The sequence below is a fragment of the Comamonas testosteroni genome, assembly GCF_030505195.1.
Lineage (GTDB): Bacteria > Pseudomonadota > Gammaproteobacteria > Burkholderiales > Burkholderiaceae_C > Comamonas > Comamonas testosteroni_G.
This window is the reverse complement of the sequence record NZ_CP129672.1, coordinates 2,480,793-2,536,993: the sequence shown is the minus strand read 5'-3', so window position 1 is coordinate 2,536,993 and position 56,201 is coordinate 2,480,793. Positions and strand designations below refer to the sequence as shown.

51 protein-coding genes and 1 tRNA gene (2 of these 52 cut by a window edge) are annotated in these 56,201 nt (G+C 62.1%); 29 read left to right on the top strand and 23 right to left on the bottom strand.

Going from position 1 to position 56,201, the window contains the following annotated elements; all coding sequences use genetic code 11:
• Positions 1-1,102, top strand: partial view of a PPK2 family polyphosphate kinase gene (locus QYQ99_RS11550; RefSeq protein ID WP_302092759.1) — the 3' portion only. It extends 14 nt beyond the left edge of the window; only the last 1,102 of its 1,116 coding nucleotides appear in the window; its start codon lies off the left edge, out of view; the stop codon is at positions 1,100-1,102.
• Positions 1,103-1,129: 27 nt separating this feature from the next.
• On the opposite strand, the gene QYQ99_RS11545 is transcribed toward QYQ99_RS11550, so the two are convergent.
• Positions 1,130-1,639 (bottom strand): nuclear transport factor 2 family protein, encoded by a 510-nt coding sequence (locus tag QYQ99_RS11545; RefSeq protein WP_302092758.1) that lies wholly within the window; start codon positions 1,637-1,639, stop codon positions 1,130-1,132.
• 207 nt (positions 1,640-1,846) lie between these two features.
• Positions 1,847-2,770 carry a fumarylacetoacetate hydrolase family protein gene (locus tag QYQ99_RS11540; protein ID WP_302092757.1) on the bottom strand — a complete coding sequence of 308 codons (924 nt, stop codon included), beginning with the start codon at positions 2,768-2,770 and terminating at the stop codon, positions 1,847-1,849.
• Positions 2,771-2,979: 209 nt separating this feature from the next.
• On the opposite strand from QYQ99_RS11540, the gene QYQ99_RS11535 reads away from it, so the two are divergent.
• Positions 2,980-4,287 carry a Glu/Leu/Phe/Val family dehydrogenase gene (locus QYQ99_RS11535; protein WP_302092756.1) on the top strand — a complete coding sequence of 436 codons (1,308 nt, stop codon included), beginning with the start codon at positions 2,980-2,982 and terminating at the stop codon, positions 4,285-4,287.
• Between the two features lie 307 nt (positions 4,288-4,594).
• Here QYQ99_RS11535 and QYQ99_RS11530 read toward each other — a convergent pair.
• Positions 4,595-4,671, bottom strand: a tRNA-Met gene (locus QYQ99_RS11530).
• Positions 4,672-4,851: 180 nt separating this feature from the next.
• Between QYQ99_RS11530 and radA the strand changes: the two genes are divergently transcribed.
• From radA to QYQ99_RS11490, 8 genes are all read left to right on the top strand, one after another.
• Positions 4,852-6,237, top strand: a complete 1,386-nt coding sequence (radA, locus tag QYQ99_RS11525) for a DNA repair protein RadA (protein ID WP_302092755.1) — start codon at positions 4,852-4,854, stop codon at positions 6,235-6,237.
• 180 nt (positions 6,238-6,417) lie between these two features.
• Positions 6,418-6,873 carry a glycerate kinase gene (locus QYQ99_RS11520; RefSeq protein WP_302092753.1) on the top strand — a complete coding sequence of 152 codons (456 nt, stop codon included), beginning with the start codon at positions 6,418-6,420 and terminating at the stop codon, positions 6,871-6,873.
• 81 nt (positions 6,874-6,954) lie between these two features.
• Positions 6,955-7,893, top strand: coding sequence for a branched-chain amino acid transaminase (locus QYQ99_RS11515; protein WP_302092752.1), 939 nt, complete (start codon positions 6,955-6,957; stop codon positions 7,891-7,893).
• Between the two features lie 144 nt (positions 7,894-8,037).
• The gene (locus QYQ99_RS11510; protein WP_003059801.1) at positions 8,038-8,247 is read left to right on the top strand and encodes a zinc-finger domain-containing protein; all 210 of its coding nucleotides are present in this window, start codon (positions 8,038-8,040) and stop codon (positions 8,245-8,247) included.
• A 78-nt stretch (positions 8,248-8,325) separates the two neighbouring features.
• The gene (locus QYQ99_RS11505; RefSeq protein ID WP_302092751.1) at positions 8,326-9,414 is read left to right on the top strand and encodes a glycosyltransferase; all 1,089 of its coding nucleotides are present in this window, start codon (positions 8,326-8,328) and stop codon (positions 9,412-9,414) included.
• 27 nt (positions 9,415-9,441) lie between these two features.
• Positions 9,442-10,710, top strand: coding sequence for an O-antigen ligase family protein (locus QYQ99_RS11500; protein WP_302092750.1), 1,269 nt, complete (start codon positions 9,442-9,444; stop codon positions 10,708-10,710).
• Positions 10,707-11,717: a glycosyltransferase family 2 protein gene (locus QYQ99_RS11495; RefSeq protein ID WP_302092749.1), complete on the top strand. Its 1,011-nt coding sequence runs from the start codon at positions 10,707-10,709 to the stop codon at positions 11,715-11,717. The genes QYQ99_RS11500 and QYQ99_RS11495 overlap by 4 nt, the downstream gene beginning before the upstream one ends.
• Positions 11,717-12,706: a glycosyltransferase family 32 protein gene (locus QYQ99_RS11490; protein WP_302092748.1), complete on the top strand. Its 990-nt coding sequence runs from the start codon at positions 11,717-11,719 to the stop codon at positions 12,704-12,706. The genes QYQ99_RS11495 and QYQ99_RS11490 overlap by 1 nt, the downstream gene beginning before the upstream one ends.
• On the opposite strand, the gene QYQ99_RS11485 is transcribed toward QYQ99_RS11490, so the two are convergent.
• Both QYQ99_RS11485 and QYQ99_RS11480 read right to left on the bottom strand, forming a co-directional pair.
• The gene (locus QYQ99_RS11485; protein ID WP_302092747.1) at positions 12,675-13,610 is read right to left on the bottom strand and encodes a lysylphosphatidylglycerol synthase transmembrane domain-containing protein; all 936 of its coding nucleotides are present in this window, start codon (positions 13,608-13,610) and stop codon (positions 12,675-12,677) included. The two genes, QYQ99_RS11490 and QYQ99_RS11485, sit on opposite strands and share 32 nt — an antisense overlap.
• Positions 13,607-14,623 (bottom strand): glycosyltransferase family 2 protein, encoded by a 1,017-nt coding sequence (locus QYQ99_RS11480; RefSeq protein WP_302092746.1) that lies wholly within the window; start codon positions 14,621-14,623, stop codon positions 13,607-13,609. Before QYQ99_RS11480 ends, QYQ99_RS11485 begins: the two co-directional genes overlap by 4 nt.
• Before the next feature lie 139 nt (positions 14,624-14,762).
• On the opposite strand from QYQ99_RS11480, the gene QYQ99_RS11475 reads away from it, so the two are divergent.
• The 3 genes from QYQ99_RS11475 to QYQ99_RS11465 are packed head-to-tail and all read left to right on the top strand — an operon-like array spanning position 14,763 to position 18,609.
• Positions 14,763-16,268 carry an ArnT family glycosyltransferase gene (locus tag QYQ99_RS11475; protein ID WP_302092745.1) on the top strand — a complete coding sequence of 502 codons (1,506 nt, stop codon included), beginning with the start codon at positions 14,763-14,765 and terminating at the stop codon, positions 16,266-16,268.
• Complete coding sequence (locus tag QYQ99_RS11470; protein ID WP_302092744.1) at positions 16,265-17,275, top strand: NAD-dependent epimerase; 1,011 nt, start codon at positions 16,265-16,267, stop codon at positions 17,273-17,275. Before QYQ99_RS11475 ends, QYQ99_RS11470 begins: the two co-directional genes overlap by 4 nt.
• Positions 17,272-18,609, top strand: coding sequence for a UDP-glucose dehydrogenase family protein (locus QYQ99_RS11465; protein ID WP_302092743.1), 1,338 nt, complete (start codon positions 17,272-17,274; stop codon positions 18,607-18,609). The genes QYQ99_RS11470 and QYQ99_RS11465 overlap by 4 nt, the downstream gene beginning before the upstream one ends.
• 53 nt (positions 18,610-18,662) lie before the next feature.
• Here QYQ99_RS11465 and QYQ99_RS11460 read toward each other — a convergent pair whose 3' ends face one another.
• The 3 genes from QYQ99_RS11460 to QYQ99_RS11450 form a co-directional block, all read right to left on the bottom strand.
• On the bottom strand, positions 18,663-19,883 hold the full coding sequence (locus QYQ99_RS11460) for a HAMP domain-containing sensor histidine kinase (RefSeq protein ID WP_302092742.1): 1,221 nt from the start codon (positions 19,881-19,883) through the stop codon (positions 18,663-18,665).
• Complete coding sequence (locus QYQ99_RS11455; RefSeq protein ID WP_302092741.1) at positions 19,883-20,632, bottom strand: response regulator; 750 nt, start codon at positions 20,630-20,632, stop codon at positions 19,883-19,885. Before QYQ99_RS11455 ends, QYQ99_RS11460 begins: the two co-directional genes overlap by 1 nt.
• Positions 20,633-20,756: 124 nt before the next feature.
• A complete protein-coding gene (locus QYQ99_RS11450) occupies positions 20,757-22,115 on the bottom strand; it encodes an AmpG family muropeptide MFS transporter (protein ID WP_302092740.1) in 1,359 nt (452 codons plus the stop codon).
• A gap of 103 nt (positions 22,116-22,218) precedes the next feature.
• Between QYQ99_RS11450 and QYQ99_RS11445 the strand changes: the two genes are divergently transcribed.
• The 4 genes from QYQ99_RS11445 (at position 22,219) to QYQ99_RS11430 (ending at position 26,543) form a co-directional block, all read left to right on the top strand.
• Positions 22,219-22,914 carry a helix-turn-helix domain-containing protein gene (locus tag QYQ99_RS11445; protein WP_302092739.1) on the top strand — a complete coding sequence of 232 codons (696 nt, stop codon included), beginning with the start codon at positions 22,219-22,221 and terminating at the stop codon, positions 22,912-22,914.
• Positions 22,915-23,027: 113 nt separating this feature from the next.
• Positions 23,028-23,900 (top strand): DMT family transporter, encoded by an 873-nt coding sequence (locus tag QYQ99_RS11440; RefSeq protein ID WP_302093156.1) that lies wholly within the window; start codon positions 23,028-23,030, stop codon positions 23,898-23,900.
• A 37-nt stretch (positions 23,901-23,937) separates the two neighbouring features.
• Positions 23,938-24,771, top strand: a complete 834-nt coding sequence (locus QYQ99_RS11435) for a M48 family metallopeptidase (RefSeq protein WP_302092738.1) — start codon at positions 23,938-23,940, stop codon at positions 24,769-24,771.
• Between the two features lie 95 nt (positions 24,772-24,866).
• Positions 24,867-26,543: an acyl-CoA dehydrogenase family protein gene (locus tag QYQ99_RS11430; RefSeq protein ID WP_302092737.1), complete on the top strand. Its 1,677-nt coding sequence runs from the start codon at positions 24,867-24,869 to the stop codon at positions 26,541-26,543.
• Positions 26,544-26,549: 6 nt separating this feature from the next.
• Here QYQ99_RS11430 and QYQ99_RS11425 read toward each other — a convergent pair whose 3' ends face one another.
• Positions 26,550-27,452: a helix-turn-helix transcriptional regulator gene (locus QYQ99_RS11425; RefSeq protein WP_302092736.1), complete on the bottom strand. Its 903-nt coding sequence runs from the start codon at positions 27,450-27,452 to the stop codon at positions 26,550-26,552.
• A 167-nt stretch (positions 27,453-27,619) separates the two neighbouring features.
• On the opposite strand from QYQ99_RS11425, the gene QYQ99_RS11420 reads away from it, so the two are divergent.
• The 7 genes from QYQ99_RS11420 (at position 27,620) to QYQ99_RS11390 (ending at position 35,934) form a co-directional block, all read left to right on the top strand.
• A complete protein-coding gene (locus tag QYQ99_RS11420; protein ID WP_302092735.1) occupies positions 27,620-29,182 on the top strand; it encodes a 3,4-dehydroadipyl-CoA semialdehyde dehydrogenase in 1,563 nt (520 codons plus the stop codon).
• A gap of 3 nt (positions 29,183-29,185) precedes the next feature.
• Entirely contained in the window at positions 29,186-30,748 is a 1,563-nt protein-coding gene (locus QYQ99_RS11415) for a benzoate-CoA ligase family protein (protein ID WP_302092734.1), read from the top strand.
• Between the two features lie 190 nt (positions 30,749-30,938).
• Positions 30,939-32,102: an ABC transporter substrate-binding protein gene (locus QYQ99_RS11410; RefSeq protein ID WP_302092733.1), complete on the top strand. Its 1,164-nt coding sequence runs from the start codon at positions 30,939-30,941 to the stop codon at positions 32,100-32,102.
• Between the two features lie 155 nt (positions 32,103-32,257).
• Positions 32,258-33,127, top strand: coding sequence for a branched-chain amino acid ABC transporter permease (locus QYQ99_RS11405; RefSeq protein WP_034375039.1), 870 nt, complete (start codon positions 32,258-32,260; stop codon positions 33,125-33,127).
• 144 nt (positions 33,128-33,271) lie between these two features.
• Positions 33,272-34,366 carry a branched-chain amino acid ABC transporter permease gene (locus tag QYQ99_RS11400; protein WP_302092732.1) on the top strand — a complete coding sequence of 365 codons (1,095 nt, stop codon included), beginning with the start codon at positions 33,272-33,274 and terminating at the stop codon, positions 34,364-34,366.
• A 19-nt stretch (positions 34,367-34,385) separates the two neighbouring features.
• On the top strand, positions 34,386-35,129 hold the full coding sequence (locus QYQ99_RS11395; RefSeq protein WP_302093155.1) for an ABC transporter ATP-binding protein: 744 nt from the start codon (positions 34,386-34,388) through the stop codon (positions 35,127-35,129).
• A gap of 103 nt (positions 35,130-35,232) precedes the next feature.
• On the top strand, positions 35,233-35,934 hold the full coding sequence (locus QYQ99_RS11390) for an ABC transporter ATP-binding protein (protein WP_302092731.1): 702 nt from the start codon (positions 35,233-35,235) through the stop codon (positions 35,932-35,934).
• 768 nt (positions 35,935-36,702) lie between these two features.
• On the opposite strand, the gene QYQ99_RS11385 is transcribed toward QYQ99_RS11390, so the two are convergent.
• The 4 genes from QYQ99_RS11385 to QYQ99_RS11370 all read right to left on the bottom strand — a co-directional run bounded on the left by QYQ99_RS11385 (position 36,703) and on the right by QYQ99_RS11370 (position 42,538).
• Positions 36,703-37,176 (bottom strand): PaaI family thioesterase, encoded by a 474-nt coding sequence (locus QYQ99_RS11385; RefSeq protein WP_302092730.1) that lies wholly within the window; start codon positions 37,174-37,176, stop codon positions 36,703-36,705.
• 225 nt (positions 37,177-37,401) lie between these two features.
• A complete protein-coding gene (locus QYQ99_RS11380; RefSeq protein WP_302092729.1) occupies positions 37,402-38,916 on the bottom strand; it encodes an acetyl-CoA hydrolase/transferase family protein in 1,515 nt (504 codons plus the stop codon).
• Positions 38,917-39,063: 147 nt separating this feature from the next.
• A complete protein-coding gene (locus tag QYQ99_RS11375) occupies positions 39,064-40,386 on the bottom strand; it encodes a solute carrier family 23 protein (RefSeq protein ID WP_302092728.1) in 1,323 nt (440 codons plus the stop codon).
• 232 nt (positions 40,387-40,618) lie between these two features.
• Positions 40,619-42,538: a B12-binding domain-containing radical SAM protein gene (locus QYQ99_RS11370; protein WP_302092727.1), complete on the bottom strand. Its 1,920-nt coding sequence runs from the start codon at positions 42,536-42,538 to the stop codon at positions 40,619-40,621.
• Between the two features lie 173 nt (positions 42,539-42,711).
• On the opposite strand from QYQ99_RS11370, the gene QYQ99_RS11365 reads away from it, so the two are divergent.
• Positions 42,712-44,853 (top strand): acetoacetate--CoA ligase, encoded by a 2,142-nt coding sequence (locus QYQ99_RS11365; protein WP_302092726.1) that lies wholly within the window; start codon positions 42,712-42,714, stop codon positions 44,851-44,853.
• Between the two features lie 70 nt (positions 44,854-44,923).
• On the opposite strand, the gene QYQ99_RS11360 is transcribed toward QYQ99_RS11365, so the two are convergent.
• On the bottom strand, positions 44,924-45,673 hold the full coding sequence (locus QYQ99_RS11360; protein WP_302092725.1) for an enoyl-CoA hydratase/isomerase family protein: 750 nt from the start codon (positions 45,671-45,673) through the stop codon (positions 44,924-44,926).
• A 149-nt stretch (positions 45,674-45,822) separates the two neighbouring features.
• Here QYQ99_RS11360 and minC point away from each other — a divergent pair, with 149 nt between their 5' ends.
• Genes minC through minE form a run of 3 tightly spaced genes read left to right on the top strand, consistent with a single transcriptional unit; the run spans position 45,823 to position 47,700 of the window.
• Complete coding sequence (gene minC / locus QYQ99_RS11355; protein WP_302092724.1) at positions 45,823-46,557, top strand: septum site-determining protein MinC; 735 nt, start codon at positions 45,823-45,825, stop codon at positions 46,555-46,557.
• 58 nt (positions 46,558-46,615) lie between these two features.
• A complete protein-coding gene (gene minD, locus QYQ99_RS11350; protein WP_003069672.1) occupies positions 46,616-47,428 on the top strand; it encodes a septum site-determining protein MinD in 813 nt (270 codons plus the stop codon).
• 5 nt (positions 47,429-47,433) lie between these two features.
• Complete coding sequence (minE, locus tag QYQ99_RS11345) at positions 47,434-47,700, top strand: cell division topological specificity factor MinE (protein ID WP_302092723.1); 267 nt, start codon at positions 47,434-47,436, stop codon at positions 47,698-47,700.
• A 120-nt stretch (positions 47,701-47,820) separates the two neighbouring features.
• Here minE and gorA read toward each other — a convergent pair whose 3' ends face one another.
• The 6 genes from gorA to QYQ99_RS11315 form a co-directional block, all read right to left on the bottom strand.
• Positions 47,821-49,185 carry a glutathione-disulfide reductase gene (gene gorA / locus QYQ99_RS11340; RefSeq protein ID WP_302092722.1) on the bottom strand — a complete coding sequence of 455 codons (1,365 nt, stop codon included), beginning with the start codon at positions 49,183-49,185 and terminating at the stop codon, positions 47,821-47,823.
• Between the two features lie 129 nt (positions 49,186-49,314).
• Entirely contained in the window at positions 49,315-50,226 is a 912-nt protein-coding gene (locus QYQ99_RS11335) for a TauD/TfdA dioxygenase family protein (RefSeq protein ID WP_302092721.1), read from the bottom strand.
• Between the two features lie 131 nt (positions 50,227-50,357).
• Positions 50,358-50,882 (bottom strand): flavin reductase family protein, encoded by a 525-nt coding sequence (locus tag QYQ99_RS11330; RefSeq protein ID WP_114863663.1) that lies wholly within the window; start codon positions 50,880-50,882, stop codon positions 50,358-50,360.
• 198 nt (positions 50,883-51,080) lie between these two features.
• Positions 51,081-51,722, bottom strand: a complete 642-nt coding sequence (locus QYQ99_RS11325; RefSeq protein WP_302092720.1) for a 3'-5' exonuclease — start codon at positions 51,720-51,722, stop codon at positions 51,081-51,083.
• 26 nt (positions 51,723-51,748) lie between these two features.
• Positions 51,749-52,240: a homoprotocatechuate degradation operon regulator HpaR gene (gene hpaR / locus QYQ99_RS11320; protein WP_302092719.1), complete on the bottom strand. Its 492-nt coding sequence runs from the start codon at positions 52,238-52,240 to the stop codon at positions 51,749-51,751.
• 113 nt (positions 52,241-52,353) lie between these two features.
• Complete coding sequence (locus QYQ99_RS11315; RefSeq protein ID WP_302092718.1) at positions 52,354-53,730, bottom strand: D-amino acid dehydrogenase; 1,377 nt, start codon at positions 53,728-53,730, stop codon at positions 52,354-52,356.
• A gap of 42 nt (positions 53,731-53,772) precedes the next feature.
• On the opposite strand from QYQ99_RS11315, the gene QYQ99_RS11310 reads away from it, so the two are divergent.
• Positions 53,773-54,684 carry a LysR family transcriptional regulator ArgP gene (locus QYQ99_RS11310; RefSeq protein WP_302092717.1) on the top strand — a complete coding sequence of 304 codons (912 nt, stop codon included), beginning with the start codon at positions 53,773-53,775 and terminating at the stop codon, positions 54,682-54,684.
• Between the two features lie 165 nt (positions 54,685-54,849).
• Here the strand turns inward: QYQ99_RS11310 and QYQ99_RS11305 are convergent, their stop codons facing one another.
• The 3 genes in view from QYQ99_RS11305 to QYQ99_RS11295 are tightly spaced (at most 29 nt apart) and all read right to left on the bottom strand, a layout consistent with a single transcriptional unit that may run on beyond the window.
• The gene (locus tag QYQ99_RS11305; protein ID WP_302092716.1) at positions 54,850-55,272 is read right to left on the bottom strand and encodes a universal stress protein; all 423 of its coding nucleotides are present in this window, start codon (positions 55,270-55,272) and stop codon (positions 54,850-54,852) included.
• A gap of 29 nt (positions 55,273-55,301) precedes the next feature.
• Positions 55,302-56,180, bottom strand: a complete 879-nt coding sequence (locus QYQ99_RS11300; RefSeq protein ID WP_302092715.1) for a metallophosphoesterase — start codon at positions 56,178-56,180, stop codon at positions 55,302-55,304.
• 13 nt (positions 56,181-56,193) lie between these two features.
• Positions 56,194-56,201 carry the 3' end of a LysR family transcriptional regulator gene (locus tag QYQ99_RS11295; RefSeq protein ID WP_302092714.1) on the bottom strand. The gene runs 973 nt beyond the window's last position, so only the last 8 of its 981 coding nucleotides appear in the window; the start codon falls outside the window, past its right edge; the stop codon is at positions 56,194-56,196.

Sequence of the window (56,201 nt, the reverse complement as noted above, 5' to 3'; positions counted from 1 at the left end):
CGCCAAAGCCGCCCCCGCTACATCGCCTGCTGCGACCACTGAGCCGGACCGCCAGCCGGCACGCAAACGCCTGCCGTTTCCGACCAGCGCATCGGTCAAAGCCGCCAAGACGGCCAAGTCATCTGCGCCGCAGCCAGCCCCCGTCACCCAACCTGCCGCCAAAACTCTGAGCAAGGCTTCAGCGAAGGCACCGGAACTTCCTGCGCCCGCCGCTGCCCATGTCTACCCCTTCGAGACCAAGGACAAGGCGCTGCGCAAGCTATGGCAGCCCTGGCACCCGGGCCAACCACACGACAGTCGTTTGACCGCCGGGCAGCCTCGTCCCGCAGTGGATCTGCAGAAGTTCGACCCGGCCGCCAAGCCCTTTTCCTCCGACCAGGGCAAGCAATATGACAAGGACAGCGTGAACCAGCTGGCCGAGGCACTGGACGGGCTGCAGAATGTTTTCTATGCCGACCGGCGCTTCAAGCTTCTGGTCATCCTGCAGGGCATGGATGCCGCAGGCAAGGACGGCACGCTGCGTGCGGTCTTCGGCCGCATGTCGCCGCTGGGCGTGCGCACTGTGGGCTGGAAGGCTCCCAGCGAGACCGAGAAAGCGCATGACTATCTGTGGCGCATTCACCAGCAATTGCCGGGGGCGGGCGAGATCGTGCTCTTCAACCGCAGCCAGTACGAGGATGTGCTGGTGCCCGTGGTCAACGGCTGGCTCACGCCCGGGCAGCAGACCCAGCGCTATGCGCAGATCAACGACTTCGAGCGCATGCTCAGCGAGACCGGCACGGTGATCGTCAAGTTCATGCTGCACATCAGCAAGGACGAACAGCGCGAGCGGTTGCAGCAGCGCCTGGACGACCCCTGCAAGCACTGGAAATTCGACGAGAACGACCTCAAGGTGCGCGCCCAGTGGGACGACTATCAGCAGGCCTATGGCCGGCTGCTGGGTGCCACGCACACGCCCTGGGCGCCCTGGACCATCGTGCCCGCCGACTCCAAGACGCATCGCAATCTGATGGTGGCCACGGTGCTGCGAGAGGTGCTGGGCAATCTGGAACTGAAGTACCCGCCCGGTGCGCCTGCAATGGACAAGATCAAAGTGAACTAATCCCGTCGCGGCTGCGGCTCATGTCCGTCAGGACTGGCCCTGCGCCAGACTGCCGGACTGATACACGTCGTAGTGCTCGGTCGTCACGCCGCTGACGGCTTTTTCCAGTCTATGTTTCACCAGCCAGCGGCCCTGCACACGCTGATAGCGCACATCGTAGTAACCCAGCACCGTGCGCTGGCCAAAATATTGGACCGACGCGTTGAACATGCCCTGCCACTGGAAATGCACGCGCGCCTGCGCCGTGTCACCATCAATCTGCAGTCGCAGCAGGTGCATGAAGTGCAGGCCTTTGTAGAACGCGTCCACCTGCGCGCAAAAGGCCTGTAGTTCCTCGCGGCCCGTGTGAACCAGTCGTGGCCCCTGGCCCACTGCGGCCAGATCAAACACGCCGTCTTCCGTAAAGACTGCCGCCCATCCCACTGCATCACCCGCATCCCAGGCCCTGGCGTATTCAGCCTCCAGGTCCATGATTTCCAGGCGTGCCTCGGCCAGCTCCAGTCTTTGCTGCAATGCAGCGATTGCTGTGTCGCTCACTTTTTGAACTCCCTTTTGACGATACAGCGCCCAATTGGAGAGTTCTTCGGCCCATTCACGTACCCGGAATTACCTGCTTTTCAAAAAGGAGCCGCAGTCACAGTACGGCTGCCACTTTTTTAATCAAAACAGGACCACCGCCAATTAATAAAAGCGCTTGCAGCTATTAAATCAGGAGTTCCCAGAAAGCATTCAGCGTTGCTTTGCTTAAAACTGCCAGCCCAGCTGACCCAGACCTTCAAACTGCATCTCAAAACGGTCACCTGCGTTGAGCGACATACATCCGCACCAGGTTCCCGTCGTCACCACCGTGCCGGCGGGAACGCTGCCGTATTCGCGTGCCACATGCTGCAGCCAGTCCACGAGCAGCCAGGCCGGATCGCCCAGGCTGTGCGTGCCGGTAAAGCGCTGCGGCGGGCCGCCGTTCACGGCCACCGTGCACAGTTGCCGCGCCCAGTCGCGGCCGGCGATGACGGAAGCGCTCTGCCACTCGCCCAGCGCCAGTCCGCCATGGCACTGGCCGTCGGCCAGCAAGGCCAGAGCCGGGGCTTTGAGGCCGTCGCGCCAGCGCACATCCACCCATTCCACGGCCACGCAGGCCGCGTCGACCAGCGCCAGCGCGCTGTCGTAATCGAGGACTGCGACCTGCTCGGCGCTCACATCCCGGCCTATGCGCAAAGCGATCTCAGCCTCGGCACAGCGCAGATTGAAGACGGTCTCGGGCGCGGGCACCGGGTTCAATCCCTGGCGAATGCCATCCTCGGGCAGCGGCACATGCAGCAGAGCTGCGTTGCGGCCCGGGCCGCCGGACTTCCAGTAGCGCGGCGCGCGATCGGCGGGCCACCAGTTCCAGGTGCGTGCCAGCGCGCTTTGCACGGCACGGGCATCGGTGGCATCGCGCATCAGCGCTGCCACGTCGGCGCCCAAGGCCTGGGCCGTGCCCAGTTTGCGCGACCACCACAGCGCATCGGCCGTGGCATAGCTGTCCTCGGGCAAATCGGGCCACAACGTCTTCCAGTCGGGCAGCACCTCTTCCTGCGTCTGCAGCTCGGGAGCCAGCCCTATGGGCGGGGTATTGGCAAACGGTGCCGGGCCACACCAGCCGCTTTTGCAATCATTGTTTTCAGACATGACGGCAATGATGGCAAATTTCCTGTCTCCATGTCACCGATTGAATGCTTGGCCCACATCCAGAGCGGCTTTCGGATGGTTATGCACAAAATGCATAGCATCTCAAACAAGAAGCCTTGGACAGGAAAATTCGGCGCGCGCACACTGTGAATCCCGGACAGCAAGGGCTTACAACGACCTTGCTCCACTCAGTCAACCAGGCCTTCATCATGCAAGCCAAAGACTCTTCAGCGCTGTCCACAGCGCATGTTCTGCCCTCCTACCTCAACCCTGATCATCTCGGTCCCTGGGGCATTTATCTGCAACAGGTCGACCGTGTCACCCCCTATCTGGGCTCGCTGGCCCGCTGGGTGGAAACGCTCAAGCGTCCCAAGCGCATCCTGATCGTCGATGTCCCCATCGAGATGGATGACGGCCGTATCGCTCACTTCGAGGGCTACCGCGTGCAGCACAACCTGAGCCGCGGTCCCGGCAAGGGCGGCGTGCGCTTCCACCAGGATGTGACGCTGTCTGAAGTGATGGCACTGTCGGCCTGGATGAGCATCAAGAATGCCGCCGTGAACGTGCCCTACGGCGGCGCCAAGGGCGGCATCCGTGTCGACCCGCGAAAGCTGTCCAAGGCCGAGCTGGAGCGCCTGACACGCCGCTATACCAGCGAAATCGGTCTGCTGATCGGCCCCACCAAGGACATTCCGGCACCTGACGTGAACACCAACGGTCAGGTCATGGCCTGGATGATGGACACCTACTCCATGAACACGGGCGCCACGGCCACCGGCGTGGTCACGGGCAAGCCCGTGGACCTGGGCGGATCGCTGGGTCGCGTCGAGGCCACGGGCCGCGGCGTGTTCACCGTGGGCGTGGAAGCCGCCAAGCTCACAGGCCTGAATGTGCAGGGCGCACGCGTGGCCGTGCAGGGCTTCGGCAATGTGGGCGGCACTGCGGGCAAGCTGTTTGCCGATGCCGGAGCCAAGGTCGTGGCCGTGCAGGACCATACGGGCACCATTCAGAACGCCAATGGCCTGGATGTGACGGCATTGCTGGAGCATGTGGGCAATACCGGCGGTGTGGGTGGCTTTGCCGGTGGCGAGGCCATGGATGCAGCCGCCTTCTGGGGCGTGGATTGCGACATCCTGATCCCGGCGGCACTGGAAGGCCAGATCACCGAGGAAAACGCCGGCCAGATCAAGGCCAAGCTGGTGATCGAAGGTGCCAACGGCCCCACCACTCCTGAGGCCGACGACATCCTCAGCGAAAAAGGCGTGCTGGTTCTGCCCGACGTGATTGCGAATGCCGGCGGCGTGACCGTGAGCTACTTCGAGTGGGTGCAGGATTTCTCCAGCTTCTTCTGGACCGAAGACGAAATCAACGCCCGTCTGGTGCGCATCATGCAGGAAGCCTTTGCCGGCGTCTGGGCCGTGGCCCAGGAGCACAAGGTGACGCTGCGCACCGCCACCTTCATCGTGGCCTGCAAGCGCATTCTCCACGCCCGCGAGGCACGCGGCCTGTATCCATAAGCACCCCTGAGGCGCTACGCGCGCCTTCGCCCTGGCCGGGCGCCCCTCGCCGGGCACCCCTCTCTCTACGCGCCTCGCGCCAAGGGAGGGGGCGATGCCTTCGCCGGGGCGGCCCGGCCGCGAGGCGGCTCTTGCTCGGCATCTCTTTCAAGACTTACGCAAAACGGGTTCAGGCAGGGTGACTGCCCGCAGGAGGCAGGCAGTTGTTGCATTCTTGCTTGCGCAAGTCCTATCTTTGCTGAGATGGCGCCTGTGCCAGCGCGAGCACAACGAAAAAAGCCTTCTGTTTCCAGAAGGCTTTTTTGATTGGTTGCGCGAGAAGGATTTGAACCTCCGACCTTTGGGTTATGAGCCCAACGAGCTACCAGACTGCTCCATCGCGCGGTAATTTGTCTCTCAACAGCGTTGCTGTGTCGATAGCCGCAATTGTAGCCTAAATCGGCCTGTCATGCGGAGCAGTTATATAAATACGCGCTTTTTATGGTTATTGGCTCTGAGATTTGTCGCCAGCTTCCGATTGGCAGCAGCAATTGCCGCCCATGTCAGTCGGTATAGTTGCCGCCCATGGCCAAAGAGAAAACCACTTTCACCTGCAACGCCTGTGGCGGCACCAGCCCGCGCTGGCTGGGCAAATGCCCGGGCTGCGGCGCCTGGAACACACTGGTCGAGACCGTGGCCGACTCCGCCTCGGGCGGCAAGAACCGCCTGAGCCAGCCTCAGGGCTATGCAGGTCTGGCCAATGCCCAGCCCGTCACCCCGCTGTCGGCCATCGAGGCCCAGGATGTGGCGCGCACGCCCAGCGGCATCGAGGAGCTGGACCGCGTGCTGGGCGGCGGCGTGGTGGAAGGCGGCGTGGTGCTGATCGGGGGAGACCCCGGAATAGGTAAGTCCACACTCCTTTTGCAGGCCATGGATGCATTGCATCGTATCGGCCTGCCAACGCTCTATGTAACGGGCGAGGAAAGCGGTGCCCAGGTGGCGCTGCGTTCGCGCCGGCTGGGGCTGGACAACAGCCAGGTCAATGTGCTGGCCGAAATCCAGCTGGAGAAAATCCTCGCCACCGTGGAGGCCACCCAGCCCGCCGTGGTGGTGATTGACTCGATCCAGACGGTGTATTCGGACCAGCTCTCCTCAGCTCCGGGATCCGTGGCCCAGGTGCGCGAATGCGCGGCCCATCTGACGCGCGCGGCCAAGACCACGGGCATCACCATCATTTTGGTGGGCCATGTGACCAAGGACGGCGCGCTGGCCGGCCCGCGCGTGCTCGAGCACATGGTGGACACGGTGCTCTACTTCGAAGGCGACACGCACAGCAACTTCCGCCTGGTGCGCGCCATCAAGAACCGCTTCGGTGCCGTCAACGAGATCGGCGTCTTCGCGATGACGGAAAAAGGCCTCAAGGGCGTGACCAACCCCAGCGCCATCTTTCTGAGTCAGCACAGCGAGCCCGTGCCCGGCAGCTGCGTGCTGGTGACGCTGGAGGGCACGCGCCCCATGCTGGTGGAAATCCAGGCCCTGGTGGACCAGGGCGGCCCGGCCGCACGCCGCCTCTCGGTCGGCCTGGACCGCGACCGGCTGGCCATGCTGCTGGCCGTGCTCAACCGCCATGCGGGCGTGGCCTGCGCCGACCAGGATGTCTTCGTCAATGCCGTGGGCGGCGTGCGTATCAATGAGCCTGCGGCTGACCTGGCCGTGATGTTGGCAATCACTTCCAGTCTGCGCGGCAAGTCGCTGCCCAAAGGCTTTATTGCGTTTGGCGAGGTTGGTCTGGCCGGAGAGGTGCGCCCAGCACCTCGCGGCCAGGAGCGGCTCAAGGAGGCGGCAAAGTTGGGATTCACTATCGCCGTGGTCCCCAAGGCCAATGCACCCAAGAAACCCATCGCCGGCCTGGCCATCCATGCCGTGGAGCGCGTGGATGAGGCCATCAACATCGTGCGCGGCATTGGTTGATGTATTTTGATAGCTGCTAGCGCTTGTAAATTATAGATTTCAGACAATTTATTGTCTGAAATCCTTTGTTTATATGCGAATACAGCTACTGTTTTTGAAAATCCCTTGATCACAGCAGCCTGTACGGGCATACGCACTGCCCGCACACTCGAACCCACACCCTCGTAAGACAATAAGCCCATGAATTTGCGCAATATTTTGGTTCCTCTGGGCCTGATCGTGCTGACGATCGCAGCCTATAACTCTGCGGGCTGGCCGGGCGTGGCGGCCGTGGCAGGCGGTATCCTCATGTGGGGGCTGCTGCACTTCACGCGCCTGATGACCATCATGAAGAAGGCATCGGACCGGCCTATCGGCTATGTGGGCAGCGCCGTGATGCTCAATGCCAAGCTCAAGCCCAAGGCCCCGCTGGTCCATGTGGTGGCCATGACCCGCTCCCTGGGCCAGCGCCTGTCCGAAGAAGGCCAGAGCCCCGAGATCTACCGCTGGACCGACGGCTCGCAGTCCCATGTGACCTGCGAGTTTGTCGCCGGCCGCCTCATGAAGTGGGAGCTGCAGCGTCCCGATCCCAAGGAAGACCTGAACCCGACTGCCGCGCAAGCAACAGCCCGGACATCGGAGCCGACCTCCCCCTAAAATGGCAGCTTCAGGAGACAAGCGCTGCCGCCGACCCGGCAGCAGCGCCCGCTGAACACACAACCCATAGAGGATGGTTTTATGAGCCCTGTTGTTCCCTCGATGTCCGACCGCGACGGCAAGATCTGGATGGATGGCCAGTTGGTGGAGTGGCGCGACGCCAAGATCCACGTGCTGACCCACACGCTGCACTATGGCTGCGGCGCCTTTGAAGGCGTACGCGCCTACGAAACCGCACAGGGCACGGCCATCTTCCGCCTTGAAGAGCACACCAAGCGCCTGTTCAACAGTGCCAAGATTCTGCGCATGCAGATCCCGTTCAGCCAGGAGCAGGTCAACCAGGCCCAGGTCGAGGTGGTCAGGGCCAACGGCCTCAAATCCTGCTATCTGCGCCCGCTGACCTGGATCGGCGACCGCAAGCTGGGTGTCTCGCCCAAGGGCAACACCATCCACCTGATGGTGGCAGCCTGGGCCTGGGGCGCCTATCTGGGCGAGGAAGGCATGCAGCGTGGCATCCGCACCAAGATTTCCAGCTACACCCGCCACCATGTGAACATCACCATGAGCCAGGCCAAGGCGGTGAGCAACTACACCAACTCCATCCTGGCCAATACCGAGGCTCTGGACGACGGCTACGACGAGGCCATCTTGCTGGACGCATCGGGCTTTGTCTCCGAAGGATCGGGCGAGAACATCTTTGTGATCAAGGACGGCGTGGTCTACACCCCCGACCTGTCTGCCGGTGCACTCAACGGCATCACCCGCAACACCGTGCTGCACATCTGCAAGGACCTGGGCCTGGAAGTCGTGCAAAAGCGCATCACCCGCGATGAGCTGTATATCTCGGACGAGCTGTTCTTCACCGGCACCGCCGCAGAAGTCACGCCCATCCGCGAAGTGGACCGCTTACAGATCGGCGAAGGCCGCCGCGGCCCGATTACCGAGAAGATCCAGGCGGCCTACTTTGACATCGTCAACGGCCGCAACCCCAAATACGCACACTGGCTCACCTTGGTATAAATCACCCCCCTGAGCGGCTTTGCCGCTTCCCCCTCGGGGGACAGCACCGTCGCTGCGGGACGGCCCTTGCTTGGTGCTTCTGATCTCAATTGCGCCAGTATTTCCGGCCATGCTTCATTATTGAAAACACGAAAGACACGAGAAATGACCACGAATGCCGTCGTCGAACTGGCCGCCAAAGACCTGAACGCCCAGGGTGGTGTGTTCTGCCCCAGCCCCAAGGCCGATATGAAGCTGTGGAACAGCCACCCCAAGGTCTATCTGGACGTGGCCAAGACCGGCGATGCCAAATGCCCTTATTGCGGCACGACTTACCGCCTCAAGGCGGGCGAGGTGTTTGCTGGCGGGCATTGATTCCCAAAACCCCAGGGCATCTGGTCGCTCCAGCGAACGACCAGATGCTTTTTCATTTGCGAGTCACGATCGCGAACTATGCGCATTCTTCACTTTGTTACCGGAGGCTTCTCCGGTGCCACCCAGGTCGCCGTAGACCTGAGTCTGGCCGCACTGCGCACACCCGGCTATGAGGTTCTGCTGGTGCTACGCCGCAAACCCAGCACGGATGAGCACAAGATTGATGCCCTGCGCCAGCAAGGCCTTCAGGTTGTCGTGGTCTCCAACTGGCTGCATGCACTGACTGTCTGGGAGCTGCGCAAGATCATTCGCGGGTTCAAGCCGGATGCCTTGTTCGCTCATGGTTTCAGCGACCATATCTGGGGCCGGCGCGCTGCGGTGGCAGAAGGTGTTCCGCGGATCTTTCACGTCGAACACAATACCCGTGAACGCTACACACGACGCCGGCTGGCTCAAGCACAGGCACTGATGCCTTATACGGAGGCCTGCATTGGTGTCTCGGAGGGCGTGCGTATCAGCCTGATTGAACGCGGCTTTGATCCCGCCAAATGCATCGCCATACCCAACGGAATTGACCTGGAACGCTTTCCAGAATCCACTCTCAAACCTTGGCATGAACGTGAACCAGCCATCATCATGGCATCGCGCTTCGCGCGGCAAAAGGATCATGCGACGCTGATCAAGGCTATGGCGCTTCTCAGAGAGCGCGGATTCACCCCTCAGCTCTATCTGGCGGGAGGTGGTAAGAAACGCTTGAAAAGCAAGGCTCAATCACTTGCAAACCAGCTCAATCTACAAAATCAAATACAGTTTCTTGGAAATATTTCGAACCTACCCGAACGCCTAGGAAAGATGCAAATTTTTGTCCTTTCCACACACTGGGAAGGCATGCCTCTTGCCTTGGTAGAGGGCATGGCTGCTGGCTGTGCCTGTGTTGTCTCTGATGTCATAGGTGCCCGTGAAGTCATCACGGAAGCAACAGGCTGCAAGGTCCCGGAAAATGATGACTTGGCAATGGCAGACACGCTGCAGCACTTGCTGATGCAGCCTGCCCAGGCAGAAGCCCTAGGCCAGTCGGCACACCGAAAAGCGTTCCAAACCTATGGCCGTGAACATATGTGGAATTCGTATCGCGCTTTATTAGCCCCCCATGCGGGGACTGATTGATTCTTGCCGCTTCATTCACAGGCACCAATGAAAACCACAAACCTCCCTCTGCACCTCACATCGCTGGTCGCCTTCCTGATCCCGGCATTCGCACTGTGGATCCGGACTGGTCCATCTTATGGAGCAGCTTTGCTCTTGCTTGGCACACTGTGTTTTATGCTTCGCTGGATCAAAATCCGGCCGGCATCCGGAACATGGGCACTGGCCATTGTTCTTCTCGGTATGGCAGTGCTCTGGTTCGAACTCACCACACAGCAAGGATTTCATCGATGGGACCGACCTATTAAGTGGGCACTCGGTGCTCTGTGCATATTCTTCGCTGCAGCCTACCCTCCGCGACCCAACGCATTCTTCTATGGCTTGCCAGTTGGTTGCATAGGAATGGGGGCATTGGGGTTCTGGCAAGTCTTTGGCCAAGGAATGGAACGGGCGACAGGCTATACCAGTGCGATTCCATGGGGAGATACCGCACTTGTGCTGGCTTGCTTTACTGGTGTGTCTGCAGCTGTTTTCTGGAAAGAAAAGAGCTGGCCTTGGCGGTTGCTGCAAATCTTTTCAGTTATCGCAGGCCTGAGTGCCTCTCTATTATCTCAAGCACGTGGAGGCTGGATTGCACTGGCCCCTGTTTTGCTCATGTTCCTAGTCATTGGCTGGCAAATGCGCTCGCGTTTCTTTCGGCCATTGGCTGCGCTTCTATGCGGATTACTGATTGTCTTCCTGTTAATTATTGGAGTCACTCCATCCTTGCGAGCTCACATCGAAAAAGCCGCAACAGAAGTGAGCCAGTTTTATCAGGAGCACAAGGTCGGAACATCTCTTGGAATACGCCTTGAACAATATCGCTTGGCGCTTGAAGTAATCCCGGAAAAGCCTCTTCTAGGCTGGAGTCGAAAGGGTTTCGTTGCAGAAACAGAACGCCGTGTTGCTTTAGGATATTTTGATCCAGCCATTATTGAATTCAAGGATTTCATTCATAATGAAATCCTTGACAGCTGGGCAAAGACAGGGATCCCTGGAGTACTAATGCAACTTGCAATATACTTTGTCCCGATCTTTCTTTTCTGGCCTAGCAGAAAACGCTTGAGTCACCTGAAGATACAGGAAGAGTGGCAGCAGGCGCTTTGCCTTCGCCTTATGGGCTGCTTGATGGGAGTCATGTATCTGAGTTTTGGCATGACAATGCCTTACTTCGCGCACAATAGTGGCACTGTGTTTTTCATTTTCTGTTTGATCTGTTTGTGGTCAGCTCTCCAAGGTTTGGATCGTAAGCCACATGTTCAGGTGATGAATCCATGAACTGGTTGAGCATTCTTGTACCTGTTTACAACGTACACCCCTATCTAGAAGAGTGCTTGACTTCTGTTATCGAACAAACTTCTGCTGATATCCAGATAGTAGTCTTAGATGATTGCTCGACGGATGGCTCATGGGAACTGATGCAGACGCTGGCCTTACGCTGGCCAGGCCGACTGCAACTGCTCCAACATGAAAATAATAAAGGCCTCAGCGCAGCACGCAACAGCATGATTGAAGTCGCCACAGGCGACTATCTGTGGTTTCTGGATTCGGACGACAAAATTTTGCCTGGCGCCATCGATCACTTGCAGAGAATTGTTAGCACTCACACTCCAGATATCGTGCTTTGCGACTTCTCCGTTTGGCGCACCAAGTCCCGCCTCAAGCACCGCTTGCGCGGTGAGGTCCATCGACGCAGCTTCCAAGGCCCAGCGGAGCAGTTAGTAGAGGATCAAGGCGTTCTGCTAAGCGGATTGCTCTCAACAGGACAGCTGCATGCCTGGTCCAAGGTGTCCAAACGTAGCCTCTGGGATCAATCTCTAAGATTCCCTCCTGATCGCTATTTTGAAGATCTGATGTGCATGCCGCTGCTCGCACTTCGCTGTAAAAACTTTTATTACTGCAACCTGCCTTGGGTTGCATATCGACAACGCACGACAAGCATTCTCTCAACCATGACTCTCAGCAAAGCCAGGGACCAGTCTGCAGCATTGCTTGAGTTCTCCCGTGACTTGCGAAGAAGTCCGCTCCACGCGAATTACACAGTCAACCTGGCTTTGTCACAGCAATGTACTCGAAACTTTATTGCTGGAATCCGTTTCCTCAAGCATCAACGCAATACTCTACCTCCTGAAAAAGTCACCCAATGTGTTGATCAATTCAGAGATGACTTCATACAAGCATCCCCTTACTCATTTAGAGATTTAATAAATATATACATTCGCCGAGGTTGGTGGCTACGTGCAGCCAAACTATATCGGTTCATGCATTGGAATCCGAATTTCTAATGAATCATATTTCACGTAAAACCCGCGGCGAACTCTGGCTTGCTCGTTGTTTGAAAACCTTCTACGGACTGAAGACTCGTCATCTTGAAGAGGCACCAAAGTTGGAATTTTCCAGCTACGGCCCAGAAGCAAGAATTCATTCAGAACCCCGCCCTATACCCAAAATTATCTGGGCTTACTGGAATGGGAAGCCTCCTCCCCTCGTTCAACGGTGTCTGGATACATGGGAGTTTTTCAATCCGCACTTTGAGATTCGTGTACTTGACGATGTATCAATGCAGAATTATCTGCCCATTGTGCCTTCACAGCTTCACGAACTCCCCCCCACCAAACGCTCCGACTGGATACGCCTGGAACTCTTGCGTCTACATGGGGGAATCTGGCTAGACGCAAGCACAATTCTGACTAGATCACTGGATTGGGTTTTAGAGCAACAGCAATTATCAAACGCAGACTTTATTGGCTATTACTTAGAAAAATACACTCAATATCCACTAAGACCTGTCATTGAAAATTGGTTCATGGCTGCTCCATCTGGCAGCCCATTTATTACAGATGTACAGCAGGAGTTTTCAACCCAGGTCATTCCGTTCAGTAACGAAGAATACCTAGAAAACCTAAAGAAATCAGGTATTTATGAAGAGCTTCTGCAAAAAATCGATATGCCTTGGTATCTAAGCCAACATCTTGCAATTCAGAGGGTTTTACATCGGAACTTTAAATATCGACTTTTTTTGGCGAAGGCAGAGGATGGTCCATATTTCCTGCACGCATTAGGTGGCTGGAGTCGTACGCCTCTCAAGCTAAGACTTATGTTCTCTCTCCTTCATCGAGCTCCTGAGCTGATCAAATTGCGCTCCCCGGATAGAAAACGCCTAGACCTTTATTTAGAAAAACAGCTTTATGTCCACGGCAGTATTGCGCAACGCTATCTGACAGATTTGAAGCAGGAGTTGTCTACGACGAGGAGCGAGAAGGAAAACCGATAATCAAGGCTCCCAGAGCCCCCTGGCCCAGGGCAAAGACTCCATAGAGGAGGCCGATGCCAACGGCCAATGCGGCAGGCACTCCGAACGGAGCCAGCGCCGCAACGGCTGCGGCTTCACGGGTGCCCCAGCCACCCACACTTACAGGCAGTGCAGCCATCAGAAACACGGGGGCGATGACAAAGGCCCATACGGCCAGCGACAAATGCAGGCCCAGCGCCATGGCCCCACATGCCAGCGCGCCAGCAGACAGCAATTGCACCAATGCCGAGGATGCTGCTTGCACCCACAATTGCAGCAGAAAGTTCGGGCTGCCTGCTGCCATGCGTACCGGCTCCAGCCATGCACCAGGCAGCTTGAACCAGTTGCTGCGCAGGCCCTGCAGAACAATCCAGGGCAGCAGCAACCACAGCACGATGACGGCAAGCAGCAGGGCGATGAAGACGGCGGTATTCATGTGCACCCAGGGGGCAAGCGTAGAAGCACAGGCCACCGCGCCCAGGCCACCGATCGCGCACAGCATCCACAGACCGCTGACACGATCCAGAATTACCGACAGATTGCTGGCCGCCTTGGCCTGCCCGGTCTTCTGCAGCGCAATTGCACGATAGACATCGCCGCCCACGACAGCGCCTGGCAAAAGCACATTCAGGCCAATCGCCTGAAAATACCAGCGCATGCCGGAGGCCAGCGACATCTCGGCCCCAAGCCACCGCGCCATGGCACGCCAGCGCCATGCCGACACGACGTTGGAGGCGATGGAAATCCCGAAGCCCCCCAGCAGCCACCAGGGATTGGCCTGCTGCAGCCGGCCCCAGAGCTGGACCGGATTCGCGAGATAGACAACGGCGGCCAGCAAAGCGATGCCCATCAGGGCCCGGACAAACGCCTTACGCGCCTTGCTCACAGAGCCGCGGTCTCGGTTTTCGCGGCCTTGTCTGCAGGCTTGTATTCGACAGCGCCGTAATCCTTGGCGTGGTACTGAAGGCCGCTGCCCGACTCGTAATAGATACGCGTCAGCAGCTCGCCGATCAGGCCCGCCGCGATGAACTGCATGCCCATCAGCACCAGCATGACCCCAGCCATCAACAGGGGGCGGCCGCCAATCGCTTCGCCCATGATCTTCTGCGCCAGCAGCCACAGCAGAATCAGCACGCCGGGCGTAGCCATCCACAGCCCCATGCCGCCAAAGGCATGCAGGGGACGCTGGCGAAAGCGCATGAAAAAGACAATGAAGATCAGATCCAGAATCACCCGGAAAGTGCGATCTATGCCGTACTTGGAGACACCGCGCGTGCGTGCATGGTGACGCACCGGAATCTCCGTGATGCGCGCGCCCGCATCACGCGCCAGCGAAGGAATGAAGCGGTGCATCTCGCCATACAGGCGAATGCGGTCGATGATTTCGCGGCGATAGGCCTTCAATGCACAGCCATAGTCGTGCAGCTGCACATTGGTGAATTTGGAAATCAGACGGTTGGCCAGCACCGAAGGCAGGCGGCGCGACAGTGCCTTGTCCTGGCGATTCTTGCGCCAGCCCGAGATCATGTCCACATCGGGGTCGTTTTCCAGGCGCTCCAGCAGCAGCGGAATATCGCCGGGTTCGTTTTGCAGGTCGGCATCCAGCGTGACCACATAACGGCCGCGCACTCGGTCAAAACCGGCTTGCAGGGCACTGGACTGGCCGTAGTTGCGCACCAGGCAGACAGCACGCACCCAGGGGTGCTGTTCGGCCAGCTCGCGCAGACGCTTGGCACTGCCATCCGTCGAACCATCGTCCACTGCAATCAGCTCGTAACTCAGTGCCTGGGTGCGCATGGCCTCGTCAATGCGGGCCACCAGATCGGGCAGATTATCGAACTCGTTATATACAGGAACAACGATGGAGACTTCGGGGTTTGAATCGTGCACGGACGTCATGCTGAATGATTGGGGATAACAGTCACCTATACTAACTGAATACCCCATGCGCCATTTGCGCCAAGCCCATTGTTTGGCCTGCAAAGCCAAGCGCAATCGTAAGTGCGCACTATCAAAAAATGTGCACTCGCCAAATCCTATGGCATCAAACTCCTCGACTTCTATTCGCCCAGACTGGCAACAAGCCCTGTATGCCAAGCCATGGATATGGCTGGCCCTTTTGGTGTGCGCCCATATCGTGTCCCGCATCTGCATTTCGGCGGGCATGAAATGGGATGAGTCCGAACAGATTCTCTGGGCCCAGCAATTGCAGCTGGGCTATGGCCCGCAGCCGCCTCTGTATACCTGGATGCAATGGGCGGTCTGTCAGATTTTCGGCCCTTCGGTGCTGGCTCTGGCGCTGCTCAAACATCTGCTGATTGCCCTGACCTATTGCCTGGCATGGCTGGCTGGCCGGCAGTTGCTGGGTCAGAAAGGGGCCTGGTGGGTTGCAGCAGGTCTGCTGCTGATGCCCCCCTTCGGCTGGGACTCGCTACGCGACCAGACCCATACGGTGATGGTGACGGCAATGACCATGGGGCTGTGGTGGGCTGTGCTGCGCCAGGTGCAAAGGCCGCAAGCCATCAATTTTGTTCTGATCGGCCTCTTCTGCGGTCTGGGCATGCTGTCCAAATACAGCTATGCCATGCTCATTGGCGCATTGTTCCTGGCCTCAGTGACGGTGGCACAGGTGCGTCGCGCCATCTTCTCCAGGGGTTGGTGGCTGGCTCCGCTGGTGGGGTTGCTGGTGTTTGCGCCCCATGGCTTCTGGCTGGCTTCGCACTGGGGCATGGCAACCACCGAAACCGTGCAGAAGATGTCGATCTCCACCGAGGCCTCGCACCTGAAGGGTCTGGGCAATCTGCTCAAGGCGCTGCTTGCGACCTTGGGCCTGTGGCTGATAGCCGTTCTGGTCAGCTACCGCTCCAGACTCTGGAGAACAGGCAGCAATGCGTCTTTGCCGGCCCAGGTCTGGGCCTGGCCTTTGCTGCGCAACTACCTGCTCATCATTGCCATCTGCCTGCTGGCCATGGTGCTGGCGGCAGATGTCACGGACTTCAAGCAGCGATGGATGCTGCCTCTGACGGCCATCGCACCCTTGGCCCTCTATGTCTGGCGTCCGACGCTTCTGGAGCAAGGCGTGGGCCGGATGTTCACCACCTTCGTCGTCGTCTTTGCGCTGATCTTTCTGATCATGGCAACACTGCGCCCCTGGCAGGGCGGTCGCAAGAACGATCCCGACGAGCTCAACCATCCGGTCAAGGCGCTGGCCCAGGAACTGCGCAAGGCCGGTTATGACGGCAAGGGGGTCATCGTTGGCTCGGACCATATGATGGCGGCCATGCTGCATTCGCAGTTCCCGCAAACCTACGCCCTGGGCTGCTCTGATGGCGCACAACTGAGGCAGTGCCTGTCCCAGGCCGACGCCGATACCGCAGGCGGCCTGCTGCTGATCACACGCGCCGACAAGCCCGTCGCGGGCTGGTGGGACGGCATCTTCACCACACAGACAAAAACCGCGGTGCAGACACTGAGCATCCCTTTCGAGAAAATGCCTGCCAGCGCAACACCTGCGCAATACCAATATCTCTGGATTACCCCATGAGTCCCATTCTGATCACCGGCTGTGCCGGCTTTATCGGCATGCATTGCGCCAGGCGACTGCTTGAACAAGGCGTGCCCGTGGTTGGCATCGACAACCTCAACAACTACTACGACGTGGCACTCAAGCATGCCCGCCTCGCCGAGTTGCGTCCGCACGCCCACTTCCGCTTTGTGGAGCTCGATGTGGCGGACCGGCAAGGCATGGCCGACCTGTTTGCCCAGGTGGCTCCTGCCAAGGTGCTTCATCTGGCCGCGCAGGCCGGTGTTCGCTACTCCATCGATCAGCCCGACGACTACACCGACTCGAATCTGCTGGGCTTTGGCAATATCTTGCAAGGCTGCCGCAAGCACCAGATCGGGCATCTGGTCTATGCCAGCAGTTCCAGCGTCTATGGCGGCAACACCAAGATGCCGTTTGCCGAAAGCGACGCGGTGGACCACCCCATCAGCTACTACGCAGCCACCAAGAAGGCCAATGAGCTGATGGCTCATACCTATTCGCACCTGTACGGCATACCCACCACAGGCCTGCGCTTCTTCACGGTGTACGGTCCCTGGGGCCGCCCCGACATGGCCTTGTTCAAGTTCACCAAGGCCATACTGGCGGGCGAGCGCATCGATGTCTATGGCGAAGGCAAGCTGGTGCGCGACTTCACCTATATCGACGATATCGTCGAAGGCATCATGCGCGTGCTGGACAAGCCCGCCACGCCCGACGCCAGCTATGACAGCCAGAACCCCAACCCTGGCACCAGCACCGCACCCTATCGCATCTTCAATATCGGCAACAACGCGCCCACCGTGCTGATGGACTACATCGCCGCCTTGGAGGGCGCCCTGCAAATGACCGCCCGCAAGCAAATGCTGCCCATACAGCCCGGGGACATGCACAGCACCTCGGCCGACACGCGTGTCTTGCAAGCCTGGGTCGGCTTCTCGCCAGCCATGCCCGTGGCCACGGGCGTGCAGCATTTTGTGGATTGGTATCGCTCTTTTTATCGCGTATGAAAGTTACTGTCTTTGGTACCGGCTATGTCGGTCTTGTGCAAGGCGCCGTGCTGGCCGATGTGGGCCACCAGGTGCTTTGCGTGGATGTGGACGAGAAGAAGGTCGCGGCACTCAAGGCCGGCCAGATTCCCATCCATGAACCTGGCCTCGATGCACTCGTCATCAACAACCAGCAACTGGGCCGCTTGCAGTTCACCACCAATGCCGCCGAAGGCGTGGCACACAGCGAGCTGATCTTTCTGGCCGTGGGCACACCACCCGATGAAGACGGCAGCGCCGACCTGCAATATGTGCTGGCCGTTGCCCGCACCATTGCCAAGCACATGGACGGCCCGCGCATCGTCATCAACAAGTCGACCGTGCCCGTGGGCACGGCGGACAAGGTCTCGGCCGTGATCGCCGAAGGCCTTGCACAACGCAATCTGCAGCATGCGTTTGACGTGGTGTCCAACCCCGAGTTTCTCAAGGAAGGCGCGGCCGTGGGCGACTGCCAGCGCCCGGACCGCATCATCATCGGCACCGGCAACCCGGCTTCCGAAGCCAAGCTGCGCGAGCTCTACGCCCCCTTCAACCGCAATCGCGACAAGATCGTGATGATGGATGTCCGAAGCGCCGAGCTGACCAAATATGCCGCCAATGCCATGCTGGCGACCAAGATCAGCTTCATGAACGAGATCGCCAACCTGGCGGAAAAACTGGGAGCCAATGTGGAGGCCGTGCGCCGTGGCATTGGCAGCGACCCGCGCATCGGCTATCACTTCATCTACCCGGGCGTGGGCTATGGCGGCAGCTGCTTTCCCAAGGATGTGAAGGCGCTGATACACACTGCCAGGGAGGTCGAGTTCGAGCCTCTGCTGCTCAATGCCGTAGAGGAGCGCAACCATGCCCAGCGCAATGTGCTGTTCGAGCGCATCAGCGCCTTCTACAGCGGCCAGCTTGAGGGAAAGACCATCGCCGTCTGGGGCCTGGCGTTCAAGCCCAATACCGACGATATGCGCGAAGCGCCCAGCCGCAATCTGCTGGAGTCGCTCTGGACCGCCGGCGCCAAGGTGAAAGCCTACGACCCTGTTGCCATGAAGGAAGCGCGCCGCATCTACGGCGAGCGTGCCGACCTGGAGCTGGTGGATAGCCCCATGGCTGCCGTGCAGGATGCAGACAGTCTGGCCATCGTGACCGAATGGCAGATCTTCCGTGCGCCGGACTTCGACCTGCTGGCCGCAACGCTGCACGACAAAATGATTTTTGACGGCCGCAACCTCTACGAGCCTGCCCTGCCTGCCAGCCATGGCCTGGGCTATGTCTCCATAGGCCGTCCCGCCCAGCAGCCGCGCTGAAACAAAAAAGCCCCGCAGGCCGAAACCTGCGGGGCTTTTTCTTGGGCTGCTGCTCAGGCCAATGGCAAGCTGATCACGAAGCTCGCACCGCTACGGCCGTCCTTGCGTGCTTCACAGTACACCGTACCACCATGTCGCTCGGCGATCGAACGCACCAGCGACAGGCCCAGGCCCACACCGCCGGATCGCTCACTGGCCCCGGGCAGGCGATAGAACTTCTCGAAGATACGCTCGCGCTGCGCCTTGGGAACTCCAGGGCCGTGATCCTCGACACGGATCAATGCCATGCCGTCCTGTTTGGACAGGGACAGAGTGATCTCGCCCTCACTGTAGCGGCGCGCATTCTCCAGCAGATTGCGCACGGCGCGGCGCAGCAATTTCGCGATACCTTGCACCTCAAGCGGACCATCGGTCTGCATCTCCAGATCGGCATCGATGCGCGCGCACTCCTCGGCCGCCAGACCGATCAAATCGACCGACTCCACCGTACCCACATCGACCTCGCTGGAGTCCAGGCGGCTGGCCAGCAGGATCTCGTCGACCAGCTGGTCAAGCTCGGCAATATTGCGCTGGATCTCGGCCTTGGCGCGTGCACTGGCCGGATCATCCCCCATGAACTCCAGGCCCATGCGGATGCGCGTCAGCGGCGAACGCAGTTCATGCGAGGCATTGGCCAGCAGAGATTTGTGAGACGTCATCAAGGTCTCGATGCGCGCTGCGGCGGCGTTGAACTGGTGCGCCAGATCCGCCACCTCGTCATGACCATGCTCGGGGACACGCACCGACAGATCGCCCTCGCCGAAGCGCTTGACGCCGCGCTGCAGGTTTTCCAGACGCTTGAGCAGGCGACGAATGATGGGAAACACGCCCACAACCACCGCCACGCCGACCAGGCCCAGCATCCACAGAAAGCCGAACGGCGGACGCAGCCAGAAGGCGACGGCACCATCACGCGGTGGAGGACGACCCTCACGCCACTCGCGTGGCGCCATCCACAGCTCATAGACCTGCCCGTCCCGGGCGGCAATTTCAAAACGCACGCCATCTACGGGCGAACCGGAGATGCGGTTGCCACGCCCCTCCACAAGAACCTCGCCCTCGGGGCCTTTGAGCACCATCTCGCGCGAGGGCGGCGTGGTGCTGTTCTGAGCGCGCTGCTCTTCGGCAATATTCCAGGCCCAGGCCACGCACAGCGTGAGCACGGCCACGCCGACCACCACCGCCAGCCAGATGCGCAGATACAGGCGCTGGGAGAAAGCATGCAGCAGCTTCATCAGTCTTGTTGCTTGGCAAAAACGTAGCCCACACCACGCACGGTGAGAATGCGCTTGGGAGCCTTGGGGTCGGCTTCAATAGCGGCGCGGATGCGGCCCATGTGCACGTCGATGGAGCGGTCGAAGGCCTCCAGTTCGCGGCCGCGCACGGCTTCCATGATCTGGTCGCGCGTCAGAACGCGACCGGCGCGCTCGGCCAGTGCCACCAGCAGGTCGAACTGGTAGGAGGTGAGGTCGGCCTGCTGCTCGCCCACCGACACGGTGCGGGCATCGCGATCGATTTCCAGGCTCCCGAAGCGCATGACGGCATTCGCGGGCGCCGCCTGGCTGTCGCTGCCTTTGCGGCGCAGGATGGCGCGAATGCGGGCCAGCAGCTCGCGCGGCTCGAAAGGCTTGGGCAGATAGTCGTCGGCGCCCAGTTCCAGACCGATGATGCGGTCCATGGGATCGCCCTTGGCGGTCAGCATCAGCACAGGCACCTGTGCCGCAGTACCGGGCATGGAACGTATGCGACGGCAGACCTCCAGACCGTCCATGTCGGGCAGCATCAGGTCCAGGATCACCAGGTCGGGCAGCTCGACCGAGCCACCATCGCTGGGTTGCAGTTGTTCCAGGCCGCTTTTGCCGTCAGCCATATGGGTCACTTCCAGGCCGTTATTGCCCAGGTAATCGCTCACCATTTGCGCCAGGCGAACGTCATCCTCAATCATCAGAAGTTGGTGCGTGCTCATAGGGGGCAGTGTAGTCATGCTCGCGCCTCGATATTTCTTCAAGACGTCATGCTGAAGCACGCAGGTGACCTGCTCTTGTCTGCTGCGTAAAGTTGGGTAAACGCCGATCCGCTCAAAAACAATAGCTATCAGTGCTTACCCATCAAGCGCCAGAGCCAGTTTTCACTCTGGATGCCAGGAAAATCAGCAGCAGCACGGGGAATCCCATCAGCGCCGTGGTGTGGAAGAACGCCTCGTAACCATAAGCATCGACAAACACCCCCGAGAAGCCCGCCAGCCACTTGGGGGCCAGCAGCATCATGGAGCTGAACAGCGCATATTGCGTGGCCGAGTACTGCACATTGGTCAGGCCCGATAGATAGGCGATAAAGGCCGCCGAGGCAATTCCCCCAGCGAGATTGTCGGCACTGACCACCCAGACCAGCGCCGAGACATCGTGGCCGCGTGTGGCCAGCGAGGCAAACAGCATATTGGTGCCGGCCGACAGCACGGCGCCCAGCATCAGCACGCGCATCACGCCCCAGCGCACGGCCATGGTGCCGCCCACAAAGCCACCCAGCAGCGTCATGATGACGCCGAATACCTTGGTCACGGCAGCCACCTCTTCCTTGGTGTAGCCCATGTCCACATAGAACGGGTTGGCCATGATGCCCATGACCACGTCGCTCACGCGATACAGGCCGATCAGCGCCAGCAGCAGCAGCGCCTGCCACCGGTAGCGGCCGATGAAGTCGGCAAACGGTGCAATCAACGCGCCCTTGATCCATTCGGCGGCATTGCGCGCCGGTGCGATGGGACGGGTTTCAGGCTCGGGCGAGAACAGCACCGTGACCATGCCCACCAGCATGCTCGCCGCCATGGCCGTATAGGCCACATGCCAGGCCTGCACCACATAGCCCTGCACATCCCCTTGCACCTGCGCCGCCACCCACAGCACGCCGGCGCCGGCCCAGATCATGGCCAGGCGATAGCCGGTCTGGTAGGTGGCGGCCAGGGCTGCCTGGTCGTCGACCTTGGCAGACTCGATGCGATAGGCATCGAGCGCAATATCCTGCGTGGCCGAGCCGAAAGCCACCAGCAGCGCGCACCACACCAGCGGCTGCAGGGACTGCTTGGGGTCCATGAACGACATGCCGAGCAGGCCCGCCACGATCAGCAGCTGCGAAAACAACAGCCAGCTGCGCCGCCGCCCCAGCATGCGCGTCAGCGCCGGCAGAGGCAGGCGATCCACCAGCGGAGACCACACCCATTTGAAGGCATAGGCCAGACCCACCCAGCTCAGGAATCCTATCGTCGTGCGATCGATATCGGCCTCGCGCAGCCAGAAGCTCAAGGTGCCCAGCACCAGCAGCAGCGGCAGGCCGGCCGAGAAACCCAGGGCCAGCATGCGCAAGCTGGTGGGCTGGGCATAGACCTTGAAGGCCTGGCTCCAACTGCGCTTGGGCTTGATGACGACATCTGCGGAAGTGGGGCTGGTGCTTGTTTGGGACGACTCGGTCATGGTCTGGTTCTCTGAGGCAGAGGGCATTATCGGTTGCCCGCGCCAGTCGCCGGACGCTACCATTACCGTGACCGCCGTCTCTTTCTGTAAGCCCGATTGACCCATGAGCCGTGACACCGCATCTTCGCGTCCTGTGCTTGACCAGGCACAGGCATCGGTGCGCAGCTACAGCGGCGAGCATCAGGCCCATGCCCATGACTACGCCCAGATTCTGTTTGCACTGCAGGGCCGCATGGAACTGGAGGTGGCCGGCAGACCCAGCTTTGTCGACAGCGCCTGCGGCATGGTCATCCCCGCAGGGGCCGACCATGGCTATCTGGCCGCACCGCAAACCCAGGTCCTGGTGATCGATGCACCCATGGCCCAGGGGCTGGACAAGCTGCGCCGCTTTGCCGTGCCCCCGTCGCTGCGCTTTCCGCAATCGAGCCTGTCGGCTGCCGCGCAGATGGCGCTGGTGCTGCAGGCTCCCACCTTGCTGCAGCGGCGCGGCCTGGATCTGCTGCGGCTGCAGCAACAGGTTCAGGCCGCTTTGCATGAAAGCTGGCCCACGGCCCGGCTGGCGGGCCTGATGCACCTGAGCGTGGCCCAGTTCCATGCCCGTTTTGTGGAGCTGACGGACCGCACCCCGCAGGACTGGCTGCGCGGCCTGCGTCTGGACGCTGCCGTGCTGCAGCTCAAACAGGGGAGCGCACTTGAAGCGACCGCGCTGCGCTGCGGCTACGCCTCGGCCAGCGCCCTGGCCTATGCATTGCGGCGCGAGCGCGGCGTGACATCGCGCCAGCTGCGTCAGCCGCGCTGAGCCCGCCCCCTCACTTCAAGCGTTTCTCGACAGATGCGCGGCCCGCGCCCGCGCATGATGGCGCACTCATGTCTGTCACTTCTGCTATCTCTTGCTCATCGCCCCGCAGCGCTTTGGGCCCTGTCGGCCTGGTACTGGCCGCCGCCATGCTCTGGGGCACCACGGGCACGGCACAGCATTTCGCGCCTGCGCCGCTCTCGCCTTACTGGGTGGGCGGCCTGCGCATGGTCATGGCCGCGCTGTTCTTTGTCGCTCTGGCGATGGTGCTGGACCGAGGCTATGCGCGCCAACCCATAAGCTGGGCGCGCATCGTGTTCTGCGGCCTGTGCATGGCCGTCTACAACCTCAGCTTCTTTGCCGGCATCAAGGCCAGCGGCGTCGCCCTGGGTACGGCGCTGGCCATAGGCAGCGGCCCCATCTGGGCCGGTCTGATGCAGGCCGTGGTGCAAAAGCGCATGCCCAGCCCTCAATGGTGGCTTGGCACCTGCACCGGCGTGGGCGGAGGCATTGTCATGGCGCTGGCTGCCACCGACAGACAGCATCTGCCATGGACTGGTATGGCCCTGTGCCTGCTGGCCGGTCTGTCCTATGCCGCCTATGCGCTGGTCAACCAGGCGCTGGTGCTTCAGGCGCGTGTGGCCACGGTCAATGCCTGGGTGTTTGCCTGCGCAGCCCTGCTGTCGCTGCCCGTTTCGGCCTGGCTGGGCGGGCCGCTGCAGATCAGCGCCGACGGCTGGGCCGTGGTGATCTATCTGGGCATGGTCGCCACAGGGCTTGCCTATCTGCTGTTCTCCGTGGGCCTGCGCGGCATGTCTGCCGCAACCGGCGTGGCACTGAGCAAGGCCGAGCCGATCACCGCTTTTGCACTGTCTTTGCTGGTGGTCGGCGAGCGCCCCGCCTGGTGGTCCGTGATCGGTCTGCTCGGCGTGATCGGCGGCCTGTGGCTGGTGGTGCAGGCAGAGCGCAAGACGGCAGAAACCGTCTGACCCAAGGCAGAGTGCAGCTCGCATAGACTTGGCGCTCATGCACGCCCTCATCTCATCCCTGCGCCTGCCCTCCACCCGCAACTGCCTGCTGCCCGCACTGGTCTGCGCTGCGCTGATGCACGCGCCCGCGCAGGCTCAGGTGGAGGTAGGCAAGGCCTCGGTGATGCGCCAGCTGGTGCCGGCCGAGACGCTGGAAAACTCTGCGACCCAGCAATACCAGGAGCTGCTGCAAAAAGCCAAGGCTCAGGGTGCGCTGGCAGACGCTGGCAACCCGCAGCTGCAACGCCTGCGCGGCATTGCCCAGCGCCTCATTCCCTATGCCGCGCAGTGGAACCCGCGCGCCAGCCAGTGGCGCTGGGAGGTCAACCTCATAGGCAGCAAGCAGATCAACGCGTTCTGCATGCCCGGCGGCAAGATCGCCTTCTACACCGGCATCATCGACCAGCTCAAGCTCACGGACGACGAGATCGCCATGATCATGGGCCACGAGATGGCCCATGCCCTGCGCGAGCATTCGCGCGAGCAGCTGGCCAAGAATCAGGCCACCAGCATCGGCATATCGCTGGGCGCGCAACTGCTGGGTCTGGGCGATATCGGCAATGCCGCGGCACGCCTGGGCGGCCAGTTGCTCAGCCTCAAGTTCAGCCGCAACGACGAAAGCGATGCCGATCTGGTCGGACTGGAGCTCGCGGCCCGCGCCGGCTTCAACCCGCAGGCCGCCGTGAGCCTGTGGCGCAAGATGGGGCAGGCCACGGGCGAAGGCGGCATAGGCTTTCTCTCCACGCATCCGACAGGCCCCGATCGCATACGTCAGCTGGAGGGGAACGTGCCGCGCGTCATGGGCTTGTACGAGCATGCACGCAGGCGCTGAGCACCGGTCACAAGGCGGTTGAAAACCCGCTTTGCGTCAGCCATGACGCGCTCTATATTGGCCTGTGACGAGCGCACAGCCACAGGAGTGATCGCATGCAGGCCCTGGACACCCATGACGTCTTCAACCAGTTCGATGAGCTGACCGACATCGACCTGCTGCAGGTCGATGCTGCCTTGCAGGAGGTGCTGCAGCGCCAGCAGGCCCAGGGCTTTGTGCCAGCGCTGAGCCGCTTTGCGCAACAGCTTGGCCAGAAGCACCGCTGGGAGCAGGCCGAACTCGCCAACCGTCATACGCCCGAGCTGCAGCGCTTTGACGCACGCGGGCGTGTGCTCGATGCCGTGGAATTCCATCCCAGCTGGCATCGCCTCATGCAGCTGTATCGCGAGCAGGGTCTGATCTCCTTGCCCTTTGAGAGCCTGAGCCGCGGTCGCTGGAGCGCCTGGGCCGCCGGCTTTTACCTGCACGGCCAGGTGGAGCAAGGCTCTCTATGCCCAGCCACCATGACCACGGCGGCCATCCCCGTGCTGCAAAAAGAGCCCCAGCTCTGGAGCCAGTTGAAAGCCCGGTTGTTCAGCCACGAGTACGACGCCAGCGATCTGCCCTTGAGCCAGAAAAAATCCATCTGGATAGGCATGGGGATGACGGAGAAGCAGGGCGGCTCGGACGTGCGCGCCAACACCACGGTGGCCCGTCCCGTGCATGAGGGCGGCCGCGGCGGCGAGTATCTGCTGCGCGGCCACAAGTGGTTTTTCTCGGCCCCCATGTGCGACGCCCATCTGGTGGTGGCGCGCATGGCCACGGCAAGCGGTGAGCTCGGCGGTCATGCCTGTTTTTTCGTGCCGCGCTGGCGCCCTGATGGCAGCAAGAACCCGGTGCGTGTGCAGCGCCTCAAGGACAAGGTCGGCAACCGCAGCAACTCCAGCTCGGAAGTGGAGCTGCAGGACGCCTGGGGCATTCTCATGGGCGAGGAAGGGCGCGGCATTCCCACCATCATCGAGATGGCCAGCTACACGCGACTGAACTGCGTGCTGGGCAGCGCGGCCATTGTGCGCAGCGCCACCGTGCAGTCGATTGCCTATGCGCGTCAGCGATCGGCCTTTGGCAAACATCTCGCGGATCAGCCGCTGATGGCCACCGTGCTCGCGGACCTGGCCCTCGAAAGCGAAGCCTCCATGCAGCTCGCCATGCATCTGGCGCAGGCCTATGAGCTGGAGGCCGAAGGCGATCTGCTGGCTCGCGCCTGGAAGCGCATCATGACTCCGGCCGCCAAGTTCTGGATCTGCAAGCGCTCGGTGGAGATCACGGGCGAAGCCATGGAGGTCTTTGGCGGCAACGGCTATGTGCAGGACAGCATCGTCGCGCGCCTGTTCCGCGAGGCGCCGGTCAACTCCATCTGGGAAGGTTCGGGCAATGTGATGTGCCTCGATGTGCTGCGCGCCATGGGCCGCGAGCCCGAAGCCGCGCGCCTGCTGTTGCAGGATCTCAGCGATATGGCTGCCGACCGCCCCCTGCTGACGGCAATGGCGCAATCGCTGGCCCAACGCCTGTCTGCGGCCCCCGATGCACTGGAGCCGCAAGCCCGCCGACTGGTGCAGGACTTGTGTCTGCTGGCCCAGGCCTGCCTGATGCACAGGCACGCGCCCGCCCCCATGGCCGATGGCTTCATCCACACCCGCCTGGGCGCGCAGAACGGAGCCATGGTGGTCGGAGCGTTCGACCCAGCCGGGCTCGACATTGCGGCCATACTTCAGCGCGCCCTGCCCGCCTGAATCCGCTCAGGCGGCGACCAGCGCTTTCAGTTGCCTGAAACTTTGCGGCAAGCTCTTGCCGCTGGTGTCCAAGACATGATCGGCCTTGGAATAAAAGGCCGATCGGCCGTCCAGAATCCGGCGCAAATCATCCATGGCCTCGGGGTTGGCCGCCATGGGCCGCGTGTCGCCCTGGGCCACGACACGGCTCATATGCTCATCGGGCTGGGCCTGCAGCCAGACCGTCGTGCAGTGGCTGAGCAGTTCGTTGAAGGTTGCGGGGTCTGATACGATGCCACCCGGGGTGGCAATCACCACATCGCTGTAGATCTGCACGGCCTCTTCGAGTGCACGACGCTCGTAACGACGATAGGCGCCAGCTCCATAGAGGTCATAAATCTCGCGCACGCTGCAACCCGCCACTCGCTCGATCTCCTGGTTCAGCTCCAGAAACGGCACATTCAACTGCTCGGCCAGCATGCGCCCCAGCGTGGACTTGCCTGCGCCGCGCAGGCCTATCAGGGCAATGCGCGAAGCCCGGTGCGGATCGCCGGTGGGTGCGGTACCCAGAATCTCTCCAGCGGCCAGTCGCACGCGCTTCAAGTCGGCTTCGCTGCTGCCTTCCAGCAGCTCGCGCAGCAGCAACCATTCGGCACTGGCAGTCGTCACATCGCCCAGCAACTCGGCCATGCTGCACTGAAGTGCATTGGCAATCTGCTGCAGCACCAGGATGGAGACATTGCCCGTGCCGTATTCGAGATTGGCCAGATGCCGCTCCGACACCACGGCGGCAGAGGCCAGCCCACGACGCGTGAGACCGCGGCGCGCACGCAGATTGCGCACCCTCTCGCCCAAGGCCTGCAGCAGCGGGCTTTTGCCCGCCTCATCCCCTTCCGCAACCAGCGCGGATGCCATGTCTAACTGATCCATAAAGCTCCTCAGAGGCCGTGAATGATAAACAGTCGGGGTTAACGCGAATCATGCAATATATTGCTTGACACTGCATTGTCTCGTATTTATCTTCTGATTGCACGCACAATATTGCATGTTTTATCAAAGATTTGATGCTGCTCAGATCGGCACCTCAGGAGACCCCCATGACCGAGTTACTGGCCAACCATGTGGCAGGCCGCTGGCAAACCGGCGGCGGCCCGGGCAGTGTGTTACGAGATCCGGTACTGGGGGTCGAGCTGGTGCGTGTCGATGCCACAGGGCTTGATCTGGGTGCCGCCTTTGCCTTTGCACGCGACACCGGCGGCAAGGCCTTGCGCGCCCTGAGCTACGCCCGGCGCGCCAGCCTTCTGGCCGAGATTGCCGCGGTGCTGCAAAGCCGGCGCGATGCGTATTACGAGATCTCCACCGCCAACAGCGGCACTGTCAGAAACGACACCGCCGTCGATGTGGACGGCGGCATCTACACCCTGAACCAATACGCCAGATGGGGCGCAGCGCTGGACGATGCCAGACATCTGAGTGACGGCGAAGCCGTGGCGCTGGCCAAGGATGGAGCCTTTCTATCCCGCCATATCCAGGTTCCGACACGTGGCGTGGCGCTGTTCATCAACGCCTTCAACTTCCCGGCCTGGGGGCTGTGGGAAAAAGCGGCTCCAGCCCTGCTCTCGGGCTTGCCCATCATCGTCAAGCCGGCCACCGCCACCGCCTGGCTGACCCAGCGCATGGTCAGGGATGTGATCGATGCCGGCATATTGCCGCCCGGGGCGCTGTCCATCGTCTGCGGCAGTGCCGCCGGATTGCTCGATCAGCTGCAGCCCATGGATGTGGTCTCCTTCACAGGATCTGCGGACACGGCTGCGACCATCCGCTCCCACGCGGCCATCACCCGCCACTCAGTGCGCAGCAATATCGAAGCCGACAGCGTGAACTGCGCGCTGCTGATGCCCGGCCATGGCCCGGGCAGCGAAGCTGCTGCCTTGCTGGCGCGTGAAGTGGTGCGCGAAATGACGGTCAAATCCGGCCAGAAATGCACGGCCATACGCCGCGTGCTGGTACCGCAAGCGCTGTACGACGGTGTGGCCCAGGCCATCGGTGCACAACTGACCAAAATCACCGTAGGCAACCCGCGCAACGACGCTGTGCGCATGGGATCTCTGGTCAGCCGCGAGCACTACGACAGCGTGCAGCAGGGCCTGGGCCGGTTGCTGGAGCACACCACGGCCCTGCATGACGGCAGACGCAACGCGCTGATCGATGCCGACCCGGCGATTGCCGCCTGCGCCCAGCCCGTGCTGCTGGGAACACAGGACCCCGATGGCAGTGCACTCGTGCATGACATGGAAGTCTTTGGCCCCGTGGCCACTCTCATACCCTACCGTGACCTGGCCCATGGCCTGGCACTTGCACATCGCGGACAGGGCTCGCTGGTCTGCTCAATCTACGGCGATGACGACCAAGCCCTGGCCGCCGCTGCCACCGATCTCGCAGCCAGCCACGGCCGCGTGCATGTGGTCACCCCCGCTGTCGCCAAGCTGCATACCGGCCACGGCAATGTCATGCCCCAGTCCCAGCATGGCGGTCCGGGCCGCGCCGGCGGCGGCTCCGAACTCGGCGGCCTGCGGGCACTGGATTTCTATCATCGCAAAAGCGCCATACAAGCTGCACCGCAGGTTCTGCAGGCACTGGCCGAAACGACGGGAGCATGAGCCATGACCGACTTCAGCCAAGCCTTCAACTTTGCCCAGCATCTGTTCGATCTCAACCAGGCGCGCGGTGACAAGAACGCCTACACCGATGACCAGGGCACGCTCAGCTATGCGCAGTTGCAGGAGCAGGCCCGCCGCTTGGCGCATGGCCTGCTCGCTGCCGGCATCCATCGCGAGGAGCGCGTGCTGCTGGTCATGCACGATATGCGCGAGTGGGTGATCTCCTTTCTGGGAGCCATGTACGCAGGTGTGGTGCCGGTGGCGGTGAATACCTTGCTCACCGCAGCTGACTATGCCTACATGCTCGAGCATTGCCGCGCGCAGGCGATTTTCACCAATGGCGCGCTGGTTGCCGTGATGCAGCAGGCTCTGGAGCAGGCCCAGCACGAGGTCAACCATATCTGGGTCGCCAGGCCTGATGAAGCACCGCAAGGCCTGCCACCGGCCTTCGAGCCGCTGCAGCCTTGGCTGCTGCAACAAACGCCGCTGGCCCATGCCGCCAGAACCATGGGCGACGACCCCGGCTTCTGGCTGTATTCCTCGGGCTCCACCGGCAAGCCCAAGGGGGCGGTGCATACCCACGCCAACCCCTACTGGACGGCCGAGTTGTATGGCAAGCCGGTGCTGGGCCTGAGCGAGAGCGATGTCTGCTTTTCCGCCGCCAAGCTTTACTTCGCCTACGGTCTTGGCAACGCCCTGACATTCCCCCTGAGCGTAGGCGCCAGCGTGGTGCTGATGGCCGAGCGCCCCACACCGGAAGCCACCTTCAGGCGCTGGACCGAACACCAGCCCACGGTGTTTTTCGGCGCGCCGACGGGCTTTGCAGGCATGCTGGCTCACTCCGCCTTGCCGCCGCGCGAGCAGGTCAGCCTGCGCATGTGCTCCTCGGCCGGCGAAGCCCTGCCGGCAGAGATTGCCCAGCGCTTCAAGACCCACTTCGGCGCCGATATCGTGGACGGCATCGGCTCCACCGAAATGCTGCACATCTTCATCTCCAACCGCCCGGACGACATACGCTACGGCAGCACGGGAAAGCCTGTACCAGGCTATGTGGTGGAGTTGCGTGGCGAGGACGGACAGCCCGTGGCCGATGGCGAGATTGGCGACCTCTACATCAAAGGTCCGAGCGCCGCCCTGATGTACTGGGCCAACCGTGACAAGACACGCGACACCTTCCAGGGCGTCTGGCTCAAGAGCGGCGACAAATATGTGCGCGATGCCGAGGGCTACTACACCTATGCAGGCCGCAGCGACGACATGCTCAAGGTCAGCGGCATCTATGTCTCGCCCTTCGAGGTCGAATCCACGCTGCAGCAGCACCCTGCCGTATTGGAGGCTGCCGTGATCGGCGTGACCGACGAACAGGGTCTGACCAAGACCAAATCCTATGTGGTGTGCAAGCCCGGACAGAGCGCCAGCGAGGCCGAACTCAAGGCCTTTGTAAAGAGCCGGCTGGCCGCCTACAAATACCCGCGCTTCATTGAATTTGTCGATGAGCTGCCAAAGACCGCGACTGGAAAGATCCAACGCTTTCGCTTGCGTGAGCTGGAATCCAAACCACGCTAATTGCTTATCGCAAGGTTGCAAGAAGCTATCAAAACAGTAGTCACAAACTAGGGCAATCGCTGGTATTGCTTTAAACCTAAAGTTGTTAGAGTGCGCTCGTGCATCAGTGCCAACCCCAGCACCACAGCCAGTCATAACCGTTGATCTGAGAGTAAGCCGGCATTCGTCCATCAACCAGCAGGAGACAAGCATGAGCAAGCAATGGGCAATATGGAGCGCAATCGCACTGGCTGCCGCCGCAAGCGGCAGCAGCGCCATGGCGCAGGAGAAGATCAAGGTCGGCTTCATGCTGCCTTTCAGCGGCACTTATGCAGCCCTGGGCGTGGCGATCGAGAACGGCTTTCGCATGCAGGTAGCCGAGCAAGGCGGCAAGCTGGGCGGACGCGAGATCGAATACTTCAAGGTCGACGACGAATCCGACCCCGCCAAGGCCACGGACAACGTCAACCGCCTCATCAAGCGCGACAAGGTCGATGTGATCGTCGGCACCGTGCACTCCGGCGTGGCCATGGCCATGGCCAAGGCTGCCAAGGAAAGCGGCACCGTGCTCATCGTGCCCAATGCGGGAGCCGATGCAGTCACCGGCCCCATGTGCGCTCCCAATATCTTCCGCAGCTCCTTCTCCAACTGGCAGACGGCCTACCCCATGGGCGTGGTGGCAGCCAAGGAGGGCAAGAAAAATGCCATGACCCTGACCTGGAAGTACGCTGCCGGTGAAGAGGCCGTCAACGGCTTCAAGGAAGGTTTCGAGAAAAGCGGCGGCAAGGTCAGCAAGCAGCTGACGCTGCCGTTTCCCAACGTCGAATTCCAGGCTCTGCTGACCGAGATCGCAGCGGCCAAGCCCGATGCAGTGTTCTCCTTCTTTGCGGGCGCAGGTGCCGTGAAATTCGTCAAGGACTATCACGCCTCGGGCCTGTCCAAGACCATTCCGCTCTACGGACCGGGCTTTCTGACCGACGGCACGCTGGAGGCTCAGGGCGAGGCCGCCCAGGGCATGCTGACCACGCTGCACTATGCCGACGAACTGGGCACGGCGCGCGATCAGGCCTTCCGCACCAACTACGCCAAGAACTACAAGCTGCAGCCCGATGTCTATGCCGTGCAAGGCTATGACGCCGCGCAGATGCTGGCCGTGGGTCTGAAGGCCGCCGGTGGCGACATCGGCAAGAAGGATGTCTTCCGCACCGCCATCGAAAAAGCCACGATTGCCAGCCCGCGCGGCGACTTCACCTTGAGCAAGGCGCACAACCCCGTGCAGGACATCTATCTGCGCAAGGTTGACGGCAAGGAGAACAAGAAGATCAGCGTGGCAGTGAAGGCTCTGGCGGACCCTGCCCGCGGCTGCCGCATGTAATAGACGCGGGCCCTGCCGCCCGGGATACGTCGCTGCTCTGCGCTTGCCGCACCTTCGGTGACGGCCCTTGCAGAGCGCCTCGTCTCCAGCGCGAATCGCCGATTCGCCGGACTGTATGCCCCGCTTTGCAGCCTCCTGCTTCAACAAGGATTGCCGTGGATCTCGCCACTTTTCTGGTGCAGTGCCTGAACTCTGTTCAGTACGGACTGCTGCTGTTTCTGCTGGCCTCGGGCCTGACGCTGATCTTCGGCATCATGGGGGTGATCAACCTCGCCCATGGCAGCTTCTACATGATCGGTGCCTATGTGGCGTTCTCGCTCGCACCGTACCTGGGCCAGCATTTCATCGTCATGCTGCTGGTCGGCGTGGTGCTGGCCGTGGTGCTGGGCTATTTTCTCGAATGGGCATTCTTCAGCTTTCTCTACGAACGCGATCACCTGCAGCAGGTGCTGATGACCTATGGCCTGATTCTGGTGTTTGAAGGCCTGCGCGCCATCCTCGTGGGCAACGATGTGCATGGCGTGGAAAAGCCTGCCTGGCTGGCTGGCAGCTTCCCTCTGATGGGCATGATGCAGTACCCCTGGTACAACGTGTTTGCAGCCGCTGCCTGCCTGCTGGTGGCGCTGCTGATGTACTACACCGTCAACCGCACGCGCCTGGGCATGATGATTCGTGCCGGTGCCAGCAATCGCGACATGGTGCGCGGCCTGGGCATCAACATCAAGCGCCTGTACCGCATCGTCTTTGCCGTGGGCGTGGCCCTGGCGGCACTGGCCGGCATGATCGCGGCGCCCATGAGTTCGGTCTACCCCAATATGGGCTCCAGCGTGCTCATCATCTGCTTTGTGGTGGTGGTCATCGGCGGCATAGGCTCGATTACCGGCGCGCTGATTGCCTCGCTGCTAGTGGGCTTTGTGGATACCTTCGGCAAGGTGTTCTTCCAGGAGCTCAGCGGCATGAGCATCTATCTGCTGATGGCCGTGATCCTGGTATGGCGCCCGGAAGGCCTGATGGGAAAGAGATGATGAAGCTCCCCCTGACCCGCTTCGCGCCTTCCCCCTCTCCCGCTATGCGGGAAGGGAACAACACATTCGCTGCGGGACGACCCTTGCCCGGTGTCCCCTGCTTGGCACACGCCAGTTCTGCAAGCAGTGTCAAGGATCATTGATATGAGTGACAACTCCTATACGCCGCTGCCGCAATCCAACCAGGCTTATGCACAAGCGCCGGCCGTCACCAGCCAGAGCCGTCCCATTCGCGCCCGAAGCGTCTGGGTAGGGGTAGTGCTGCCGCTGGCCGCCGCAGTGCTGCTGGCGGCCGCTCAGCCCCTGTGGTCGGCCTATCTCTCCGATCTGGTCGTCAAGATCATGATCCTGTCCATCTTTGCTCTGAGCCTGCATATCCTGGTGGGCGGCGCAGGGCTGGTCAGCCTGGGCCATGCCGCCTACTTCGGCCTGGGTGCCTATGCGGCGGTGAAGGCCGCCGGCCAGGACGGCAGCAACTTTCTCGTCATGCTCGGCGCCGCAGTCGGCGTCTCGGGCCTGTATGCGCTGGTGGTGGGCGCCCTGAGTCTGCGCACCAGGGGCGTGTACTTCATCATGGTCACGCTGGCGTTCGCTCAGCTGGCTTTCTTCGTCGTGCACGACGTGGGCTACTTTGGCGGCAGCGACGGCATCTACCTGATGCAGCGCCCGGCCATCGGAGCACTGGACATGGAAAGCAGCACCACGCAGTACTACGTGGTGCTGGCGGCCCTGGTGCTGGTCTACGCCTTCATCGCCATGCTGCGTCACTCTCGCTTCGGCCATGCACTGGCCGGTATCCGGGTCAACGAGCAACGCATGCGCGCTGCCGGCTTTGCCACCTACGGCTACAAGCTCGCAGGCTTTGTGATTGCCGGTGCGCTGGCGGGGCTGGCGGGCTTTCTGCTGGCCGCACGCGATGCCGTGGTCAACCCCGAGCTGCTGGCCTGGCACCACTCCGGCGAGGTCCTGCTGATGCTGATTCTGGGCGGGGTGGGTTCGCTGCGCGGTGCCGTGCTGGGCACCATCACCTTTGTGCTGCTCAAGGAGGTGCTTGGCACGCATGCCATCGTGGGCAATGCCGCGGACCACTGGCAGCTGACGCTGGGCATCGCCATCATCGCGCTGGTCGCGCTGCTGCCCAAGGGCCTGGTCGGCATCAACGACAAATGGCAGAAGAAGGCAGCAGCGCGGACCGGCAAATCGCCAGAAGCTGTCGAGCAAGGAGCAGACCGTGGTTGATACAGGCAATGCTCCCAAGATGTCCGTGCGCGGCCTGACGCGGCGCTTTGGCGGGCTGGTGGCCGTGAACAATGTGGATCTGGATCTGCACCAGGGCGAGGTCCATGCCGTCATCGGCACCAACGGCGCAGGCAAGTCCACGCTGATCAACATGCTCTCGGGCGAGATAGCGGCCAGCAGCGGCAGCATTGCGCTTGAAGGCCAGGACGTCACGCAGATGCCGCAGCCGCTGCGCGCCAAGGCCGGCATCGGCCGCAGCTACCAGCGCACCACCATCTTCCCCGAGTTCACGGTGCTGGAGAACTGCCGGCTCACGGCCCAGGCCCAGGCGCTGCCCAGGCCCTGGCGCATCTGGGAATCGGCCCAGCATTGCGCAGCCAGCATGTTGCGGGCGAAATCTGCACTGAATCGCGCCGGTCTTGCACAGCATGCCGAGCGCATTGCCGGCAGCCTGAGCCACGGCGCCAAGCGCCAGCTGGAGGTCGCCATGTGTCTGGCCACAGCACCACGCGTGCTGCTGCTGGACGAACCTCTGGCAGGCATGGGCGCCGAAGAGACAGAGCGCATGCTGGAGCTGCTCAAGGAGCTCAAATCCGCGCATGCCGTGCTGCTGGTGGAGCACGATATGGATGCCGTTTTTCGCATTGCCGATCGCATCACCGTCATGGTCAACGGCAGCGTGGTGGCCACGGGTACGCCCGATCAGATTCGCAACGACCCGGTGGTGCGCACCGCCTATCTGGGAGAGGAAGAGCATGCTTGAAACAAGGCACCCCCCGAGCGGCTCTGCCGCGCCCCCCTCTCTCGCTGCGCGGGAGGGGGACGGCACAGGCACGCGCCCACTTTCCGGGGCCTCGAACCATGCCATGTTCAGTCTGCAAGAGGTGCACAGCTTTTACGGCGACAGCCATATCCTGCACGGCATCTCCCTGGAGTTGCCTCAGGGGCAGGCCGTGGCCCTGCTGGGCCGCAACGGCATGGGCAAGACCACGCTGATCCGTACGCTGATGGGCTATGTGGCGGCGCGCTCGGGCCGGGTGTTTGCCGATGGCAAGGAAGTGACGAATTGCGCCCCCGAACGAATGGCGCGTCTTGGCATTGGCTATGTCCCCGAAGGGCGCGGCGTATTCCCCAATCTCTCCGTCAGGGAAAACCTCCTGATGAGCGCCAGAGCCGGCCTGGATGGCAGCAGTAGCTGGACCTACGAGCGCGTGCTGGAGACCTTTCCGCGTCTCAAGGAACGTCTGTCCAACGGCGGCGACCAGCTCTCGGGCGGCGAGCAGCAGATGGTCTCCATCGGCCGCGCGCTCATGACCAACCCGCGCCTCATGATTCTCGACGAAGCCACCGAGGGACTGGCCCCGCTGGTGGTGGCCGAAATCTGGCGCGTGATTGCCCAGATTCGGGAAACCGGCATCTCCACGCTGATCGTGGACCGCGACTACAAAAAGGTGCTGGCCCATACCGACAAGGCCGTGGTGCTGGAAAAAGGCCGGCTGGCCTTGCAGGCGGAGTCTGCGCATCTGTTGCAGCAGCCGCAGAAGCTGTCGGCGTTGCTGGGGGTTTGACTGTCGTCTTGTTTTGATAGCTGTTCACGCCTGATAGATAAGCGTTTGAGACCTGCTCTGTTTGATGTTTGGAGTGAAACTGGATACCTGATTTATGGACAGAGGCCGGGACTCGCCCCGGCTGGCGACCTACTTTCTAGCGCGCTAGAAAGTAGGCAAAGAGCGCTATCCGATTGCCTGTGTCCCTGCGCTTCGCTCCGGGTAAACCTGCGTCACACAATTCAGCCTACGGTGCCGCCCAACTCGCTGCGCGGCATGCCGCTGCGCTCAGACAAACGGCGGCAAGTCAGTTCACAAAGCAATGCTGTCCTGCGGCAGCATTGCCCGCAGCCTGAACCGCGTGCCGCAGGCACAGCCAGACGGGTGGGAGCGGACAGCCTGCAAGACTTGTGGCGAAATCAGGCTCAAGCGCTTATATGAATTGCGGTGGCAGCTATCAAATTTATCTCGGAGCTATCCTGTCTCTGGTATTGCCCCTTGTGCCCACGCCTGCGACGGCAGCCTCTTGTGGCGCGCGGCTGCACCGTAGAGTGCAGACGCATCGTCATCACTTTTACGGCAATGTGTTTGAACGAAGAGCGAAGCTCGAAGTGAGTTTTGCCGTACAGCCACAAGAGGTTGTCGGCGCAGGTTGCCCACAGGCGAAGCCGGAGGGACGTGGGCAGTAGGGGCCTGCTCTTTGCCTACTTTCTTGCGAAGAAAGTAGGTCGCCAGCCGGGCGAAACCCGGCCTATATCCCCAAAACAAAGCGGTCTCGCAAACAAAAGCCTACTGCACCCCACCCAACGAAGCCGCATCCAGCCGCGCATTCTTGGCGGCCTCAGGCGGCAGGATCGCCATCGTCAGGCTGCAGTTGCAAGTCAGCTTGCCTTCCTCATCGCGCAGCTCCACCGCCCAGACATGCGTGGTGCGCCCCAGATGCGTGGGCCGCGCCGTGGCGGTGATCCAGCTGCCCTTGCGGCCTGCGCGCACATGGCTGGCGGTCACGCCCAGGCCCACGCAGCGGTAGCCTTCGGGAATGCTGCAGGCCGCAGCCATCGACCCCAGCGTCTCGGCCAGCACCACGCTGACACCGCCGTGCAAAATGCCGTAGGGCTGGCAGGTGCGTTCATCCACATGGATGCGGGCGCGCACATAGTCGTCGCCGTACTCGGTGAACTCAATGCCCAGATGGGAAATTGCAGTGTTTGCGCTGCCTGCGTTCAGCGCTTTCAGATCGAGCTCTCGGGTCCAGATCGCCATACCAGTCCTTGTGGTGCATGAAAAAAGGACGCTCTCTTGCAGAGCGTCCTTTGATGCTACAAGCTTGGTGCCACAACGCTAGCACCAAGCGGACTAGGCACAGCTTTCACCCCCTCCACACTCCAAGTCAGAGACACCAAGCAAGGGCCTGGGCGGCCCCGCCGCCCCGCAGCAATGGTGTCGTCCCCCTGGGGGAAGGCGCGAAGCGCCTCAGGGGGAACCTGTTCAAGCACGCATATCGCCCTTGTCCATGAAGCGCTGATGCCAGGACAGCGCCTCGGTCAGGATGTGCGGCGTGTGCTGTGCACCCTGCTGGCGCGAGCGGTCGAAATAATCCTGCAGCTGGGCCCGGTAGTCCGGATGGACGCATCGGTCGATGATGACTTGCGCACGCTGCTTGGGCGACAGGCCGCGCAGATCGGCCAGACCTTGTTCGGTGACGATGATCTGGGTGTCATGCTCGGTGTGGTCCACATGCGAGCACATGGGCACGATGCAGCTGATCTTGCCGTCCTTGGCCACCGAAGGCGTGACGAAGAAGGACAGATAGCCGTTGCGGGCAAAGTCGCCCGAGCCGCCGATGCCGTTCATCATGCCCGTGCCCATGACATGGGTGGAGTTGATGTTGCCGTAGATGTCGGCCTCGATCATCGAGTTCATGGCGATGATGCCCAGGCGGCGCACCAGCTCGGGGTGGTTGGAGATCTCCTGCGGGCGCAGGATGATGCGCTCGCGGTAGAAGTCGATGTTGTCCTCGAAATCCTTGTAGGCCCCAGCAGACAGCGAGATGGAGGTGGCCGAGGCCTTGCTCATCTTGCCCGCGCGCAGCAGATCCAGCATGCCGTCCTGCAGCACCTCGGTAAAGCCCAGCAGGTTCTCGAACGGGCCGGTCAGCAGTCCGGCCAGCACGGCATTGGCCACATTGCCCACGCCCGACTGGATGGGCAGCATTTCCTTGGGCAGGCGGCCCATCTTCATCTCGTGCGCGAGGAAGTCGATGATGTAGCCGGCTATTCTTTGAGAGTTTTCGTCCGGTGTGGCAAACACATTGTCGCGGTCGCCCTTGTGGGTCTCGACCACGGCAACGACCTTGGCGGGATCCACCTTCAGATAGGCATCGCCGATGCGGTCGTCGGCATGCGTCATGTTGATGGGCATGCGGCGCGGCGGGATGGCCGTGCCGTAGTAGATGTCGTGCATGCCCTCCATCCGGGCTGGCGGCTTGGTGTTGACTTCCAGAATCACCTTGTCGGCAATCTCCAGCCAGGTCTTGTTGTTGCCCACGGCCGTCGACGGGATCAGCAGGCCGTCGGCAGTGACGCCCAGCACCTCGATCACGGCGATGTTCATATGACCCAGAAAGCCGAACCAGGCATGCTGTGCCACGTGGGACAGGTGCATGTCGATGAAGTCGATCTCACCCGAGTTCACGGCCTTGCGCGCGATGGGATCGGTGTTGAAGGGCAGGCGCTGACCCAGGGCATGGGCTTGGGCCATCACACCGTCGCACTCGGCGGCGGTGGACGCGCCGGTCCAGACATTGATCTTGTAGGGCTTGCCCTGGGCATGCTCGGCCTTGGCCCGGGCCGCTATGGCCTGGGGCAAGGCCTTGGGGTAACCGGCTCCGGTAAATCCGCTCATGCCGACATTGACACCGTGGGGAATCAGGGCGGCGGCCTCTTCGGCCGTCATGACGCGCGAGAGGAATTCTGGGTAACGTACGCGATCTGCGATGGACATTGCATGCTCCAGCTAAAAAAAACCGCCCGGGTGGGGCGGCATATCTCCAGCGAGAAATGTTACCAGCGCGGAACATTAATACCGGAACTCCCGGCAAAGGCCCCGCGCTGCTGTCAGGGGAATGTGCCCCCGATTACATGTTGGCACTCACTTAGCCTGTACCTTGGTTTCAGATTTGCGCTCGCCCATGGTCAGCAGTGCGTACAGGATGATGGCGCCAAAGGTAGCGCAGCCGATGCCGCCCAGCGCGAATTCGCCGAACCGCAGCGTGAACTCTCCGGTACCCAGAATCAGGGTGATGGCAGCCACGATCAGATTCTTGGTGTCGGAAAAGTCCACCTTGTTGTCCACCCAGATCTTGGCGCCGGCAATGGCGATCAGACCGAACACCACGATGGAGACACCGCCCATGACGGGCAGGGGAATGGCCTGGATCAGCGCACCGAACTTGGGCGAGAAGCCCAGCAGCACGGCCAGCAGGGCCGCCACAAAGAACACGGCCGTGGAGTAGATGCGGGTCGCCGCCATCACGCCGATGTTTTCGGCATAGGTGGTCACGCCCGTGCCGCCGGCTGCGCCGGAGATCATGGTGGCCACGCCGTCACCGATGAAGGCCCGGCCCATGTACTGGTCCAGGTTCTTGCCCGTCATCGCCGTCACGGCCTTGATATGGCCCAGGTTTTCGGCCACCAGAATGATGACAACGGGCACGATCAGCAGCATGGCATTGCTGGTGAACACCGGCGCATGGAAGCTGGGAATGCCGAACCAGGCGGCACTGAGCACGCCGCTCAGATCCACGGGCTTGCCCCAGCCCAGGCCGTTGGTGAAGACGGCGTAGAGTACGCTGGCAATGATCAGGCCGATCAGGATCAGCAGGCGCTGCAGCATGCCGCGCGTGAACACGGCCACCAGCGCAACGGACACGAAGGTCAGCGCCTGCATCCAGGATTCGAAGTTGTTCGACGCCATGTTCTTGATGGGAATCGAGGCCAGGTTCAGGCCGATGATGGCCACCACGGCGCCCGTCACCACGGGCGGCATGAAGCGCTCGATCCAGGCCGTGCCCACCATCTGCACCAGCAGGCCGACCAGCATGTAGACAAAACCGCAGGCAATGATGCCGCCCAGCGCCACGCCGATATTGGCGTTGGCAGGGCCCTGGCTGGCCACATAGCCGGTGGCGATGTTGACCACGCCGATGAAGGCAAAGGAAGAGCCCAGATAGCTGGGCACCTTGCCGCCGGTGATGAGAAAGAAGATCAGCGTGCCGATGCCGCTCATCAACACCGCCAGATTGGGATCGAACCCCATGAGGATGGGGGCCAGCACGGTGGAGCCAAACATGGCGATCACGTGCTGGATACCCATCAAACCGGTCTGCGTCCAGGGCAGTCGCTCATCGGGGCCGATGACGCCACCGCCCTGCAAGACATCGGACGATCGCTCCGTCCATTGAAACATTCCCATCCCATCGCTCCTTGGAGATATCAAAAACGGAGCAGATTATGGCAAGCAGTGCTTGCCTGCTGGGGTCGTGCAAGCACTGGTAAACCGGGGACTGTGGTCTCTCGCACACGCGGGAAAACAGCTGTACAAGAGCAAACTATCAAATAGATAGCTTTCAGCGCAACACCATCAACAAATTGATAGATAAACAAACCCAAGGTTGTTTATCAGCATGCGCAAGCAGCTATCAAATTCATTGATTCTGCTGCAACGCGCGTGCGATGCGGTCGCGCTTGACCGTAGGCTTGGGCACCTTGAACGGGAACCACATGCGCACATCCTCCTCCAGCCCGATGCCGTGCATGAAGTTGTAGATGGCCTTCTTGAGCGCCGCGCCCAGGGCATCGTGATCGACGCCCGTGGGGTCGATGAAGGGGCGGTCGTTCTTGGCAAAGTTGCCCTCGGGCAGCGGCGGCAGCTCGATGCCGTATTCCTCGGGGTTGAGGCCCACGGGCGAATGCACGGTGCAGCTGAAGCGGTGAAAGAAGCCGCTTTGAATGCAGCCGTTGAGAAACAGCTGGCGCACATATTCGAGCGCGTCCACCGTGTCCTGCACGGTCTGCGTCGGAAAGCCGTACATCAGATAGGCATGGACCAGAATGCCGGCCTCCGAGAACGCCTTGGTCACGCGTGCCACCTGGTCCACGGTCACGCCTTTTTTCATCAGCGCCAGCAGCCGGTCGGATGCCACTTCCAGACCGCCGGAGATGGCGATGCAGCCGCTGTCGGCCATCAGCTCGGCCAGCTCGGGCGTGAAGGTCTTCTCAAAGCGCACATTGCCCCACCAGGAGATGCCGGCGTTGCGCGCAATCAGCTCCTGCGACAGCGCCTTGAGCGCCTTGGGCGGCGCGGCCTCATCGACAAAGTGAAAGCCGGTCTGGCCGGTCTCGGCGACGATGGCTTCGATGCGGTCGGCCAGCACGGCGGCGCTGGCGCCCTCGTAGCGGCCGATATAGTCCAGGCTCACGTCGCAGAAGCTGCACTTCTTCCAGTAGCAGCCATGGGCCACGGTGAGCTTGTTCCAGCGCCCGTCGCTCCACAGGCGGTGCATGGGGTTGAGCATGTCCAGCAGCGACAGGTATCGGTCCAGCGGCAGGCCGTCCCAGGTGGGCGTGCCGACCTCGGCAAACGCGATGTCGGACTCCATCATGTTCACGTACTGGACCTTGCCACCTTCGTCATCACTGCCGCGCACAAAAGTGCGCACCAGACGCGATCTGCCGCGCTCGCCGCGCAGATGCTCAAGCAGCGCCAGCAGCGGGCGCTCGCCCGCATCCAGCGTCACGAAGTCGAAGTAGTCGAACACGCGCGGCTCGGCCAGCTCGCGCAGCTCGGTGTTGACAAAGCCGCCGCCCAGCACGGTGGCGATCTGCGGGAAGCGCCGCTTGATGGTCTGGGCAATGCGAAACGCCGCATAGGCCGAGCCCGGAAAGGGCACGGACAGCAGCACCACCGTGGGCTGGTGGCGCTCCACGGCCTCCAGCGTCAGGCGCTCCAGCACCTCGTCCACCAGATTGGGCTCTGCCGCAAGGGCATTGGCCAGCGGATCGAAGCTGGGCTGGCTGCCGGCCAGCGACTCGGCATAGCGCACGAACTCGAAGCGCTCGTCCACGGCATCGCGCAGCACATCGGCCAGATCGTTGAGGTACAGCGTGGCCAGATGCTTGGCCTTGTCCTGCAGTCCTAAAGCGCCAAAGGCCCAGCCCAGCGGATCGCCGCCTTCCTCGTCCTCATACACATCGAGCGTGGCAAAGCGCGGGCCTTCGGGCAGAAAGTGGCGCCCCACGATGCGGTGGGCCAGCGTGGAATCTCGCCCCTGCAAAAACGCAATCGTGGGCGCAATCGTGGCCAGATAGCGCTCCTGCTGCGCGACAAAGGACTGCACGGCAGGCGTGTGCTTGCCGACCGGCAGGCTCTGGATGCGCTGGGCCACGGCGCGCAGGCCATCGGGCGAGAGCAGCTGCAGCACCAGGGCCAGTGCCAGGTCTTCCTGCATGGCGGTGATGCCACGCGAGCGCAGAAATCCGGTCAGATAGGCCGTGGAGGGGTAGGGAGTGTTGAGCTGCGTCATCGGCGGAATGACGGCCAGCACGCGGGTGGGCAAAGCGGACATGGGGTGCGGGTCGCCGGCATGCGCCGTTGACGGTGTAGACAGGCCCCGATTATCGGTTTGACCGCTGAGCTGTGCTGGTGTGCGCCCATACAGCCGACCTCGCTGCTGCGCAGGTGACAGGCCAAGGGGCCACCACCAATGACTTGCGCGGCCCGCGGCGCTAGGCTGGGGGCATGTCTTGCGCCCCCCAACACCCCGCCCCCTATATTCCCCAGATCCGGCTGTACCAGAACTGGCTGCGTGAGACACGCGGCCTGAGCTTCGCCGACTATGACGCACTGTGGCGCTGGTCGACCAGCGATCTCGATGCCTTCTGGCAAAGCATCTGGGATTACTTCGATCTGCAGTCGCCCACGCCGCACAGTGCCGTGCTGGCCAGCAACACCATGCCCGGCGCGCAGTGGTTTCCGGGCGCGCAGGTGAACTATGTGCAGCAGGTGCTGCGCCATGTCCAGCCGGCCCATGCCGCCGGCATGCCGGCCGTCATCAGCCGCAACGAACAAGGCCTGCAGCGCGAGCTGAGCTGGCCCGAGCTGCAGCGCCAGGTGGCGGCCCTGGCCCTGCATCTGCGCGCGCAGGGCGTCGCCAAGGGCGACCGCGTCGCGGCCTATCTGCCCAATATTCCCGAGGCCATCGTCGCCTTTCTGGCCTGCGCCAGCCTGGGCGCCATCTGGAGCCTCTGCGCGCCCGACATGGGCACCCATGCCGTGCTCGACCGCTTCCAGCAGATAGCGCCCAAGGCGCTGATCGCCGTGGACGGCGTGCACTACGCAGGCAAGGACATTGACCGCCGCGAGGTCCTGCAGGAGCTGCGCCAAGGCCTGCCCAGCGTGCAGCACGTGGTGCTGGTGCCCAATCTGAATACCTCGATAAAGATAGCTGACACCGCAGACTACACCAGCGTTACAGCGCGAAATGATGCTGATACCGCTGCCTTTGAGCCCGAGTGGCTGGCGTTCGACCATCCGCTGTGGATCGTCTACTCCAGCGGCACCACCGGCCTGCCCAAGCCCATCGTCCACGGCCATGGCGGCATGGTGCTGGTGGCACTGCAGCTCAAGGGTCTGCACAACGACATCGGCTGCAGCTACGAGCCCAACAGCTGGGGCGAGCGCTATCACTGGTACAGCTCCACGGGCTGGGTGATGTGGAATGCCCAGGTCTCGGGCCTGCTGGGCGGCACAACCTGCGTGATCTTTGACGGCAGCCCCGGCGGCAGCAAGGACAAGCCCGACTGGGGCACGCTGTGGCGCTTCGCAGCCGAGACCGGCGTGACCAGCTTTGGCTCGGGCGCGGCCTTCTACGCCAACTGCATGAAAGCCGGCATCGATCTGTCCGCCTGCGGCGATCTGTCACGCATACGCGGGCTGGGCAGCACGGGCTCGCCGCTGTCTGCCGAGGTGCAGCAGTGGGGCACGGATCAGTTCCGCAAGATCCGGCAGATGAGCGGCGCAGAGCCGTCCCAGGCCGGGAAGGCCCCTTTGGGGGAGCGCGGGGGCGACATCTGGTGGAACAACCTCTCGGGCGGCACCGACTTCGCGGGGGCCTTCATCGGCGGCAACCGCGATCTGCCGCTGGTGCCCGGCGTCATGCAGTGCCGCCAGCTGGGCGCGGCCGTCGAGGCCTGGAACGAAGAGGGCCAGCCTGTGATGGACGAGGTCGGCGAGCTGGTCTGCACCCAGCCCATTCCATCCATGCCGCTGTTCCTGTGGGGAGACACGGACGGGAAAAGATACCTGTCCAGCTATTTCGACATGTATCCCGCTGGTCATGGCCGCCAACCCGGCGGCGGCGACGGCCCGGCCGAGATGGGGCCTGTCTGGCGTCATGGCGACTGGATCAAGCTGCTCGGCGAGGGCGGCTGCATCATCTACGGCCGCAGCGACGCCACCATCAACCGCCATGGCCTGCGCATGGGCACCAGCGAGATCTACAGCGCCGTAGAAGCCCTGCCCGAGGTGCTGGACAGCATGGTGGTGGATCTGGAGTATCTGGGCAAGGACAGCTATATGCCGCTGTTTGTCGCCCTGCGTCCGGGCGTGGAGCTCGATGCGGCGCTGCGCGAGCGCATCAACAAGGCCATACGCTCGGCGCTGTCGCCCCGCTTTGTGCCCGACGATATCTTTGCCGTGGCCGAGATACCGCGCACGCTCAGCGGCAAGAAGCAGGAGCTGCCCATCAAGAAGCTGCTGCTGGGGCAGCCCCTGACCAAGGTGGTCAACAAGGACGCCATGGCCAACCCCGGCTGCCTGGACTGGTACGAGGGCTTCGCCAGGGAGTACCTGGCCAGGGCCGAAGCAGGCACGGTGTCCTGACGCGGCAGGCGCGGAGCAAGGGCCTGGCTGGCCCCTCCGCTTTGCAAAGGAATGCCGTCCCTTCTTGGGCTCAGTGCCCCTGAAAGCGGGCGGCTCTTTTTTCGCGCCAGGCCGCACCGCCCTCCTTCAGATCGGCCGACTCGATGGTGGCCTGCACGGCTGCATCGATGGCGGCCCTGTCATGCACGCCGCGGGCAATGGCGTTGAGGTGTTTCTTCATGCCCAGCAGCGCCAGCGGCGCCATGCCGGCCAACGTGGTCTGCAGCTGCACCACGCGCTCGCAGATATCGGTGCCGTCCACCAGATCGGTCAGAAAGCCGCAGTCCTTCATGGCCTGGGCCTGCAGCTTCTCGCAGCTCAGGAACAGGCGCTTGGCCGTATCCACGCCCAGGCGGGTCACATAGCGCTCCAGGCCCGAGCGGTAAAAATGCAGGCCCAGCCGTGCGGCAGGCATGAACATCTGGCTGTTGGCCCCGCCGACGCGGAAGTCGCAGGCCAGCGCCATATCGGTGGCGCCGCCAAACACACCGCCCTGAATGGCGGCAATGGTCACGGGGCGGCAGTTTTCGATGGCGTCCACCATCTCGCCGAAGGAGCTGCCCTCGTTCTGGCTGTTGGCAATCTCGCCAATGTCATAACCGCTGCAGAAATGCTTGCCTACCGCCTGCAGCGTCAGCACCAGCACCGCAGGGCTGGCGTTGACCTCATCGATCTGGCGACGCAGCACGCCGAGGTCCTCGGGCAGCAGTTTGTTGGCAACTTCGGGGCGGCGCAAGGTGATGCTGGCACAGGCGCCCTGGATCAAAAGCTCTGGAGACATGACTGTATTTTCATCCAGAGCTGCGCCGGTAGAGGCCTCTGAGGTGCATCAAGTGTTGCAGTGCAAACACTCGGTGACCTTATCTTTTGCCGGTTGACAGGTACACTTTGTCGTCCTCATAGAGCACCTGGTGTGCGCTGACCCCATCCATGTCTGTTGAACCGACCGGCGCCGAGCGCCCCAGCTTTGACCTCAAGAGCGCGCAACTGCCGGTGCTTTCCGTGGTGCTTCGCAGCACCGACATGCAGGCGCTGGCGCAGGATCTGGCCCGCCGTCTTGCCGACGACCCGGACTTCTTCGACAACGACCCCGTGCTGATCGACCTCAGCCAGGTACGCGAAGCAGACGAAGAAATCGACTTTCCGGCCCTGATCGAGGCCCTGCGCAACCACCGCACAGTGCCGGTTGCCGTGCGCAGCGGCAGCGAGGCCCAGATGCAAGCAGCCAAGGCCCTGGGTCTGAGTGCAGCCCCCGATGCCATGCCGACGCGCCGCGCCGAGCCGCAAATCCACGAAATCATTCGCGAAGTGGAGGTCGAGGTGCCTGCGCCTCTGGCCGATGCCGTCATCGTGGATCGGCCGCTGCGCTCGGGCCAGCGCGTCTATGCCAAAGGCACCGACATTGTGGTTCTGGACATGGTCAGCTATGGCGCAGAAGTCATTGCAGACGGCAACGTCCATGTCTATGCGCCTCTGCGCGGCCGCGCCGTGGCCGGGGCCAGCGGCAATACCAGCGCAAGAATTTTTAGCACTTGCATGGAGGCGCAACTGCTTTCCATTGCAGGTATCTACCGCACAATTGAAACCGATCTCCCCAAAGAAGTCGCCGGCAAAGCAGCCAAGGTGCGCCTGGAGGGAGAAAGCATCGTTATCGAGCCGGTATGAGAGACACACCGGACACCCTATCAACCTGCCCCATTTGTCTTAAAGGAATCGTGCAAACATGGCCAAAATCGTCGTCGTGACCTCTGGCAAAGGCGGTGTCGGCAAGACCACCACCAGCGCCAGCTTCGCATCCGGCCTCGCTCTGCGCGGCCACAAGACCGCAGTGATTGACTTCGATGTGGGTCTGCGCAATCTCGATCTGATCATGGGCTGCGAACGCCGCGTGGTCTATGACCTCATCAATGTCATCCAGGGCGAAGCCAATCTGAACCAGGCCCTGATCAAGGACAAGCAGTGCGAAAACCTGTTCGTGCTGGCCGCCTCGCAGACCCGAGACAAGGAAGCCCTGACGCAGGAAGGCGTGAAGAAGGTGCTGGACGATCTGTCCGCCATGGACTTCGAGTTCATCATCTGCGACTCGCCCGCCGGCATTGAAAGCGGCGCGCTGATGGCCATGCACTATGCCGAAGAGGCCCTGGTGGTGACCAACCCCGAAGTCTCGTCAGTGCGTGACTCCGACCGTATTTTGGGCATGCTCAGCTCCAAGACGGAGCGTGCGGTCAAGGGCGAACGCATCAAGGAGCATCTGCTGATCACGCGCTACAACCCCAATCGCGTGGAAGACGGCCAGATGCTGTCGCTGGAGGACATCCAGGACATTCTGCGCATCGAGCTGATCGGCGTGATCCCCGAATCCGAAACCGTGCTCCAGGCCTCCAACCAGGGCATTCCTGCCGTGCACATGCAGGGTACGGACGTGGCCGAGGCCTATCAGGACGTGGTGGCACGCTTCCTGGGTGAAGAAAAACCCATGCGCTTTACCGAAGCCGTCAAGCCCGGCTTCTTCAAACGCATGTTTGGCGGGAGGTAAGCCTTATGTCCATGTTGTCGTTTCTGCTCGGAGAGAAGAAGAAGTCCGCTTCGGTCGCCAAGGAGCGTCTGCAGATCATTCTCGCGCGCGAGCGCGTGGGCGGCGAAAGCGGCAAGCCCGACTATCTTCCGGCCCTGCAAAAAGAGCTGATGGCCGTGATTTCCAAGTATGTGGACATCAACCCCAGCGACATCAAGGTCCAGCTGGAGCGCCAGGAAAACCTTGAGGTTCTGGAAGTCAAGATCGAGCTGCCGGACGCCGCACGCGGCTGAAGTCGACTCACTCTTTCAAGCGTATGGCGCTTGATGCATAAGAAATGGGCCTGAAAAGGCCCATTTTTCATTGCGGTGCCGCACTGCGCGCCCCGCAGTGCGAACGCGCGGGGTCGTTTCTCATTCGCGCACCGGCTCCCGCATGGTCACCAGCTCCTCGGCCACGGTCGGGTGTATGCCTATGGTCGAATCGAACTGCTGCTTGGTCGCGCCGCATTGCAGCGCCACGGCAAAGCCCTGCATCAGCTCGCCCGCGCCCTCGCCCACCATATGCACGCCGCGCACGCGCTGGTCGGCCTTGGAGACGATGAGCTTGAGGAAGACATTCTCGGGCTCGGCCCCCATGCGGTTGGTCAGCGGCCTGAAGCCGGACTGGAAAACCTGCACAGCGCCGAAGCGCTCGCGCGCCAGCTCCTCTGACAGGCCCACGGTGCCCACCTGCGGATGGGAAAACACTGCCGTCGGCACCAGCTCGTAGTCGGGAGCGCTCTTGCCGCCCTGGCCGAACAGATGATGGGCGAGCACTGTCCCCTCAGCCAGCGCCACGGGGGTCAGGGCCATGCGATCGACCACATCGCCCACGGCATGGATGGAGGGCACGCTGCTGCAGAAATGCGGGTCCACCTCGATGGCGCCCTTGTCGTTGACCTTGACCCCCGCAGCCTCCAGCCCCAGGCCTTCGATCAGGGGCACACGACCCGTGGCATACATCACGCAGTCCACGACCAGCTGCTCGCCGCTCTTGAGCTGCAGGTGCAGGCCGTCCGCCTGCTTGTCGATGGCCTGAATTTCATCCTCCCAACGGAAGTTCACCCCCAGCTGGGCCATCTCCTGGCCCAGATGCAGACCCAGGTCTGCATCAAAGCCGCGTAGCAGCTGCTGGCGGCGGTGCAGCAGGGTCGTCTCGGCACCCAGCCCGTTGAAGATGGAGGCGAACTCGACTGCGATATAGCCTCCGCCCACGACCACCACCCGCCCGGGAAGATGCCGCAGATGGAAGGCCTCGTCAGAGCTGATGGCATGCTCCACACCTGGAATATCGGGCAGGCTGGGCGTTCCGCCCGTTGCAATCAGGATATGGCGGGCATGGATGGTCTGGCCGTTCACCAGCACGCTATGCGGCCCCGAGAGCGCCGCTCGGCCGTGGATAAGGGTAATGCCTGCGCCGGCCAGCATGCGGCCGTAGACACCGTTCAGGCGCTCGATTTCGCGGTCCTTGTTGGCAATCAGCGTGGGCCAGTCGAAGCGCGGCTGCTCCAGCTGCCAGCCAAAGCCCCGGGCCTCCTCGGCCAGCTGGCTGAAGTGCGCGGCATGGCTGAGCAGCTTCTTGGGGATGCAGCCCACGTTGACGCAGGTACCGCCCAATTGGGCCGCTTCCACTACAGCCACGCGGGCCCCCAGACCGGCTGCCACACGGCTGGCGCGCACGCCGCCCGAGCCAGCGCCGATGACCAGAAAGTCGTAATCAAAGTCTTGTTGCTGCATGTTCTGTCTCGCTGTTTGGGAGGTTCAAAGCAGATGCTTGCTGCTTTGAACTCTACAAGACAAGACTGACGCAGGTGGTTTAACGCAGCGTTAAACCACCTGCACGACCCAGTTTGATTGGCGGGCGGCTCAGAACGGCTTGTCGCCCACGACCGTGGCGCGGTGCATGCGGCGCACGGCCGGGAAATAGTCCTGAATCGCGTAATGCTGGGTGGAGCGGTTGTCCCACATCGCGATGGTGTTGGGCTCCCAGTGCAGGCGCATCTGGTATTCCAGAATCGCGGGCTGGCGCAGCAGATAGTTCATCAGATCCTGTTGCTGGGCATGAATTTCGTTGGCCGAGCGGAAGCTGGCAAAGTTCGAGCTGAAGTTGGCAAAGTGCGTGACGAAGGTCTCGTTGACGTAGAGAATCTTCTTGCCGCTTTCGGGGTGGGTACGCACCACCGGGTGCACCACGGGCGGGTACTTGCCGCGTGCCTGAGCCTGCTGCGCGGGCGTCATGCGCGCACCGAACGAGGGCAGGATGTCATGCACGGCATACAGGCCGGCGATCTGCTGCTTGCGCATCTCGGGCAGCTGCTCGTAGGCCTGCTCCATATTGATCCAGACCGTGTCGCCGCCGACCTCGGGGCATTCCACGCAGCGCAGCACCGAGGCCATGGAGGGTGTCTCGCGCCAGGAAACATCGGTGTGATAGACGTTCTCGGTGCCCGGGATCTTGCTGTTGCCGCCCAGCAGCACCAGCTCGGCATGGTCGGGGTGATGGGGAAATACCGGATGCAGCTCCAGCTCGCCGAAGCGGCGCGCAAATGCCACCTGCTGGGCAGGCGTGATGTTCTGCCCGCGAAACACCAGCACCTTGTGCGCCACCAGTGCCTGACGCAGCTCGCGCGCCTGCTCCTCGCTCATGGGCTGGCGCAGGTCTATGCCCGAGACCTCCACGCCTATGGCGGGGGAGATGCGCCTGAGCTCGATTCCCGTGCTGCTTGCCGCGGCCACCTTGAGCTGGGTGTGGGCCGGCCTGTCTTCGCAATCAATCATGATGTGTCTCCAAAGCGTTGCAACCACTGTCCTGCGGCCTGACGCAGCAGGCCTGGGGGCAATCTAGGGCGGGCCTTGGAGATCGGTATCGTTCAAGCCGACTAGGTAGGGTTCCCAGTCGGCAGCCGGCACTACCTGACGAAGCCGTGGGCGTGCATATGGCCCGAGTGGTAGAGCAGCGGTGCGCGGTCGGTATGGTGCTCGCAGCGATCCACCTCGCCAATGAAGAGCAGATGATCGCCCTCCTCATGCTGGCGCAGATTGCGGCATTCGAAGACGGCGCTGCAGCCCTCCAGCAGCGGCACGCCATGCTCGGAGTCATGATGCGGCGTATGGCTGAAACGGTCCGCACCCTTGCGCGCAAACAGCTCGGCCAGCGGCTTTTGCGAAGCCGCCAGCACATGAATCGCGTAATGCGTGCTGTGGCGGAACACAGGCAGTGAGTTGGCCTTCAGCCCCAGGCTCCAGAGCACCAGCGAGGGCGCCAGCGACAATGCGTTGAAGGAGCTGACCGTGGAGCCCACCGCATGCCCCTCTGCACTGCGCGCCGTGATGATGGTCACGCCGGTGGCAAATTGCCCCAGCGCATCGCGAAATTCGCGCTGCGAGAAAGGCAAGGCCGAACGCAAGACGGAGGTAGGCAAGGCGGAGTTCACGAAATTCAGAGCTCAAGTCGGCGACCACAACGGTGCGCCACGGTTCAAGATCAGCAGATCCAAAGAAGCATCTGCAAGACTTGATCAATTATCAACTTGAACCTTGCCGGTCACAATCCGTAAGGGCTTAAGGCCAGAATCATCAATTTTGATAGCTTCTAACGCAGGATTGCAAAGACCTGCAGGCCAAAATCTTCATCAAATCTGGGTCTGGGCTGCCGGCAGCCCCTGACCGGCCTGCTGCGCCAGCCAGCCGCCGACCTTGGCCTTGCTGCAGCGTTGCAGCTGCATCAGCAACCCATGCTCGGGCCAGGGCAGGGCATGGCGCTCGCACAGGTCCTGCTGCATGCGGGCCAGCAGGGCCGCCGCCATCTCGGCATCGGCCAGCGCCCGGTGGGCACGCCCCGTGGAAGGCAGGTGCAGATAGCGCGCCAGATTGCCCAGGCTGTGGCTGGGCGCCTGGGGATAGATGCGGCGCGACAGCAGCACGGTGCAGGCAAACAGCTGGGGGGCGGCTTCGCCTGCCAGCGCCAGCTCGGCCTGCCAGAACTTGCTGTCGAACGATGCGTTGTGGGCCACCATGGGCGCAGCGCCCACAAAGCGGGCCGCATCGCGCATCACCTCGGCAGCGGGCGGCGCCGTGCGCAGCATGGCATTGGTGATGCCGGTGAGTTCGGTGATGAAGGGCGAGACCCAGGCCCCGGTCTGCATCAGGCTCTGGAAACGGTCCACCACACGGCCCTGCTCCAGCAGCACGATGGCCACCTCGGTGGCCCTGGCACCCTGGGCGGGCGTCATGCCCGTGGTTTCAAAGTCGATGACGGCAATCGCAGCACTCATCACTGCATTGTGCCGTGGCCGGCGCCTCAGTCCTGGCCCAGCTCGTCTTCTCCGGGCAGACCCAGGCTTAGCACCACATGCTCGAGTATGCGAAACAGCTGCTCGCTCTCGGCGCTGCCCAGCTGCGCCTCGATCTCGGTATAGATGGTCTCGAAGTGCGGCACGATCTGCGCCACCATCTCCTGGCCGGCGGGCGTGAGGGCGAACTCGGAGCCCCGCAGGTCGGCCACATGGCGGCCGCGCTTGATGAGCAAACGCCCCTCCAGCGTCTTGAGCAGGCGCGAGAGGCTGGGCATGCTGATGAAGGTCAGCTGCGACAGCTCCATGGGACGCAGGCGCCTGTCGGCCACCCACATGATGCGCAGCACGCGCCACTGCTGCTCGGTCAGTCCGTGCGCACGCAGCGAGGGACGAAAGCGCACCATGACCGCCTCGCGGGCCTTGAGCAAAGCCATGGGCAATGAACGCGCAAAGGAACGTGAGGTGTCAAGGGCAGGAGTGATGTCGTGCTGGGTCATGGCATGAACGAGTTGCTGTCGTGATTGTATGTAAGAGCCCCACGCAGCGATACCGTCAATCCGGGCAAAAGAGTCAGCCAGCCCGTACTCGTCCTGCAGTCCTATGCCCTGTCTCAGGCCGACGCAATCCGCGCGCCGCGCACCATCTCGTCGGCGCGCTCGCCCCAGAACCTGAAGTCCAGCGCCGGGCGCTCGCCGCTCATCAGCGCCGCCATGGCCTTGCCCGAGCCTGCACCATGCGTCCAGCCCAGGGTGCCATGCCCGGCATTGACCCAGATACCTCTTGCCTGCGTGGCCCCGATGCAGGGAATATTGCTGGGCGTGGCCGGCCGCAGACCGCACCAGAACTGCGGATCGCCGCCCTGCTCGGGCAGGCGCGTGTCGCAGACGCCGGGCATCAGCTCCTCCACGCGCCTGAGCAGCATCTCGCAACGCGCCCTGGCCGTGGGCGTGTTCAGACTCAGATCGAAGCCACCCAGCTCTATGGTGCCGGCCACACGCAGGCGGTTGCCCAAGCGGCTCATGGCGACCTTGCGGCTGTCGTCGATGGTGGAGACCATGGGGGCTTTTTCAGGCTGCAGCAGCGCCAAGGTGGCGCTGTAGCCCTTGCCCGGATAGATGGGGACCTTCACGCCCAGAGGCCCCAGCAGCAGCGGCGTGTATGAGCCGCAGGCGACCACCACGGCATCCGCGCTCAGCATGCGTGGGGCACCATCGCTGCCGCCGCGAATCTGCACCTGGGCAGGCTTGCCCCGGCGCGCCGGCTGCAGGCTCAGGATGTCGTGGCCGTAGAGGAACTGCACACCGGCCTGGGCACAGAGATCGGCCAGCTTTTCGGTGAACAGACGCGCATCACCGGACTCATCGGTGGCGGTGAACGTGCCACCCGCAATCTGCGCCGCATAGGGCGTGAATGCGGGCTCGATGGCAAGCAGCTCGTCGCGGCTGACCAGACGGCGCTGCACACCGTATTGCCGCATCAGCTCCACGCCTTCGGCGGCCTCGGCAAACGCCTGCCGGTTGCTGTAGAAATGGGCAATGCCGCGCTCCAGCCGCTCGAACTCGATACCGGTCTTCTGGACCATGTCCTTGAGCGCCACATGGCTGTAGGCACCCAGCGCCACGATCTGCTGCACATTGCGCGCAAAGGCGCGGTCATTGCACTGGGCCAGGAACTGCAGGCACCAGCGCCATTGCGCGCTGTCGAGCCGGGGCCGCAGCAGCAGTGGAGCCTCTTTGTCGAACATCCATTTCAGCGCCTTCCAGGGCGCCTGGCGATTGGCCCAGGGCTCGCAGTAGCTGACCGATATCTGGCCGCCATTGGCATAGCTGGTCTCCAGGGCCGGACCGCTTTGGCGGTCCACCACGGTGACTTGGTGACCGCGCTCGCGTAGATGCCAGGCGGTGCTGATGCCGATGATGCCGGCGCCCAGGACGATGATGTTCATGCAGCCAGTGTCTGCACTCTTGCGGGCAAACAAAAGCAGCATTAAATTTTCAGCAGTTTCATAAGAAATGCTAATCAAATTGCCATGAGCTCCTGGGACCCTGTTGCGTTGGAATGCCTGGCCGCTATCGTGGAAGAAGGCGGCTTCGAGCGCGCGGCGCAAAAGCTGCACATCACCCAGTCGGCCGTGTCCCAGCGCCTGCGTGCGCTGGAGGCTCAGGTGGGTTCGGTGCTGGTGGAGCGCACGCGCCCCGTCAAGCCCACCAGCGCCGGGCGGCTGCTGCTCAAGCATGCCAAACAGCTACGCCTGCTGCGCGCCGATCTCGCGCATGAGCTGCAGGAGCTGGCACCGCAGACCGGGCAGAGTCTGGCCGGAGAAATCGTCTCCATCGCCATCAATGCCGACAGCATTGCCACCTGGGCCATGACGGCTCTGGACGAGCTGGTGAAGAGCGGCCTGCCGCTGGAGGTGGTGGTCGACGACCAGGACTTCACGCAGGAGCTGCTGCGTTCGGGCCAGGTCATGGGCTGCGTCACCACGCTGAGTCAGGCCATGCGCGGCTGCGTCGTGCAGCCCCTGGGCGCCATGCGTTATGTGGCCGTGGCCTCTAGCGAGTTTGCGCAGCAAAGACTGCCGCAGGGGCTGACGCGCAAGAACTTCAACCAGCTGCCCTATCTGTCCTTCAACCGCAAGGACGATATGCAGGCCGAGTTCGTGGCGCGTTGCCTGGGTCTGCGCACTGTGTCGCTGCAGCATCAGATTCTGCTGCCCAGCTGCGAGGCGCAGGTGCGCGCCGTGCGTGCCGGCTGGGGCGTGGGCGTGCTGCCGCAGCTGCTGGTTCAGCCCGCGCTGGATGCCGGTGAGCTGATCGACGTGGCAGCAGGCCATGTGCTGTCCATCGCGCTGTTCTGGCATTGCTGGAATCTGGAGTCACGCGTGCTGGCCCGTCTCAGCCAGGCCTTGCTTGGCAAGGCCCGGCAACTGCTGCAAGCATGATGGATGCAGCCAAGAAAAAAGGCCGTGCTTTGCAGCGCGGCCTTGAGAGCTTGATGTCAAACGGAGGTACTTTGGTTTTTGTAGCTGTGGACGTTCATCCATCCTTGATTTGAAACTGATTTATGCTTGATATGTATGCATACCAAGCGTAAGCAGCTATGAAAATCAGCGAATCAACAGCACGGGGATGGTGCAGCCCGCCAGCACCTGCGAGCTGACCGAGCCCATGACCAGACGGCCCAGCGCACCGTGGCCGTGCGTGCCCATGGCGATCAGGTCGAACTTGCCGTCCTGGGCAGCATGGATGATGGTGTCGGCAATGGGGCCGACCTTGGCGATGCTCTGCGCCTCGACGCCACGCCCCTTCAGGAACTCCAGCACGGGCTGCAGTATCTTGGTGGATTCTTCGTCGTAGTACTGCTCAACCACTTCCTTGCCCAGCGCAGCGCGTGCACGAGGCGGCAGCAGCGGCTGCACGGTGATGATGGTGTACTCGTGGCCCGTGCCCAGCATTTCCTGATGCGAGGTCAGATAGGCCAGCATTTTCTGGGTGTAGGCACTTCCGTCCACAGCGAGCAAGATCTTCATACCAATTTCTCCTTGTTGATGTCCCAAGCCTAAGGGCAGGGGACAGTCAGCATCTTGACTTGGCTCAAGTCAATTGTCGATGCCGGCAGAAAGTCATCTTGCTCTCCCTTGCGGGCATAACCAAGAGGATTGGCCACCACACGGCATTGCCATTCGCTGCCGTCGTCGCGCTGGCCGCGCGCGATGTAGTCGCTGGCGCAATGCAGATGGCCGTGCAGCCAGAGCTGGGCATAAGGCAGAAAGTCGTCCATCACATTGCAGAAACCGGCCGTGCCGGGCACCAGGCCGTAGCGCGGATCGGCACTGCGCAGGCTGGGCGCAAAGTGGGTCACGGCCACCGTTGGCCCGTCAAAAGGCTGCTGCAGCGCGGCGCGCAGCCAGTCCTGGCACAGCAGGCTTTCCTCGCGCATGGGCGCGGCCAGAAACGGCTCGCCCTGGCGACTGCCGCCGGTCTTTTGCAGATAGAAATTGGCGGCGCGAAAGGCCTTCTCGCGCAGCTTGTGCAAGCGCGTGGCATCGCTCACGCCTTCATGCATGGCCATGGCGTCGAAGTCGCTCCACAGCGTGGTGCCGATAAAACGCACCCCGTCCATGACCACGGTTTCACGGTCGAGCCAGATCAGGCCCAGCCTGTCGCACACACGCCGCAGGCGCAGCCGTGCCTCATCGAAGTCCTGCATGTCGTATTCGTGATTGCCGGGCACGAACAGCACGGGCGCGGGCCAGTGAGCGTATTGCGGCAGTGGCGAGAAACGCTCCAGCCCGAAGTTCTCGCCGTCGACCTGGGTGCTGCTCTGATAGGAGCCGATATCGCCGGCCAGCACCAGCACATCGGCGCCCGCGGCAGGCTGGGCCACGAATTGGGGGTGGACTTCGAGGTGCAGGTCGGACAGCAGCTGGATCTTCATGTGGCTAGTTTAGTCAACCAT

Excerpts from the sequence above, each read along its gene's own strand:
- QYQ99_RS11430 (WP_302092737.1), top strand. The coding sequence starts at position 24,867 with ATGCAGGCCCTGGACACCCATGACGTCTTCAACCAGTTCGATGAGCTG.
- QYQ99_RS11415 (WP_302092734.1), top strand. The coding sequence starts at position 29,186 with ATGACCGACTTCAGCCAAGCCTTCAACTTTGCCCAGCATCTGTTCGAT.
- QYQ99_RS11480 (WP_302092746.1), bottom strand. The coding sequence starts at position 14,623 with ATGACGTCCGTGCACGATTCAAACCCCGAAGTCTCCATCGTTGTTCCT.
- QYQ99_RS11400 (WP_302092732.1), top strand. The coding sequence starts at position 33,272 with ATGAGTGACAACTCCTATACGCCGCTGCCGCAATCCAACCAGGCTTAT.
- QYQ99_RS11475 (WP_302092745.1), top strand. The coding sequence starts at position 14,763 with ATGGCATCAAACTCCTCGACTTCTATTCGCCCAGACTGGCAACAAGCC.
- QYQ99_RS11540 (WP_302092757.1), bottom strand. The coding sequence starts at position 2,770 with ATGTCTGAAAACAATGATTGCAAAAGCGGCTGGTGTGGCCCGGCACCG.
- QYQ99_RS11435 (WP_302092738.1), top strand. The coding sequence starts at position 23,938 with ATGCACGCCCTCATCTCATCCCTGCGCCTGCCCTCCACCCGCAACTGC.
- QYQ99_RS11380 (WP_302092729.1), bottom strand. The coding sequence starts at position 38,916 with ATGTCCATCGCAGATCGCGTACGTTACCCAGAATTCCTCTCGCGCGTC.
- QYQ99_RS11360 (WP_302092725.1), bottom strand. The coding sequence starts at position 45,673 with ATGTCTCCAGAGCTTTTGATCCAGGGCGCCTGTGCCAGCATCACCTTG.
- QYQ99_RS11460 (WP_302092742.1), bottom strand. The coding sequence starts at position 19,883 with ATGAAGCTGCTGCATGCTTTCTCCCAGCGCCTGTATCTGCGCATCTGG.
- QYQ99_RS11510 (WP_003059801.1), top strand. The coding sequence starts at position 8,038 with ATGACCACGAATGCCGTCGTCGAACTGGCCGCCAAAGACCTGAACGCC.
- QYQ99_RS11325 (WP_302092720.1), bottom strand. The coding sequence starts at position 51,722 with ATGAGTGCTGCGATTGCCGTCATCGACTTTGAAACCACGGGCATGACG.
- minE (WP_302092723.1), top strand. The coding sequence starts at position 47,434 with ATGTCCATGTTGTCGTTTCTGCTCGGAGAGAAGAAGAAGTCCGCTTCG.
- QYQ99_RS11535 (WP_302092756.1), top strand. The coding sequence starts at position 2,980 with ATGCAAGCCAAAGACTCTTCAGCGCTGTCCACAGCGCATGTTCTGCCC.
- QYQ99_RS11315 (WP_302092718.1), bottom strand. The coding sequence starts at position 53,730 with ATGCTGCTTTTGTTTGCCCGCAAGAGTGCAGACACTGGCTGCATGAAC.
- QYQ99_RS11490 (WP_302092748.1), top strand. The coding sequence starts at position 11,717 with ATGAATCATATTTCACGTAAAACCCGCGGCGAACTCTGGCTTGCTCGT.
- QYQ99_RS11305 (WP_302092716.1), bottom strand. The coding sequence starts at position 55,272 with ATGAAGATCTTGCTCGCTGTGGACGGAAGTGCCTACACCCAGAAAATG.
- QYQ99_RS11390 (WP_302092731.1), top strand. The coding sequence starts at position 35,233 with ATGTTCAGTCTGCAAGAGGTGCACAGCTTTTACGGCGACAGCCATATC.
- minD (WP_003069672.1), top strand. The coding sequence starts at position 46,616 with ATGGCCAAAATCGTCGTCGTGACCTCTGGCAAAGGCGGTGTCGGCAAG.
- hpaR (WP_302092719.1), bottom strand. The coding sequence starts at position 52,240 with ATGACCCAGCACGACATCACTCCTGCCCTTGACACCTCACGTTCCTTT.
- QYQ99_RS11365 (WP_302092726.1), top strand. The coding sequence starts at position 42,712 with ATGTCTTGCGCCCCCCAACACCCCGCCCCCTATATTCCCCAGATCCGG.
- QYQ99_RS11420 (WP_302092735.1), top strand. The coding sequence starts at position 27,620 with ATGACCGAGTTACTGGCCAACCATGTGGCAGGCCGCTGGCAAACCGGC.
- QYQ99_RS11520 (WP_302092753.1), top strand. The coding sequence starts at position 6,418 with ATGAATTTGCGCAATATTTTGGTTCCTCTGGGCCTGATCGTGCTGACG.
- QYQ99_RS11470 (WP_302092744.1), top strand. The coding sequence starts at position 16,265 with ATGAGTCCCATTCTGATCACCGGCTGTGCCGGCTTTATCGGCATGCAT.
- radA (WP_302092755.1), top strand. The coding sequence starts at position 4,852 with ATGGCCAAAGAGAAAACCACTTTCACCTGCAACGCCTGTGGCGGCACC.
- QYQ99_RS11445 (WP_302092739.1), top strand. The coding sequence starts at position 22,219 with ATGAGCCGTGACACCGCATCTTCGCGTCCTGTGCTTGACCAGGCACAG.
- QYQ99_RS11375 (WP_302092728.1), bottom strand. The coding sequence starts at position 40,386 with ATGGGAATGTTTCAATGGACGGAGCGATCGTCCGATGTCTTGCAGGGC.
- QYQ99_RS11425 (WP_302092736.1), bottom strand. The coding sequence starts at position 27,452 with ATGGATCAGTTAGACATGGCATCCGCGCTGGTTGCGGAAGGGGATGAG.
- QYQ99_RS11515 (WP_302092752.1), top strand. The coding sequence starts at position 6,955 with ATGAGCCCTGTTGTTCCCTCGATGTCCGACCGCGACGGCAAGATCTGG.
- QYQ99_RS11370 (WP_302092727.1), bottom strand. The coding sequence starts at position 42,538 with ATGTCCGCTTTGCCCACCCGCGTGCTGGCCGTCATTCCGCCGATGACG.
- QYQ99_RS11500 (WP_302092750.1), top strand. The coding sequence starts at position 9,442 with ATGAAAACCACAAACCTCCCTCTGCACCTCACATCGCTGGTCGCCTTC.
- gorA (WP_302092722.1), bottom strand. The coding sequence starts at position 49,185 with ATGCAGCAACAAGACTTTGATTACGACTTTCTGGTCATCGGCGCTGGC.
- QYQ99_RS11395 (WP_302093155.1), top strand. The coding sequence starts at position 34,386 with ATGTCCGTGCGCGGCCTGACGCGGCGCTTTGGCGGGCTGGTGGCCGTG.
- QYQ99_RS11505 (WP_302092751.1), top strand. The coding sequence starts at position 8,326 with ATGCGCATTCTTCACTTTGTTACCGGAGGCTTCTCCGGTGCCACCCAG.
- QYQ99_RS11465 (WP_302092743.1), top strand. The coding sequence starts at position 17,272 with ATGAAAGTTACTGTCTTTGGTACCGGCTATGTCGGTCTTGTGCAAGGC.
- QYQ99_RS11455 (WP_302092741.1), bottom strand. The coding sequence starts at position 20,632 with ATGACTACACTGCCCCCTATGAGCACGCACCAACTTCTGATGATTGAG.
- QYQ99_RS11495 (WP_302092749.1), top strand. The coding sequence starts at position 10,707 with ATGAACTGGTTGAGCATTCTTGTACCTGTTTACAACGTACACCCCTAT.
- QYQ99_RS11410 (WP_302092733.1), top strand. The coding sequence starts at position 30,939 with ATGAGCAAGCAATGGGCAATATGGAGCGCAATCGCACTGGCTGCCGCC.
- minC (WP_302092724.1), top strand. The coding sequence starts at position 45,823 with ATGTCTGTTGAACCGACCGGCGCCGAGCGCCCCAGCTTTGACCTCAAG.
- QYQ99_RS11450 (WP_302092740.1), bottom strand. The coding sequence starts at position 22,115 with ATGACCGAGTCGTCCCAAACAAGCACCAGCCCCACTTCCGCAGATGTC.
- QYQ99_RS11385 (WP_302092730.1), bottom strand. The coding sequence starts at position 37,176 with ATGGCGATCTGGACCCGAGAGCTCGATCTGAAAGCGCTGAACGCAGGC.
- QYQ99_RS11310 (WP_302092717.1), top strand. The coding sequence starts at position 53,773 with ATGAGCTCCTGGGACCCTGTTGCGTTGGAATGCCTGGCCGCTATCGTG.
- QYQ99_RS11335 (WP_302092721.1), bottom strand. The coding sequence starts at position 50,226 with ATGATTGATTGCGAAGACAGGCCGGCCCACACCCAGCTCAAGGTGGCC.
- QYQ99_RS11300 (WP_302092715.1), bottom strand. The coding sequence starts at position 56,180 with ATGAAGATCCAGCTGCTGTCCGACCTGCACCTCGAAGTCCACCCCCAA.